Annotated in this window: 38 protein-coding genes and 2 riboswitches (1 of these 40 running past the window's edge); of the genes, 13 read left to right on the plus strand and 25 right to left on the minus strand. The window is 53.8% G+C overall.

All coding sequences use genetic code 11. The annotated features are described in order from the left end of the window. From QET40_RS03530 to QET40_RS03595, 14 genes are all read right to left on the minus strand, one after another. Positions 1–8,301: hypothetical protein (locus tag QET40_RS03530; RefSeq protein WP_280125799.1), on the minus strand; the 8,301-nt coding region annotated here is incomplete at its 3' end. A 416-nt stretch (positions 8,302–8,717) separates the two neighbouring features. Continuing rightward, positions 8,718–9,026: a ferritin family protein gene (locus QET40_RS03535; protein ID WP_280125800.1), complete on the minus strand. Its 309-nt coding sequence runs from the start codon at positions 9,024–9,026 to the stop codon at positions 8,718–8,720. Between the two features lie 95 nt (positions 9,027–9,121). After that, positions 9,122–10,153, minus strand: a complete 1,032-nt coding sequence (hypE, locus tag QET40_RS03540) for a hydrogenase expression/formation protein HypE (protein ID WP_280125801.1) — start codon at positions 10,151–10,153, stop codon at positions 9,122–9,124. Positions 10,154–10,161: 8 nt separating this feature from the next. Further along, positions 10,162–11,715, minus strand: a complete 1,554-nt coding sequence (locus QET40_RS03545) for a sulfatase-like hydrolase/transferase (RefSeq protein WP_280125802.1) — start codon at positions 11,713–11,715, stop codon at positions 10,162–10,164. Between the two features lie 5 nt (positions 11,716–11,720). After that, entirely contained in the window at positions 11,721–12,812 is a 1,092-nt protein-coding gene (gene hypD, locus QET40_RS03550; protein ID WP_280125803.1) for a hydrogenase formation protein HypD, read from the minus strand. Continuing rightward, complete coding sequence (locus tag QET40_RS03555) at positions 12,809–13,165, minus strand: HypC/HybG/HupF family hydrogenase formation chaperone (protein ID WP_322190051.1); 357 nt, start codon at positions 13,163–13,165, stop codon at positions 12,809–12,811. The genes hypD and QET40_RS03555 overlap by 4 nt, the downstream gene beginning before the upstream one ends. Next, positions 13,080–15,410, minus strand: coding sequence for a carbamoyltransferase HypF (gene hypF, locus QET40_RS03560; protein ID WP_280125805.1), 2,331 nt, complete (start codon positions 15,408–15,410; stop codon positions 13,080–13,082). Before hypF ends, QET40_RS03555 begins: the two co-directional genes overlap by 86 nt. A 12-nt stretch (positions 15,411–15,422) precedes the next feature. Continuing rightward, positions 15,423–16,205 (minus strand): hydrogenase nickel incorporation protein HypB, encoded by a 783-nt coding sequence (hypB, locus tag QET40_RS03565; protein ID WP_280125806.1) that lies wholly within the window; start codon positions 16,203–16,205, stop codon positions 15,423–15,425. 6 nt (positions 16,206–16,211) lie between these two features. Beyond that, positions 16,212–16,553: a hydrogenase maturation nickel metallochaperone HypA gene (locus tag QET40_RS03570; protein ID WP_280125807.1), complete on the minus strand. Its 342-nt coding sequence runs from the start codon at positions 16,551–16,553 to the stop codon at positions 16,212–16,214. Further along, positions 16,546–17,091: a hydrogenase maturation protease gene (locus QET40_RS03575; protein ID WP_280125808.1), complete on the minus strand. Its 546-nt coding sequence runs from the start codon at positions 17,089–17,091 to the stop codon at positions 16,546–16,548. The genes QET40_RS03570 and QET40_RS03575 overlap by 8 nt, the downstream gene beginning before the upstream one ends. After that, positions 17,084–18,247 carry a cytochrome b/b6 domain-containing protein gene (locus tag QET40_RS03580; protein ID WP_280125809.1) on the minus strand — a complete coding sequence of 388 codons (1,164 nt, stop codon included), beginning with the start codon at positions 18,245–18,247 and terminating at the stop codon, positions 17,084–17,086. The genes QET40_RS03575 and QET40_RS03580 overlap by 8 nt, the downstream gene beginning before the upstream one ends. After that, entirely contained in the window at positions 18,244–20,001 is a 1,758-nt protein-coding gene (locus QET40_RS03585) for a nickel-dependent hydrogenase large subunit (protein WP_280125810.1), read from the minus strand. The genes QET40_RS03580 and QET40_RS03585 overlap by 4 nt, the downstream gene beginning before the upstream one ends. An 18-nt stretch (positions 20,002–20,019) precedes the next feature. Next, entirely contained in the window at positions 20,020–21,303 is a 1,284-nt protein-coding gene (locus tag QET40_RS03590) for a hydrogenase small subunit (RefSeq protein WP_280125811.1), read from the minus strand. Between the two features lie 168 nt (positions 21,304–21,471). Continuing rightward, complete coding sequence (locus tag QET40_RS03595; protein ID WP_280125812.1) at positions 21,472–22,794, minus strand: C39 family peptidase; 1,323 nt, start codon at positions 22,792–22,794, stop codon at positions 21,472–21,474. Between the two features lie 112 nt (positions 22,795–22,906). Here QET40_RS03595 and clpB point away from each other — a divergent pair, with 112 nt between their 5' ends. After that, complete coding sequence (gene clpB, locus QET40_RS03600) at positions 22,907–25,492, plus strand: ATP-dependent chaperone ClpB (protein WP_280125813.1); 2,586 nt, start codon at positions 22,907–22,909, stop codon at positions 25,490–25,492. Between the two features lie 177 nt (positions 25,493–25,669). After that, positions 25,670–26,743, plus strand: a complete 1,074-nt coding sequence (locus QET40_RS03605) for an acyltransferase (RefSeq protein WP_280125814.1) — start codon at positions 25,670–25,672, stop codon at positions 26,741–26,743. A gap of 16 nt (positions 26,744–26,759) precedes the next feature. Here the strand turns inward: QET40_RS03605 and QET40_RS03610 are convergent, their stop codons facing one another. Genes QET40_RS03610 through QET40_RS03630 form a run of 5 tightly spaced genes read right to left on the minus strand, consistent with a single transcriptional unit; the run spans position 26,760 to position 33,622 of the window. Further along, complete coding sequence (locus QET40_RS03610; RefSeq protein WP_280125815.1) at positions 26,760–27,773, minus strand: uroporphyrinogen decarboxylase family protein; 1,014 nt, start codon at positions 27,771–27,773, stop codon at positions 26,760–26,762. Then, the gene (locus QET40_RS03615; RefSeq protein WP_280125816.1) at positions 27,766–28,503 is read right to left on the minus strand and encodes a vitamin B12 dependent-methionine synthase activation domain-containing protein; all 738 of its coding nucleotides are present in this window, start codon (positions 28,501–28,503) and stop codon (positions 27,766–27,768) included. Before QET40_RS03615 ends, QET40_RS03610 begins: the two co-directional genes overlap by 8 nt. A 21-nt stretch (positions 28,504–28,524) precedes the next feature. Next, entirely contained in the window at positions 28,525–29,163 is a 639-nt protein-coding gene (locus tag QET40_RS03620; RefSeq protein WP_280125817.1) for a corrinoid protein, read from the minus strand. A 25-nt stretch (positions 29,164–29,188) separates the two neighbouring features. Then, complete coding sequence (locus QET40_RS03625) at positions 29,189–30,283, minus strand: uroporphyrinogen decarboxylase family protein (protein WP_280125818.1); 1,095 nt, start codon at positions 30,281–30,283, stop codon at positions 29,189–29,191. Positions 30,284–30,310: 27 nt separating this feature from the next. Then, entirely contained in the window at positions 30,311–33,622 is a 3,312-nt protein-coding gene (locus QET40_RS03630; RefSeq protein ID WP_280125819.1) for a glycoside hydrolase family 2 TIM barrel-domain containing protein, read from the minus strand. A 130-nt stretch (positions 33,623–33,752) separates the two neighbouring features. On the opposite strand from QET40_RS03630, the gene QET40_RS03635 reads away from it, so the two are divergent. Then, the gene (locus tag QET40_RS03635; RefSeq protein ID WP_280125820.1) at positions 33,753–34,652 is read left to right on the plus strand and encodes an AraC family transcriptional regulator; all 900 of its coding nucleotides are present in this window, start codon (positions 33,753–33,755) and stop codon (positions 34,650–34,652) included. A gap of 73 nt (positions 34,653–34,725) precedes the next feature. Here QET40_RS03635 and acnA read toward each other — a convergent pair whose 3' ends face one another. From acnA to QET40_RS03650, 3 genes are all read right to left on the minus strand, one after another. Then, the gene (gene acnA, locus QET40_RS03640; RefSeq protein ID WP_280125821.1) at positions 34,726–37,476 is read right to left on the minus strand and encodes an aconitate hydratase AcnA; all 2,751 of its coding nucleotides are present in this window, start codon (positions 37,474–37,476) and stop codon (positions 34,726–34,728) included. 182 nt (positions 37,477–37,658) lie between these two features. Continuing rightward, a riboswitch (cobalamin riboswitch) is annotated at positions 37,659–37,827 on the plus strand. A gap of 516 nt (positions 37,828–38,343) precedes the next feature. After that, the gene (locus QET40_RS03645; protein ID WP_280125822.1) at positions 38,344–39,609 is read right to left on the minus strand and encodes a hypothetical protein; all 1,266 of its coding nucleotides are present in this window, start codon (positions 39,607–39,609) and stop codon (positions 38,344–38,346) included. A gap of 273 nt (positions 39,610–39,882) precedes the next feature. Next, a complete protein-coding gene (locus QET40_RS03650) occupies positions 39,883–40,950 on the minus strand; it encodes a lipid A deacylase LpxR family protein (protein ID WP_280125823.1) in 1,068 nt (355 codons plus the stop codon). A gap of 153 nt (positions 40,951–41,103) precedes the next feature. Here QET40_RS03650 and QET40_RS03655 point away from each other — a divergent pair, with 153 nt between their 5' ends. From QET40_RS03655 to QET40_RS03670, 4 genes are all read left to right on the plus strand, one after another. Next, the gene (locus tag QET40_RS03655; RefSeq protein WP_280125824.1) at positions 41,104–41,931 is read left to right on the plus strand and encodes a TatD family hydrolase; all 828 of its coding nucleotides are present in this window, start codon (positions 41,104–41,106) and stop codon (positions 41,929–41,931) included. Between the two features lie 55 nt (positions 41,932–41,986). Beyond that, positions 41,987–42,454 (plus strand): LysM peptidoglycan-binding domain-containing protein, encoded by a 468-nt coding sequence (locus QET40_RS03660; protein WP_280125825.1) that lies wholly within the window; start codon positions 41,987–41,989, stop codon positions 42,452–42,454. A gap of 21 nt (positions 42,455–42,475) precedes the next feature. Then, the gene (locus QET40_RS03665; protein WP_280125826.1) at positions 42,476–43,192 is read left to right on the plus strand and encodes a L,D-transpeptidase; all 717 of its coding nucleotides are present in this window, start codon (positions 42,476–42,478) and stop codon (positions 43,190–43,192) included. 293 nt (positions 43,193–43,485) lie between these two features. Then, complete coding sequence (locus QET40_RS03670) at positions 43,486–43,692, plus strand: hypothetical protein (protein ID WP_280125827.1); 207 nt, start codon at positions 43,486–43,488, stop codon at positions 43,690–43,692. A gap of 154 nt (positions 43,693–43,846) precedes the next feature. Here QET40_RS03670 and QET40_RS03675 read toward each other — a convergent pair whose 3' ends face one another. Next, positions 43,847–45,160 (minus strand): carbohydrate porin, encoded by a 1,314-nt coding sequence (locus QET40_RS03675; RefSeq protein ID WP_280125828.1) that lies wholly within the window; start codon positions 45,158–45,160, stop codon positions 43,847–43,849. Between the two features lie 426 nt (positions 45,161–45,586). Between QET40_RS03675 and QET40_RS03680 the strand changes: the two genes are divergently transcribed. The 3 genes from QET40_RS03680 (at position 45,587) to QET40_RS03690 (ending at position 51,406) form a co-directional block, all read left to right on the plus strand. Continuing rightward, entirely contained in the window at positions 45,587–45,973 is a 387-nt protein-coding gene (locus QET40_RS03680; RefSeq protein ID WP_280125829.1) for a metal-dependent transcriptional regulator, read from the plus strand. 194 nt (positions 45,974–46,167) lie between these two features. Continuing rightward, positions 46,168–46,318: riboswitch (cobalamin riboswitch) on the plus strand. A 33-nt stretch (positions 46,319–46,351) separates the two neighbouring features. Further along, positions 46,352–50,572: an autotransporter outer membrane beta-barrel domain-containing protein gene (locus QET40_RS03685; RefSeq protein WP_280125830.1), complete on the plus strand. Its 4,221-nt coding sequence runs from the start codon at positions 46,352–46,354 to the stop codon at positions 50,570–50,572. 285 nt (positions 50,573–50,857) lie between these two features. Beyond that, complete coding sequence (locus tag QET40_RS03690; RefSeq protein ID WP_280125831.1) at positions 50,858–51,406, plus strand: hypothetical protein; 549 nt, start codon at positions 50,858–50,860, stop codon at positions 51,404–51,406. Positions 51,407–51,475: 69 nt separating this feature from the next. On the opposite strand, the gene QET40_RS03695 is transcribed toward QET40_RS03690, so the two are convergent. Together QET40_RS03695 and QET40_RS03700 are read right to left on the minus strand one after the other, a co-directional pair. Further along, on the minus strand, positions 51,476–52,864 hold the full coding sequence (locus QET40_RS03695) for a DUF2851 family protein (RefSeq protein ID WP_280125832.1): 1,389 nt from the start codon (positions 52,862–52,864) through the stop codon (positions 51,476–51,478). Positions 52,865–52,886: 22 nt separating this feature from the next. Then, the gene (locus tag QET40_RS03700) at positions 52,887–53,417 is read right to left on the minus strand and encodes an STAS domain-containing protein (protein ID WP_280125833.1); all 531 of its coding nucleotides are present in this window, start codon (positions 53,415–53,417) and stop codon (positions 52,887–52,889) included. Between the two features lie 166 nt (positions 53,418–53,583). On the opposite strand from QET40_RS03700, the gene QET40_RS03705 reads away from it, so the two are divergent. The 3 genes from QET40_RS03705 to QET40_RS03715 form a co-directional block, all read left to right on the plus strand. Next, positions 53,584–54,381: a hypothetical protein gene (locus QET40_RS03705; protein WP_280125834.1), complete on the plus strand. Its 798-nt coding sequence runs from the start codon at positions 53,584–53,586 to the stop codon at positions 54,379–54,381. Beyond that, positions 54,285–54,596, plus strand: a complete 312-nt coding sequence (locus QET40_RS03710; protein ID WP_280125835.1) for a hypothetical protein — start codon at positions 54,285–54,287, stop codon at positions 54,594–54,596. Before QET40_RS03705 ends, QET40_RS03710 begins: the two co-directional genes overlap by 97 nt. Positions 54,597–54,770: 174 nt before the next feature. Then, positions 54,771–57,671, plus strand: partial view of an alpha-2-macroglobulin family protein gene (locus QET40_RS03715; RefSeq protein ID WP_280125836.1) — the start only. It continues 2,901 nt past the right edge of the window; 2,901 of the gene's 5,802 nt are visible here — the first part of the coding sequence; the start codon lies at positions 54,771–54,773; its stop codon lies off the right edge, out of view.

Genomic DNA, 57,671 nt, shown 5'->3' on the forward strand with positions numbered 1-57,671 from the left:
GGCGAGGGCGGCCGCCTTGCTGCCGGTGCCCGCGAGGGTGAGGGAGGCGTCCCTGCCGGAGGCGGCGAGGGTGCCGCCGAAGTCGGCGAGGGTGCCGGCGTAGGAGGCTTTCCCGGTGAGGGTGAGGCTTCCTTCTCCGGCGAGGGTGCCCAGGCCGTTCCAGGCGGTAAGGGTGGCGGAGGTGTCCGGGGTGTCGAGGACGAGGCGGGTGGCGTCCCCGGTGACCAGGGCGATGCCGTCGAGGGCTCCCGCGGCGGTGAGGGTGGTGGTGCCCGCCCCGAGTTCGAGGGTGCCCGATCCTGCCGCGCCGCCGAGGGCCTTGACGGTGCCGGCGATGGCGGCGCCGGAGGCGAGTTTCAGGGTGGAGTCTCCGCCCAGGAGGATGGAGCCGGAGGCTTCGTCCAGGGCGCCGGCTTCGAGGACGGACTTGGCGCCGGTGAGGGCGAGGGTGCCGTCCTGGCCGATGGAGAGGGCGGCGATGGAGTGGGCGGCTCCGACGCGGGTCAGGGCGATGCCGCCTTCTTCGACGGTGAGGCTGCCGCCGAGGGTGGCGGTACCCCCGATGGTGAGGGTGGCTTCACCGGTCTTGGAGAGGGCGGTGTGTTCCCCGGCGGTGAGGTTGCCGGCGAGGACGGAGTCGACGAGTTCCCCGTCCTTGTCGCGGTCGTTGTAGAAGCGGACGCGGGCGGTGCCCGTCCCGTCGCTGTCGATGGCGAGGGTGGTTCCCTTCTGTCCGCTGAGGTATTTGACGGTGAGGGGTTCCGAGTCGCTGCCGGGCAGGGTGATGCTCATGTCCCTGTTGACATAGACGGCGCGGTAGTCGACGAGGTCGTCGTACCCGGTGACGTTACCTTCCTTGGAGGCCTGCCAGACGGAGAGGTTGCCGTTGGCGATGATGGATCCTCCCTCGATTCCGGCTATCTTCAGTCCCCATATTTTGAGGAGAGGATCGAAGTCGACACGGCTTGCGTCGAAGTCGAGAATACCGTTGGTGATCGTGAAGAGGAGACTGTTGACTTTGTCCCCCGGTTCGGCGTAATCGGGCAGGAGTTCGTCCTTGTCGAAGGAGAAGGAGAAGTTCTCCAATACATTATCCTTGAGATCGTCGCCCAAGGAAATAATCATCCTGGTTCCGTCCCGCAAGGAAATGGCGTCTCCGTCTTCGGCTCCGTCCGGGGTCGTTCCGAACTTGAGGACGGCAATACCGTCGCCAGTCAGGGAACCTGTTGAGGGCTTGTAGGTAAGAGTGTTCGGAGTATCCAGCGTGAGCCTGGCGGTAGCGAGGGCTACAGTACCGTGACCGATGTCGGAAACTGTTGTTCCGGCTCCGGTCGTCACATGGGTGAGAGCACTGGCCTTGAGCCCTCCCAGGACGATGTCGGAAGCTCCGGCCGAGGTATCGACAGTGACTTCGCTCCCGCCGTCCCAGTTGGAAGCCTGGGCGAGAGTTCCGGACGTAACGGTAATGGCGTTTTGGAGGGACAGGTTGCCGAGGTCCAGCGTCCCTCCGGAGACGAGGAAGGAAATGCCGCTTTCGGCAGAGAATCCGTCTTGAAGGATGACGGAGGCACCCGGAAGGGCGTCGTCACCCGCAACGTTAACGGTAAAACCTCCCAAAAGGGATCCTTTCAGTTCGGCATCGACCAGTTCCAACTTCTGTCCTTCGATACCGGAAACAGATGAGGCTTCGTTTGCCGTAAGGCCGGCAATGCGCAAGGACTTGTCCTCGTCGGTGCCCAGGTCGATTGCAGCGGCGTCCGTTCCGTTGCCGAGGATCAGATGAACGCTGTCTTCCACGGTACCTGCTGAAAAGTCGAACGTTCCGTTGTCGAGCAGCAAATTGTCGGAGAACGTGATGGAACGCAGGGAGGGAGAGACTCCGCGGATCGTACCCGAAAGCGCAACCAGAGAACCGTTGGCATGGATGGCAGCCTGCCCATCGGATGTCTTAACAGAGATATCTCCGGAGAGAGTATTTTCACCGCCAGCCAGACTGAGGGAGGAACCGTCACACAGTTCCAGTTTGTTGGCCAGGGCTCCGTCCGAGGCAAGAACGAGTGTCTTGCCGTTCCGGAGGAGGACGGAACCTGTCCCCAGAGTCGGAACGTCCAGGGTGACGGTATCGTCCGTTTGACCGTCAATGATGAGAGTGTCGAGGGCGTCGACTTCCACCGAATGGTAGGCCGCCCCCTGGAGGGTCAGGGAACCTCCGGAGTCCGAGCGCCGGATGCGGATACCCGCTTCTTCCGTCGAGGCGTCGGTGATGTGGATGCTTCCGGCGAAGTTCTGCGTGAGCGACAGGTTGCCGGCCCCGGATTTTTCCAGAAGGAGGTCGGTCTTGCCGGTCAAATCGTCGGAAAGACCGGAAAGGGCAATATCGACATCCTGCGAGACGGCCAGTTTGAGGTCTTTGCCGTTGTTGACGGCAAACCGGGAGGAAACGTCAGTGGAACCGGCACCGAATTCCAGCGTACCGTCATTGAAGAAAATCGTTCCTCCGTTGCCCAGGGCTGCGGCATTCTGCATGACGAGGGTCCCCTTAGTCAGGGTAATGTCTCCGGTGAAGGTATTGGCATTCCGGAAGACGGCGATCCCCGTGCCGGCCATCATCAGAGAAGTAGGTTTGGTGTTGCCGTTGCCTGTATAGTCGGAGATGGCACCACCAGTGAAGGTGTAGGCGGCATTCGACTGAATCTGGACAAAGATGGGGTTGACTCCGGATTCGTCAATTTGCACGGTTTGATCCTGAGGAGTTTCCGCGCCGAAGAAGACGGCTTTACCTTCGGGGCCGGTATCCTTGTCCTTCCATTCCAGGGCGGAGCCGTTCGACCATGTACCGGAAGGAACGCCGATCCATTGCCATGCCTTGTTGTTGTCAATGCTGGCGTGAAGGAAGAGGCTGGTACGATCGTCGGAAAGGGCCAGTTCGAATTGATACACGTCGGAGATTTCGCTCCAAAGAGTTCCGTCCAGTGAGGTACCGGCCTCGAATTGGCTGAGATCAAGTCCTCCCGTAGCGCTCAGAATCGTGTAGTTGCCTTCGCTAATCTGGTTCGACATGAAGTCGTCTCCCAAATTGATGGAAACGGGAGAGTCTCCGGTGACGGCGAGGGTACCGGTGACAGCAATGGAAGCATCGTCGCGCGTCAGGTTAAGGGCTGTCAGGTTGAGGGAAGTGCCTCCCGTCAGCGTCAACGTACCGGTCGTAGAGAGCAAGGCTCCGCGGCCCATAGTCATGTTGCCGCGCGATGTCAGATTGGCGGACGACACCGTGACGCCGGAATCAATAGACAGAGAGGCAACGGAGAGCGACCCCGCCATGGAGAAGTTCTTGCTAACCACGACATCTCCGACCGACGAATTGTCCGTCCCGGTCATGATGCCGCCCGAGACAACGATACGGTTGGCAAGCGACTTGCCGTTGATGTCCAGCGTACCTCCCGTAAGGGTGATATCATTGGCACCCAGGCCCGTATCCGAACCGGCACGGAGAGTACCGCCCGTGATGGACACCGTTCCACCGAAAAGCGAAGCACCGTCATTCCCGCCGGAAATGACCGTTTCGCCGCCGTTGACCACAATGGAGCCGCTACCGCACAAGTCGGCAGCCCCCATATTGCCTGTCAGGACAAGAGATGAATTTTCATCAAGCTGCAAAGTACCGCCAAACAAAGCGCTGTTTCCCGTCAGGGAAAGTTTCCTGCCGGCGGCAACTTCCAATGTGCCGGCGCTGCCATCGTAGCCGGAAAGGGCTCCGCCGTAGGAAGAACCGTTTGCAGCCGTTCCATTCATGAGGATCACTGCTTCTCCTCCAATCGACAGACCGGATGCCTTCACATCACTTCCAGAATTGAACTCCAGCGTCCCCTGCTGCACGGTCACGGAACCCGTTGCGTCGTAAGATCCGGTAATTTTCAAATACCCGTCACCCTGCTTGATGAAGTTGTGATTACCTGCCGCATTGGCATCTACGTTGTTTTTAATTGTTCCCGATACGAGGAGATCGACGGCCGATGCCCCATCCGCAATGTTAAATACAGTATCATTCTGGCGAAGCCCGATAGCAGTAGCGATTTCCGCTTGCCGGTCCGATGCTTCCGTCACAACACTGGCTCCATCGCCAAACAGATCAAAGCCTGCAGTTCCGGTCACAGTGCCTCCTTTCAGAGTCAGAAGCAACTTGAAAAACGTTTGTCGTGCGTCTACCTGAACTCGGCCTTGTTCCTCCACCCGGATACCGGATGTATTCAACGCATTATTGGAATTCCAGCCGGTCACATCTACGGCCGCCATCAGGAGAGTACCGTTGATGACAGAAATGTCACCCTTGAACGCTCCTCCTCCGCTTCCTCCTCCCGACAATTTAAGAGTTCCTCCCGCTTTTTCCGTTGTCCCCACCGCGATTGTTCCGGACAAACGCCCGGCAGCATTCAGCGTCAGAGTACCATCCCCAAGTTTGGTGATATGGGCAGCATGAGCCGCCGACGTTCCGAATGTAACCTCATCGCTTCCTCCGGCAACACCCAGGGAAATAGCGGCATCCTCTTCCCAGGCAAGACGTGAAGAAATATCCTCCTCATTTCCGGCAAGCCATGTCAGGACAGCCCCATCGTGCAGAGTAATCCGGCCTGTTCCCAGGGATTGTTCTCCAAATTTCAATTCACTGTCCGTAACGTCGATGGCGCCATCCCATCCGGCATTGGCAAGGTTCATGGTGAGACTGCCTCCGGTCATTGTCAGAGCGCTGCTGCCCGCAATAGTTCCGTCCGTACCGGCATTGAAGATGTAATCTCCACCTGTCACACTCATGCTCTGGGGTTTGACTGTTCCCGTAATCGTTACCGTGGTATTTCCGTCTGTTTCCGCAAAGACAATTCTGTCCCCGGTATGAAAGCTCGTGTCAACCGAAGCATCATCCGCCTTCCACGAAGAAGCATCGTTTTTGGTTTCCCAAAGGCTGCCGCTTCCATTCCATGTCAGGGTAACGGTTTCAGCCTTCGTCAATGCCATGGTAACGATATTTCCGGAAGACGTATCCGTGCCAAACGTCAAAGAATCGCGGGATGAACTGTCGACGATCAAGCCTACCGTCTCAATATCGTTCAATGTCAACGAAACAGGAGCATTGTCGCTCTGGAACAATTTGAATTCGTAGGGAGTCGCTCTCGCCTCCAAAGACGCGAGATCCGTCAAATCGAGAACAAGCTTCGTACCGTCCCCCGCACCCAGGGTCAAATCCCCATGAATGACATATTGCGGAGCACTTGTATCGTTCAGAACGACCACCGTTCCTCCGGCAAGTGTCATATTTCCTGTCAAAGAACCAGCGGACACACCCGTCGTCGAAAGGGTTGATCCGGCTAAAAGATCGAAAGAGGCCCGCAGCTCACCGCCACTCAGTTTATAAGAGGCGAGACCATTACTCAGATTCCTTGCTTCGCTCAGATCCAAAATTCCATTCCCGGCTTCCCATGTGCCGTTGAAGGAGGACATGTCACCGCTAAATGTCTGGGACCCCGCACCTACTTTGATCACATTCACATTGGCGCCGACCGAGCCGCCGAACACATGGTCATCCCCGTTGCCGACCGTCAAGTCGATACCTGATGCCTGGTCGCTTGTAATTTGCCCGCCTTTCCCTTCAAAGCCTCCGACGCTCATGTTTTTTTGCACGATGATCTGCACGGGATTGGGGGTGACGTTTTCGTCGATGACGCTGCTATCGCCTCCGCTCGTTTTACTAATACCAACGGTTTTGATAATTCCTCCAAAGACGCCATCGGCAGAATCCAGATAAAGTCGGGTACGATAGGCTTTTTGGTTTTCATCCCAGTCGGTTCCGAGCAATTCGAGAGTACCCGTAAATCCGGACGTACTTCCCTGGAGAGTCAGATTGCGGAAACCATCATTTTGAGTGTCTGTTTCCGGGACGTCAAAACGGAAGGTTCCGGCTCCCTTTAAAGTTGACTCCGAACCAAAAGTCAGGTGATGTTTCCACAGTGACGTCGTGCGGAACATAGCTCCTTCCTTGATTTCGATGGTTCCCGAGTCGAATGTTTTATTGTTGCTGATATAGAGCTTCCGTGTCCCATCGTTGATCACCAGCGTTGCACCGGCGGCAACGGTAGAAGACTGGTTCAACTCGCCGGTTCCTCCCAATACCAGCTTGCCCCCATCCACAACTAATTTCCCACTACCCGTATAGTTGGTCAGGGTCAAATCACCGGAGGAAACAGTCATGGAACCATTGAAAGCGCTCAAATCGCCGGACAACGTCAATGCGTCTGTTCCTGTCTTGTTCAAATTCAGATTGTTGCCGATGCTGCCGGCATAACTACCGGACTGAATCGCCAAGGTATTGCCAGCAGTAGCACTCGTTATTTTTCCGGCGGGATCAGTCCCGGACAATCCGATGACGGAAGCGTTTGCCGTATTGATATACAGTTCTCCCTTTCCTCCAATTTCCACAGACGCTTTGGACATTGCGTCCGCACTCAATTTCAGAGTAATCTCTTTACCACTGGAGGTTGCGATTTGCCATAATCCTGAAAAATCATTTTCAGGATTATACAGACTAAATTTCTCACTAGCCCAGTTATCATATATTTGAACTTTGCCCTGCCCGGAAATCTTTCCTGTGAATCTCGTTTCCTTGGGACCACCCCAATACCCCATGAGATTGATAGATTCTGTGTCATTCCCATTCATCAAGATATCTCCGGAAAAGATCAGAGGCCTACCGTCTTCTTTGCGGAACGTACTACCGGCATCAAGAATAAACTTATTACCGAAAGTATTTGATCCGGCAGTTTTATGGTTGATCCTGAACGTAGCTCCCTTTGTAACATGGATCGTCATACCATCTTTCCCAAGAGTGAGGTTCGAATCCATATCCGCACCACTGTAATTGAAAAAATATTCCGCAGGGGCACCCAAAGTCAAAGTCCCACTGAAATCCTTCAAAAACTCATGCACCCCGGGAAGAGTATCTTTGTTAAATCCCATGGCTGTCGCCAAAACAAGTTCGCCATTCCCTGAAAAGGAATCTACCTTCAGAGCATCAGAGAAACTCTGATTGATGGATACGGTTCCCCCCTGTTCAATGGTGAGTGAGGTAGCCTTGAAAGTACCCACATTTGCAACACTTACGGAACCACCCGATGAAATAGTTACTGATTGAGCATCGAAAGTAGCATTACTTCCAATCCATATATTTCTTCCATCCCCTACTGTCGTATCTCCCGAAACATTGAGAGTACCTCCCGTTAAATTCACGGAAAGAGGAAGATACGATAAATCCGAAATCTCGTATGTGCCGGTTCCCGACAAGACCAATGTGCCACTTGACGTAACGGTGGTTCCATCAAATTTGATCGTGCTTGACGATCCCGTCACAAACGCAGCCGGTCCCGTCATATTAAGCGTTCCTCCGGAAAGAATCAATTTCCCGGATTGAAGGATAACGCCGTCCGATACGACCGTCCCGGACAAAGTCAATGTCGATCCGCCTGCGTCTGCCTTGAGAACGGCTCCATTCCCCGCTCCTCCCCAGGCAAGAGTACCGGCTGTACCATCCGTCTCAGACCATAGAGCATCGGACCACGCCCCCCCCGTGGAATCAAGCGTCCGATACAAATAAGTTCCCTCATATGTATCGACAACCTGTATCCCCGCAATCGTCCCTCGCCCAGAGCTAAGTACATTAGAAATGGAAATATTGCCCCCGATAATGTCATCGATCTGCAGGACATTGGTTCCCAATGTCAAAGCGCCCTGGTTTTGCTTACGATCCCCCCAGGCTTCGGTTCCCTCGGCCATTGCTCCGTCTTTATAAGTCCAGTTGGTTCCATTGACATTCATGGCGGTGAACTTCCCTCCGTCGCCGGACATGATTAAGTAGAGTGTCGAGGACAAATAAGGAACTCCAGCTATTGTGACACTGAACGAAGTTGATGTTGTTGTATCAAGATAAGTGGCGAGGAGTTTATCCGTCTGTGTTGTTTTCTGAGCTCCCGGCCCCCAAGTCCCCGTTTTACTTGACGAAATCGTAAGACCGGTTATGGCTTGGCCTGCATTATTTGTTGTAATATTGACCGGTGTGTTGGCAGCAGCAGGGTTCCAGTTGAACCAATTCTGGCCTTGAACAGCTATCATTCCAGTTGTGTCGGTTCCACTAAGTTTGGCATCGTCGCCTGTATAAAAATTGATACTGAAACCATTGGCAGTGTCAGCAGAGAGAGAAACATGAGAATAGCAAGCCATAACGGCCGCTGCCAACAGGAGAGGTAGTCTGAGTTTCATCGCAAAAGAGAATACGGTAATATTTTTCTCTTTCGTAGCAGTTTGGCAATCCGTTATGAGCAACAATAAGTAACTTATTATAAATAGTTAATAATACAATAACAAGAAGAATAAACACTTATTGTAGAAACATACATTGAGGCTATTTTCTGAGAGAAATTTGGCCTTGATAACGGATTGCCAAACCGCTTCAACAAAGTCGACATCATGAGGGTTAATTAACTGTAATTTCTCCCCACATCCACCAAATAACCAATTATAACCACCTTACGATCAGAAAAATGATCCCCATCCCAGATTAAGGCAAAAACGTTTCTACACAAAAAAAGCCCGACTCGACAAAAATGTCGAACCGGGCACGATGAACACGAGGGTTCACGAATAACTGTCAACGGGATACTCCCGGAATGAAACGGTCAGGATTTACCCAATTTTTTGATTTTTTCCTCTGTTTCCTCACTTCCTTCATCATAGTAGCCCTGTTCTTCAGGGGCCAGCTCGTGAAGGAGCCTGTAAAACTCGCCCGCGTGTTCCTTTTCTTCATTGGAGATTTCAATCAGGACTTTTTTGGCAAGTTCGTTGTCAATGGATTCCGCCAACTGCTCATAAAGTTGGATAGCTTCATATTCCGCTGCAATCATAAACCGGATGGCACGAATCAACTCCTTATCCGTCAGCTTCCGGTCTTCCTTGAGCCCGCTAAATGCATTTGAGAATTCTGGCATGCAGGATAGACAAATTCTCCCGGCATTTCATTCACGAAAAAAATGTCTTTCAACTTATTTTTCCTCTACAATCCACCCCATCAACACGCCAAAGTTTAGCAGATCCTGGGCAGCTGGGCTCCGGATGGCATGCCCAGTATACGCCTTACCCCCATGACGCCATTCATCACAAGAGGTGCTGCCGTGCGGCGTTCTACCCGCCCCACAACGCATGCTCCGGACGAAACGGGAACGGAACGCAGGGCAGCCAAAGTCCGCGCGGCGGCATCCGCCGGGACGATCGCCAGGAAACGCCCTTCGCAAGCCACCTGGAGGGGATCCAACCCCAGAACGTCACAGGCGGAACGCACTTCGTCGCAGACCGGGATGGATGCTTCGTCCAGAACAATACCCAATCCGGACGAATCGGCAATTTCATTCAGGGTTGTTGTCAGGCCTCCGCGGGTTATGTCCCGCAAGCAATGGATGTCGGCACCGCTCCGGATCAAAGTATCAACCGACGGCCACAAAGGAGCCGAATCGCTCTCCAGCGACGAGGAGAACCCCAATCCTTCCCGCACGCTCATAATCGTCATTCCATGCCGTCCCAAATCACCGCTGACGATCACCGCATCTCCCTCTCGGATAGAAGAGGGAGCAATCAATCCCGGGTATTCCGGAGAACCGATGCCGCATGTATTGATGTAAACGCCATCGCCCTTCCCTTTTTCCACGACCTTGGTATCGCCCGTCACAATGCTCACTCCCAGCTCGGAGGCGGCACGGGCCATCGACTTGACGATTCGTTTCAGGACGGCCACTTCAAGACCCTCCTCCAGAATAAATCCCGCACTCAAATACAAGGGACGGGCACCGCTCATCGCCAAATCATTCGTCGTCCCATGAACAGCCAGCGAGCCGATGTCTCCGCCGGGAAACACCAGTGGATGGACGACAAAGCTGTCCGTCGTCATTGCCAGCGTTCCCCCCGGTACGGAACGCAGGGAAGAGTCATGCAGAGAAGACGAATCTGTCCCGAAAGCCGGAAAAAACACTTCCTCCAGCAGACGGTTCATCAGCAATCCGCCTCCGCCGCAAGCCAGAGACACGCGGTCGGAATCATCGTAGGGAACCGGGCAGGAAAACATGGAACCGGTTATTTTGAAGATTGATCCGGCATAACGAAAACCGCCGGAAGTCCTGTTTGAGTATCAATCGGAAACTGAGCGCCATGCCTGGTATGTTCCGTCACCAGTTTGCGAGCCATGGCCTGCAACTGTTCCGGACATTCCCGGGTCAAATCATGCTGTTCCTCCATATCCGACTTGAGATTGTAAAGTTCCCACTTTTTCGTATGGTACCGGTAGATAACCTTCCAGTCTCCCTCCCGGTACAGGACGTAATAGGCATCGTTGTGCTGGTGCGGGAAATTGAGGAAATACGTTTGCGGACGGTTGCATGAGCCGTCCCCGCGAAGAAGACCGCTGATATCGTACGAATCCAGACCGTCCGGGACCTTGCCTCCCGCCATGCTCCCGAGCGTCGCAAACATGTCCTGCAAGGCCACGACACGGTCACACCGGCTACCGGGGACGATCGGATACTGCTGCTGGAGGGGCTGAGCGGGATTCAATTTCGCCCAGGAAACGATCATGGGCGTTCTGATGCCGCCCTCATAGGGAGTCCCCTTCATACCCCGAAGCGGAAGGCATTTGTTTTTCCAGGGAGCGGTTCCACCATTGTCGGAAGCGAACACGACCAGAGTACGGTCGGCAACACCCGCTTCGTCTAATGTTCCCAGAAGATGGAGAATCGATTTGTCCATCCCGGAAATCAAGGTGGCATAATTCAGAAGAGCTCCCTTCAAGGAGGGATACAGAGCCTGGAACTGAGGATCCTTCATCAGGGGGGAATGGACGGCATAGTGCCCCATGTAGGCAAAAAACGGCTTGCCCGTTTTCACGGATTCCCGGATTTCGGAAGCCATCTCCGTGCTGAGAGCATCTGTCAGGAACGTATCGGTGTTGTAGTATTTTTCCAGATTGGGCACATCCCTGACTCCGTGTATTCCCGTTTCCTTATAAGACTTTTCGGCATAGCAATCCTCTCCGAGGTACGAGGCGGGATGCCCGGCTCCCGATCCGCCGACATTCACGTCGAATCCCAGATTTTCCGGTTGAGCGGCTGAATTGGAAGTCGGTCCGAAATGGGCTTTCCCGACAAAGAGAGTCCGGTAACCGGCGTCGTGCAGCATACGGGCAAGGCTCGGATCATCTGACGTCATCCCCTGCATTCTCCAGGCAGGAGGACGCATGGTTTTGATTCCCCGCATACTCGTATCCGCCGGCTTGTCAGGATTCGTCCAGTTACTGATATGGGTGCGGGACGGATTGTTTCCGGTCATCAGGGCGGTACGGCTCGGAGAACACACACTGGGGGTATACGCCTGGGTAAAAATCATGCCCTGGGCAGCCAGTTTCTCCATGCCCGGCGTCTTAAACACGGCATTACCCGGAGAGGGAATAGCCTTGCCGCTGTCCCCGTAATGAAAAGGAACGGACGTATCCTGCCATCCCATGTCATCGACGAGGATAAGCAGGACATTAGGCTGCTGCTTCATCTCCGTTTCGGCCCGGACCTGCCCCGCCATGCTTCCTATCAGAAAGAATGCGGCAAACGCTCCCCATTGATTGATTCTCCAAGTGTTCATGAAGGTTATCTATTCATTTTGTATCGGTAATAAGCAGCGCAAGCCCCTTCTCCGGATACCATCGGCGCCCCCAGGGGGGATTCGGGACGGCAGCGTACGCCAAACGCAGGACAACAGTCCGGCTTCAGGATACCCCGTAAAACGTCCCCAGCCCTGCATTCCAGATGTACTTCAGATAGAGCAGGCAGGGCAAGACTGAATTTCTTCCGGGCATCGAACGCGGCATAACTTTCCGAAAGATCCATGCCTCCGCCGGGAATCACTCCCAAACCACGCCACAATCTGTCCACCGGACTAAATACGTCACGCATCAATTCCAACGCCGACGGATTGCCTTCCGGCCTCACCGCACGCGCATAGGTATTGTCAACACGCGCTTCACCCTGTTCCAACTGACGGACACATGCCAGAATACCCGCCATCAAATCGACCGGTTCGAACCCCGTGACCGCTACCGGTACATGATACCGGACAGCCAGTTCCGCATATTCGCGTTCGCCAGTCACGGCACACACGTGTCCCGGAGCCAAAAAAGCGTCCGGACGAGCGTCAGGCGATTCCAAAAGCATTTTCATGGCAGGAGGCGCAGCCACATGAGCGACGAGCAAGGAGAAATTGTCCAATCCCATCCGGGCAGCCATCTTCACGGCCAATGCACTGGCGGGAGCCGTCGTTTCAAAACCGACGGCAAAAAACACTACCTGTCTGTCCGGGTTATCACGAGCCGTCAGTACAGCATCCATCGGAGCATAGAACATCCGGACATCGGCACCACGGGCACGAGCCGACAACAGATCGCCACGACTTCCCGGCACCCGCAGCATATCTCCGTAGCTGCCAAGAATCATTCCAGGTTTCCCTGCCAGTTCTACCGCCAGATCAATCAGCCCGACAGAAGTTACGCAAACGGGGCATCCCGGTCCATGGATCAACTCAATCTCCGGCGGAAGCAGTTCCTCCAGACCATACTTCGCAATGGCATGCGTCTGTCCGCCACACACCTCCATCAGCTTCCAGGGGTGCGCCACCAAGGCGGCAATTTCCCCGGCCAGCCGGGAAACAGCCTCCGGGTCACGATAGAAAGCCGCTACATTCACGATTCGGAGGCGCCTTCCCCACGCCCGGTATCGCTCTCCTCCACCATCTTCCTCAAATCGTCCCTCGCCTGCAGGGCGGACTCGCGATCCATCACACTCAACGCCATTCCCACATGGACGATGACGTAATCCCCTACCTCCGCTTCCGGTACGCAACCAAGATTGACCTCGCGGGAAATACCGCCGAAATCAACCATGCCCATCCGAAAAAGCGGATCGGCGTCCGAAATGCCCGTGATTAAACCTGGTACTGCAAGACACATAATATCAATAAGCTGGATAATGGTGAAGCACGGCCGCAATCTGTCCGGCCGCCAACCCTCCGTCATGGGCCGGCACCCGCTGGGGAACATGGAGTGTTACTCCGGCACGTTCCGCCCGGCGCATTAGCAATTCGAGCAACAGAACATTCTGAAAACACCCGCCGCCTACACAAACTCTGTTTCTACCCGATTTCAAAGCATGCGTCACGATCAATTCCGCCAGACCGTCATGAAAACACCATGCCAGCCGCGCCCGTGAACAGCTTGCCGCCAACCCGGTTTCCAACGCTTGCAATGCCGGAACCCAGTCCATCACGCCGCCGGTGTCCCCTTCTCCCCAGGAAAGAGGAGGAACGTGCCCCCACTCCGCCTCCGGATATTCCCATGCCCACGCTTCCAGCTGCATGGCAGCCTGTCCTTCGCACCGAATCAATCCGTCGAATCCCAGAAAAAAGGCCACTGCATCAAAAATACGTCCCATACTGCTGCAAAGCGGCGCATTCAGTCCCCTCTCTATCATCAACCGGCACACCTTCGACAAATCCGGGGCCAAAGCCGCCTGCAACCTTCCGCGCAATGTCCGGCAAGACTGCAGTTCCGGCGCGGCAAGCAGGGAAAACGCCACACGGCGCGGGTCCCGGACGGCGGCATCCCCACCCGGCAAATGAAATGTCCGCAGATGTCCCACACGCTTCCAAGCAGTTTCTTCCAAAGCAAACCATTCCCCTCCCCACACAGTACCATCCGGACCGTACCCCGTACCGTCCCAAGCTACGCCAAGGCATGGGAAAGGAACTTCGTTCTCCTCCATGCACGCAAGAACATGCGCCACATGATGCTGGACCTCCACCAGCGGCAAGCCTTTCCTCTCAGCCAGATCACGCCCATACAGGGAAGCCTGGTAGTCGGGATGGGAATCTACAACAACAAGTTCCGGCGAAGCATGCAGCAGGTGTCCCAGGTCATCCGCCTCCCGGCGAAACGAGACCAGTGAAGCCTCGGTATCCAAATCTCCCATATGCTGGCTCAGAACAGACCTTCCGCGGACGCGCCAGCCGAGGGCATTCTTCATCTGCCCTCCCAGAGCCAGAATTACCGGTTCACCTTCCCCCCCATGGCCGCACACAGGCAAGGGAGCATATCCCCGTGCCCGGCGCACCACAAGTTCGCGGCCTCGCCATACCCGCACGACTGAATCGTCCACCGGACGCAGGACGGGCCGATCGTGCATCAAAAACAAATCTGCAACACCGGCCAGTTTGCACAAGGCTTCCTCAGGCGACACGCACAGGGGCTCGTCGCTGAGGTTCCCACTAGTTGCCACGGGAAGCCCTCCCCAGGAATCCAGCAATAGATGATGCAAGGGAGTCGTCGGCAGCATGACTCCCACCCAAGGGCTGAACATACACACGGACGGAGCCGGCAAACATTCTGGCGGAACATCGTCCCTGCGCCGCAACAACACGATCGGAGCCGCCGGTGAAGACAACACCCGGCGTTCTTCCGGCGATAAAAAGGCAATTTCCCGCACTACCGCCTCCGATGGAGCCATCAGGGCAAACGGCCTGGCATCCCGTCTCTTGCGTTCGCGAAGCCTGCATACAGCTTTTTCATTGCGGGCATCCGTCAAAAGCTGGACTCCACCCAACCCCAGCAGAGCCACGATACCACCGCCATTCAGGCAATCGGCGGCAGCGGCAATCATTGACGAGGTCTTCTCCCCGGACCTCCCCGATTCCACCATGGAACCATCTTCCCCATACAACGCCAGAGACGGGCCGCATGCAGGACATGACACCGGCTGGGCATGAAAACGCCTATCCGCCGTATCCCCATATTCCCTCCGGCAATCCGGACACATGGCAAAATGTTTCATGCTCGTATTTCCACGGTCATACGGAAGAGATTCGATGATGGAATAGCGGGGTCCGCAGTGCGTACAATTGGTAAACGGATAACCGAAGCGGCGGTTCGCCGGATCTCGGATTTCGGCAGAGCAAACCGGACAAATCACCAGATCAGGCAGAAGAACCGGTTCCGTCGCACCGTCGCAGGAACTTTCCAGAATCTCCATGCCGGATAAACCGGACGGCTCCAGCCAACAGGGCTCCATGCTATAAATGGACGCCAGGGGCGGCTTTTCCGTTTCCAGTCGTTCAACGAAAGCCAGGAGGCAATTCCGCGGACCTTCTACCTCAATCGCCACACCACCGGGATCATTCCTGATCCAGCCGGATAGTCCTTCTTCACAAGCAAGACGGTACGCGAAAGGACGAAATCCCACCCCTTGTACAGTCCCCGTCAGGGAAAGCTGAAGCCTGCATACCGTCTCCATGCCGAATCACAATCAATGATGGTGATGTCCATCCCCCGCATAACCGCGTGTACGAAGGTGCCGAAGAACATCGCACCAGGTATCCATGCCGTCGCCCGTCCTTGCCGACACTTCCAGGATATCCGCATGGTGGGCAATCCGATTCAGGTTAGCCAGAGCTGCCGTCCGGTCAAATCCCGCCGGTCCCGCGAGATCAGTCTTGGTAATAACAACGATGTCCGCCATATGGAACATGGGAGGATATTTCAATGGCTTATCCTCACCCTCCGTCGTAGATAACAAAACCGCACGGGCATGTTCGCCGAGATCGAAATCCGCCGGACAAACGAGATTGCCGACGTTCTCGATAATCAATATATCCAAGGAGTCCAGATCCATTTGACGTGCCGCACGGGCCACCATGGACGCATCCAGGTGACACATGGTTCCCGTCGTAATCTGCACCACGGGAATCCCGGCTTCGCGCAGGCGGACGGCATCGTTGTCCGTCGCCAGATCCCCGACGATCATACCCACTTCCGCTCCTTGCGCCTTCAAGCGCCGGGCCGTTTCCGCCAGCAGAGTCGTCTTGCCCGAACCGGGAGACGACAGGACATTCAGCACCCAGACATTCTTTGCCTCGAAATATCCGCGGTTACGTTCCGCCACCCGCGCATTTTCATCCAAAATGGGCATGTGGACATCCTCCGCATGGGTATGTCCCTCCTCATGGGAGTGACCGTGTTCCCGGGGCTCGACAGGGCAACCGTCAATTCTAACGTCTCCTCCGTGATCGCATCCGCATTCCTTGCACATAATTTCTTAGATCCATTCTACTGTTTTGAGTTCCAATTCACGCCCCCGGAGGATCACCATGCTGGGTTCTCCGCAACCGGGACACACATAGCCGTTGCCGGCAAATTCGAAATCGCTGCCGCAAGTACTGCACCGGCAGCAAGCCTCTACCCACTCCACTTCCAGGGAAGCGCCCTCCGCCATCGTACCGTACGACAAGGCACGGAAGGCATTTTCCAATGCTTCCGGAACAACGCTGCTAAGCGATCCGACCGTCAGTACCATCCGCGTGATGCGGCACCCTCCCTTGCCCACCGCAATCTCACGGGCCATGGACAAAGCTCCGGCCACAATCCCCGCCTCATGCATGAGCACCCTCCTCCCCACATTGCTGCAATATGGCGGCAATTCTCTCCCTGGCCAAACGAGCGGCGGCTTCCAGCGCGGCACGAACAGGCGGACTCATCGGCCGGGCAAATCCGGCATCCTCCGCCTCGATACCGACCATTTCCATAAACGGAGGTAGCGTCCCCCGCAACTGGGCAGCCCCCAGCACCTCATGAAGCCCCAGTTCGTGCGGTGACAATGTCCGCGAAAAAAAACCCGGCAATTCTTCACGCATCCTGTGCAAAACAGAGCCTGGAGCAGCCCCTGTCTTCATTGCATCCAGGAACAAGACGCCACGGGCATCCTCAATCAGAGGAAGCAGGGACATCGCCATTGTACCGCCATCCTCAAAAACGACGGATTCCGGCCATCTCCCCCCATCGCGCACCAAGTGCAGAAGCTCAATACCCGCCCCATCGTCCCCCATCACGGGATTCCCGAGCCCAAGGACAAGAAGGCGGCAAGGATCGCGACCGGAAGCACAGGCATCCGCGGCAAACGTCTGGAAAAAATTATTCATCGTGGAACCGTACTCCGCGGCGAACCCAGCGGCCGCCGCTGAACATGGAAGAAATCGTTCCGTCGCGATCCACATTACCTGCAAGAATACTCAGGTAAACGTGTATCGTAGCAAACAGCAGGAAGCACCACATGCCGATCAAGTGAAGCAGACGGACATTGGCAACCCCGATCCAATCGTTCAACGGCATGAACCAACTATAAAACCAATGCGTCGGCTGGTACAAGGCATACAGGGCAAAGCCCGTTACCACCATGAAGGTAAACAGACCGTAAACGCCCGTGTACGTCCACTGCTGGAGAGGATTGTGACCGATGTAACGGGGACCGTCGAAACTGCGTGCGAAAAAATAATCCAGCGCGGTTTGATAAAGGTCGACCCAGCGCTGACGCGACACCGGAAACAAAGAAGCAAAAGTCTGGTACTTGTTGGAGGCAAAAAAGAAGAGGCTAAACCGCAAAATCAACACCGCCACCAAAATCCAGGCCACGGCATAATGAATGAAACGCACGTCTCCAAACTCAAACCGGCTCGTCAATTCGCCGCGTATCAGAAACCACCCTTCCGCAATACAAATACCGGTAGCCGCCAACGTCAGCACACTCGCTACCCACATCCAGTGGAGAACGCGGAGGGGCCAGTCCCACAAGGGGAAATAACGGAAATCCGTACGAGCATCACGGATGCTCTTCACCAACCGGTTGGCAATCATGGGGATCGCACCCCGGAATTCCCACGCCCCGCCGTTCCGGCGCGTCGCAAGGGCGACGGCCCGGTAGCCTTGGTGGGCATAGGCATGCATCGCTTTTTCCATCTGCATGCATGTTTCGCGCGATACACCGCACATACGCATCAAAAACGACAAATCGCCACGGGCTACTTCCAGTTCCTCCCCTCCGCCCTCCGGCTTGATCAGGGCCGTACTATACGGCCTTGTCCGGCCGGGAGCGATCCAAGATCCCTCCTTTTGGCTAAAGCCGATGCTTCCTGTTTCCTCGACTGCCGCACGCACCAGCGCGGCATCGCCCGGATCGTCACCGCCATTGCAGGAAGCAGCGGCAGCCATCCTCAGGAGTTCCTGCGCCGTTGTCGAACCGGAAGGGAGCGGGTCGCGCACCATCACACCGACATCCCCTATTTCTACACGCGTCTTCATGGATCCTGATGAGTTGAAATGGCATTCCCCCGTTCATCGAAAAGGTGTACCGCACACGACTGACACGGATCGTAACTATGGACAGTTCTCAACGCTTCCAAGGGCTGCGAAGGATTCACCAGAGGGTGCCTGCCGCTATGACCCAGGGAATACTCATACGGTCCCATCTGCCCCTCGGGATCTCGGCCGGAACTATTCCAGGTACTGGGAACCACACACTGGTAATTAGTCACTGTCTTGTTTTCGATATGGACCCAGTGACTCAGACTGCCGCGTGGGGCTTCCACCCACCCGACGCCTTTGCACTTTCTCGGCCAGGAATCCGGCTCCCATTTTTCCTGATTGAAGGTCGTCGTATCCCCCGCCTTGATACGGGCGACGAATTCATCGAATTGCGCCACCATCTTGTCCACCGTAATCATGGCGTCCAACGCACGTCCATATGTCCGCCCCATCGTGGAATTGAGCAGACCGTTGTCATGAGGCAGCCCCAATTGGTCGAACATGGCATGAACCCTCTCGACAATATTGGGAACTCCCTGGGCATACCCCAGCATCATGCGGGCATTCGGTCCCGTCGCCATGGCAAAACCATCGTAACGGGGAGCCTTTGTCCATGTGTATTTCTGACGGTCCGAGAGCCATTCGTACGGAGGCGTGGGCCCCGTGTACTTCGGATTGGTTTCACCGGAGTATGGATCCAGGCCGACATTATCGCCTTGGGTGTAGGTGTACCACCCGCTGGAAATGAACTCGGCAATCTTGTCCTGGTCGAAATCGATGACATTTTTGTAATCTCCACGGAGGAGAACACCAGGCTTGATCAAGCCGTCTCCCTTCGGTTTCCCGGAACAGGACGAAGCGGGATCACCCGTACAGAACACATTCGGGTTGGAAGCTCCAATATGGAAGTAATCCTTGTAAAACGATCCGATCGCCATCACGTCGGGATAATACACCTTATGGATGAAATCGTGGCTCAGATCAATCAACTGCTTAACCAGGCTGATGGCATACTGGTTGACCGTTTGGTAATTGTCCATGTTAATAGCACAGGCCATACCACCGACCAGAAAATTCGGATGAGGGTTCTTGCCTCCGAAAATCGTATGAATTTTGATCATGTCCCGCTGCCAGGTCAGAGCCTGCAGATAGTGCCCCACGGCCATTAGATTGGCTTCCGGCGGCAATTTGTAGGCGGGATGCCCCCAATAACCATTTGTAAAAATCGAATACTGTCCGTAGGCGATCGATTCCTTAAGCTTCTTCTGAACGCCGGCAAAATACTCCACAGACGACATCGGCCAGTCGGACAACTTCTGCGCCAGTTTCGCCGCCTCGGCCGGATCAGCCTTCAAGGCGGAGACAACATCCACCCAGTCCAACGCATGGAGCTGGTAGAAATGGATCACATGGTCCTGGATACCGAGAGCGCCATTCACCAGATCCCGGATCAAGCGGGCCTGGACGGGTACCTTGTAATCCAAGGCATCTTCCACAGCTAATATCGACGCCACGGCGTGAGAACCCGTACATACGCCGCAAATGCGCTCCACAAACGCCCACACGTCTCGGGGATCGCGATTGCAGGCGATGGTTTCAATACCGCGGTACTGCGTCGTGGACACCCAGGCGTCCTTGATCACACCGTCGGCAGCCTCCAATTCCAGGCGCAAATGACCTTCGATGCGGGTCACCGGGTCAACGACAACTCTGCGGGAGGGCTCGACGTTCTCGGAAGTCTTGGAATTCATCGTTTTGTAGTAATCTGGTTAGTTGTTTCCATCCGTTTTTTCCTTCCAGGGAGAGCTGTCGCAACAGGGAGAATCTGCATGCCGCGGTTCATCGTCTTCCCCATAATCCCGAGCTCCGGGTTCATCTCCGTAGGCAGGCAGAGAAACCCGCGTTTCTTCCTTCAAATACTGGCGTTTGTAGTGAATCGCCGTTCCGGCCACATGGGCGGCAATGGCCGCACCGGCGGCAGCCATGGCCGCAACACCTACCTTGTTGGCATTCGCCTCAATCCCGAATCCATGAACATCGGGCAATTCCGTGTAGAATGGCGACATGCGATCGAAAAAATACAATTCCGTACAACCGATGCAGGGATGTCCCGCCTGGATCGGAAACGTGACATTGCCGTTCCACCGGACGATGGGACAAGGTGAAAACGTATTGGGTCCCTTGCAGCCCATCTTGTACAGGCAGAATCCTTGGCGGGCATTCTCATCGTCGAACGACTGGACAAACTGTCCCGCATCGAAATGGGCGCGGCGCGGGCAATTGTTGTGAATCCTCTGTCCATAGCCCATCAACGGCCTTCCCAGCCCATCGCAAGGAGGAGCTTGCCCCATCGTTAAAATGTACATGATCACAGCCGTAATCACATCTCCGATCGGAGGACAACCCGGTACATTGATAACGGGTACATCGGTCAAGACATCACGGACGCCAACTGCTCCCGTCGGATTCGGACGAGCTGCTTGCACGGATCCGAAAAAAGCACAGGCTCCGACAGCCAGCACGTAGGAGGCATTCTTGGCCGCACGGCGCAAAACCGCTTCAGTCGTTTCACCGCCGATCGTACAATATACGCCACCGTCCTTCATCGGAATGGAACCGTTGACTACGAGAATATGCGGTTCCTTCAGGGCGTCCTCCAAAGCCTTGTTGGCGGCTGTCCCGGAAGGAGCCATCAAGAGTTCCACATACGGCATTGACACCACAGACAATACCAGATTGCCGATTTCTTCATTGTAACTGCGTATTGTACTTTCCAAACATCCCGTACATTCCTGCAACTGAAGCCATACGACGACGGGACGTTTCAGATCGGCAATCTTCCGGGCAATTTCCTCCGCCCGGGTTTCTCCGCCAAAAGCAGAAGCAATCCCCATCAATCCAGCCAATTTCAGGCACCATGAATTAAACTGGCGTCGCGAAATGCCTCGTCTTTCCATGACTTCACCCAAAGTTTCCCCAGGCTTCCATGGCATGGGTTCCAACTCCGGCACTTCCGAGTCAAGGCCGGGCTTTTGCTGAGTATTCGGTTCCATAAGCTCCAAAGGAATCTGATTCCAAATGCCGTACTCCCGTTCAATCAAAAAAACTATTTTCGACAGATTCTTCTTGGGATTGGTTTGCCGAAATCAAAGGATCTTACAGCGTCCGCCAACCATTCCGGCACGGCTCGCCGGAAAACAAGAAGGACCCGGGAATCATCCTCACTTGGTAGGCATCACCACCAGCCTGCAAATCGTAATAGCCGCGGCATTGTCGATCGGCATTTCCTTGCAGGTATGTTCACTGCCCCAGGAGTCGGAAAAATAAATAACCTTTTTCTCCATATCGTAGCCGGTAATCAGGCGCATATGGCCTCCACGCGTCTGGCTGATCCGCATCGGTTCCGGGACAAGTCCCAACTGAACGGACCAGAACACCGGGATTCCGGCATCAACGTATTGTTTGATAGGCTTGATCCACCGCTCCATCTGTTGTTCGGAAGAACATCGAGCCTGTTTCAACACTTCGGCATCGCCCTTTTCCCAGATCGAGACCACATCCTTGGATTCGAATTTAGGTTTGTCGAGTTTGCGGGCGGCACGGTTGTACTCCTTGATCAGACGGAGATAGTCCTTGTACTCAAGAAGAGAATCGATATCGCGCACCCGGATCTGGAAACGGCTTCCGATTTTCTTGAGGGCTTCCACCATCTTCGAAACCGACGTTCCGCCATCTCCGGAAGCGTCTGCAATAGAAGCCAGCTGGTGCTGGTCGATGTAATCCATCCCGTAATAAGAAAAAATACGCGCTGCCGTTGCCACGACGCAATACCCCTTTTGCCCCTGGTCCACCATGGGAATCCCCTCAATAACCGCTCCCTGGGTTCCGATTTTTTTCACATGGCTTTTCAGACTGTCCTTGACCGCCCGTTCCCCGGAAGAGCCGCGCATAAGAGTCTGTTCGTCGGCACCCAATTTCAGACGGACAAATTCGGGTTCGAACTTGCTTCCCTTCCCTGTCGAGCTGGCCTCAAGAATGGCCGTGCCCTTGTCCCACTTCCATTCGGAACCCTTGATTCTGACGGCACTTTCCTTGCGGGAAGGCTTGTAGGGCCGAGCTTTCTGCTCCGTCATCCCGTCCAGAGCCGCCACGGAGGCATCCACCAGCGCCTCAAATTCCTTTTCCGCGATCTCCCCATTATCCCCCTTATTGTACAGCATCGCCTGAACATGGGACAACTTGCCCTTCTCCACGGAGATCAGTGTTTCTCCCAGTTTGATCGAACCGACAGTAAATCGGGGCCGGGCAATACGAAGCGTCGTCTTTCCCTGATCCACCCATTCCCCCCGTTCGTTTTTGAGATATTTACCGGCAAATTCTTTCAACGGCATGTCCCACAAGGCTCCGGATTTCAAATCCTCGGACCAGTCGCCGCCGGCCCAGGCCGACAAAATACTACCGCAACAGAAAAGGATAGAAAGAATCTGCTTCACAACCCATATCAATAACCGATCCCAACCGTCCGGGTAAAGTCCATTATCCATATTTATAAATTTTTCAACATTCTCCCTTCCTTTATTGTCATAATCCCCATGTAACAAAGGTGGCATGCGGTCATTCCCATGGCGTACCCGCTCCATCCAAATATATTCAATTATGCTCAACAACCTTACCACTAAATTTCAGGAAGCATTGATGCAGGCTCAGCGTTCCGCCGCTCAGGCGGGCCGTCCCGAAATCAATTCGCTTGATGTCCTCTGCTCCTTGCTGGAACAGGACGGAGGCATCCTTTCACCTATCCTCCGGAAAGCTGCCTGCGATCCGGGACTTCTTCTCCAAGCCGCAAAAAAGGAATTGGAACGCGAACCGTCCCAAAAAGGAAGCACGACCCAGCCCCAGATCGGGCAGGATCTCGCCGGCGTTCTCCAAGCAGCCGACAAGGAACGCGAAGCCCTCAAAGACGACTACCTGAGTGTCGAACATTTTATGCTCGGCGTTCTGGAAACGAATTCCAAAGCTTCCGCTCTCGTCAAAACCTTCGGTCTGGACAAAAACAATTACATGACCGCCATGAAGGAAGTCCGCGGCAACCAGCGCGTTACCGACGACAACCCTGAAGGCAAATATCAGACGCTGGAAAAATACGGAACCGACCTGACGGCTCGCGCCCGCGCCGGAAAAATCGACCCGGTAATCGGCCGCGACGAAGAAATCCGCCGTGTCCTGCAAATCCTGTCCCGACGTACCAAGAACAACCCCGTTCTCATCGGCGAACCGGGCGTCGGCAAAACCGCCATCGCCGAAGGCCTCGCCCGGCGTATCGTCAACGGCGACGTGCCGGAGAGCATGAAGAACAAGCGCATCGTCTCACTCAGCATCGGCTCCATGCTGGCCGGTGCCAAATACCGGGGCGAATTCGAAGAACGTCTCAAAGCATTCCTCAAAGAAGTAACGGATTCCAATGGAGAAATCATTCTCTTCATTGACGAACTCCATACCATCGTCGGCGCCGGAGCCAGCGAAGGAGCCGTCGACGCCTCCAACCTGCTCAAGCCGGCTCTTGCCCGTGGAGAACTCCGCACCATCGGAGCTACCACTCTGGACGAATACCGCAAGTACATCGAAAAAGATCCGGCCCTCGAACGCCGCTTCCAACCCGTCCTCGTCGGAGAACCCAGCGTGGAAGATACCATCGCCATCCTGCGCGGGTTGAAAGAACGCTACGAAGTCCACCACGGTGTCCACATCACGGACTCGGCACTCGTCGCCGCTGCCACATTGTCCGACCGCTACATTTCCGACCGCTTCCTGCCTGACAAAGCCGTCGACCTCGTCGATGAAGCCGCTGCCCGCCTGAAAATCGAACTCGACTCCATGCCCTCGGAAATCGACCAGATCGAACGCGAATCCATGCAGCTTGAAATGGAACGCCAGGCCCTAGTCAAGGAAAAGGACGCCGACAGCAAGGCGCGCCTCGAAAAAATCGTCAAGGAACTGGCCGACCTCAAGGAAAAATCCTCGTCCATGATCGCCAAATGGAAGAATGAAAAAGCAGTCATCGACGCTGTCCGCAAAGAACAGGAACGGATCGACCAACTGCGTACCGACGCCGAACAGGCCAAACGCCTGGGCGACCTCGGCAAAGCATCCCAGATTACTTACGGCGACATCCCCGAAGCGGAAAAAAACCTCAAGGAAGCCCAGCAACACCTGAGCGAACTCCAACAACAGGATGGAGGCGGACTTCTTAAGGAGGAAGTCACCGAAATGGACATCGCCAAGGTCGTTTCCAGCTGGACGGGCATCCCCGCCGCACGCATGCAGGAGGGAGAACGTGAAAAACTCGTCCACATGGAAGAACGCATCGGCAAACGCGTCATCGGCCAGCAGAAAGCCGTCAAGGCAGTCGCTGATGCCGTCCGCCGTGCGCGAGCAGGCTTGCAGGATGAAAACCGCCCGATCGGTTCATTCCTCTTCCTCGGTCCGACCGGGGTTGGCAAAACCGAACTCAGCAAGGCTCTGGCGGAATTCCTCTTCGACAACGAAGGGGCCATGATCCGTATCGACATGTCGGAATATATGGAAAAGCACTCAGTCGCCCGCCTGATCGGAGCACCTCCCGGATACGTCGGCTACGATGAAGGCGGACAGCTCTCGGAAGCCGTTCGGCGCAAGCCGTACTGCGTCGTCCTCTTCGACGAAATCGAAAAGGCCCACCCGGACGTTTTCAATGTCCTGCTCCAAGTGCTTGACGACGGACGCATCACCGACGGACAGGGCCGCACGGTCGATTTCCGAAACACGGTCATCATCATGACGTCCAACATCGGCAGCCAATTCATCCTCAATGAATCCAATGCAGAGCAACGCGAAGCAAAGGCCATGGAAACCCTGCGCTCGCACTTCAGGCCCGAGTTCCTCAACCGCATCGACGAAATCATCATCTTCGACCGTCTCACTGCCGAAGAACTCAAAGGCATTGTCGACATCCAGCTTGAACGTGTCCGCAAACGCCTCGAAGCCAAGGGAATGTTCCTGAAAATGACGCCGGAAGCAACCGCCCTCGTCGCCGACCACGGTTTCGACCCCGTCTATGGGGCCCGGCCTCTCAAGAGAGCTATTCAGCAAGACATCCTCGATCCCCTCAGCCTTCAGTTGCTGGAAGGGAAATTCCCCGAAGGCTCCGTCATCACCGTTCACGTCAAAAACGGCAGACTCGTCTTCGAAAGCGAAGAGAAATAGCCTCCCGTTTATCAAGCCCACATCCAGGCCCGCCCCGTCGTACCGGGACGGGCCTGTTTCAGTTCCTGCGAATACACTGCCGGATTCCCGCCATGTCTTGAGAAAACTGATAGATACGATTCCGACGACTCGGAATCCGCTTGCGTTCCCGGCAGAAAAAACGCATAGGGTATGCACATGCAACAGGATTCGACCGTACAGCCCCCCCAGTCAGGAGCCCGGCGCGTCGCCTGGGTGGACATCGCACGCGTCTATGCCGCGATCATCATCATTGCCAACCACCTCAACCTGTTCTCTCCGGATCTTTACCGAACCCTGTGGGCGCAATTCCTTTTTGCCAGAACTCCGTTTTTCTTAATTCTTGCCGCTTATTTTGTCGGAAGAGGAGCATTCGGAACATTTCGGCTCAACCAATTGTTCCTGATCAAGCGGGCAAGGTTTCTGTTCTATCCCTACCTTCTCTGGTGTACGGCGGCCTTGGTACTGACGGGAACGTCTCCCCATACTCCCCATGTCGAAACTTTCGCCCCTTTTTTTGCCTGGCTGCACGGAGGATCCCTTCCCTGGACGGATGCCTTCAAAGCACTCGCCAAATGTTACGGATTGGGTGGTCACCCCGTGGATGCTCCGCTATGGTTTTTGAGGGACATCATTCTTTTCACGTTTATTGCCCCGCTGCTCATGCGACTGGGAAAGTACGTGCTGCCTGTCGGCCTTGTCCTCCTTTCCTTCAATTTCTTTGCCCAGGGAGATCTGGGGCATGACTGGCCGACACCCGACAGTCTGGGATTCTTCTGCTTGGGCTTGTTCCTGTCCCGGCATTCACTGGACGAACTCCACGCCATCATCCGCCCGGTAGCGGCGTTCTTCGCGGCAGTATTGATTCCCCTGACAGTATGGCTGATCCTGAACCGCGACCAACATTCCATCATTTTGGTCATGATCGGTCTCGTCAGTCTCATTTCCGTCGCCATGCTGACGGAAGACCATTTCCCGCGCATCGGGAAATGGCTGGCGCAACTGGCTCCTGCCGGATTCCTCGTTTTCGGAGCCCACCATATTATCATCATCCTGCTTCAGGACAGCGGATGGATTTCCTGTAAAGGATGGCTTTGGGACGTTACCTGGCTAGTCCTCGTTCCCGCGATCTATGCAATAATATGCGCCGTATTCTTCCTGATCAGGAAGTATGCTCCCGCCCTTTTGCCTTATGTGGCAGGCTATCGCGTCAAACCCGCACAGAGAGCCTGACGCGGCAGAAATTTCCTCACAGATGCGGGTCGAATTCCCGCACGGCCTCGAAAAACGCCCGTATATTCTCCCAGGATGTCGAAGGAGGAATATCACATCCTGAAGAAATCATGAAATTGGGCCACTTCGCGCATTTTCCCAGCAAGGCAACCGTGGTTGCCCGAATAGATTCCGGCGTTCCTTCACGGAATTGTCCGGACGGATCCACGTTCCCCATGGCAAGAACATGCGGAGGGACCTGGGGCATGACGTCCGCCATGTCCACGGCATTGCCGAAGTGCAGGGCGGCGGCACCCGTTCCGGCAATGGAGTCAACCATGTGCACGGCACTGCCTCCGCAATTATGGTAGATCACAATAAAGTCGTCGTCCTGGACACGTTCCACAATGTGTTTGACGTACCGGGATGAGAATTCATCTCCGAACTCGGGGGAAAGGAGGCCGGCCATCGGCTCCGCCATCACAACACCGTCGGCTCCGGCCCGCTTGAATGCCAGAGCGTACTCTTCCAAAAAGGAGGTCGTTTTGTCTAGCAAGGCATGTACGGTTTCGGGAGATTCATAGCAGGCCATCATGATGCCGGTAATATCCATCAGACGTCCGGCCAAAGAGAACGGGCCAATCATGCCGGCAAACACGGGACGGTCCCGAATCAATTCGACGGCTTGCGAAACGGCGTCGACATAAAGCCCGGATCGCCCGGTACCAACGGCAGGTATGACCAGCCGCTCTACTTCCTCAGGCGTTGAAACGAGGCTCCCGACAATAGTCGGAACTTCGTCGTCGGATACATGGACGGTTCCGCCAAAGCATTCCGCTTCCACGGACAAATCCATCAAGCTGACGGCTGCTACGGAATCCACTTGCCGAGCAACCGTTTCCATGGCACGGGCCTGCAAGCTACTGTCGGAAATCAGTTCCTTGACGGTAATCCCCATCAGGGAGACTGCAGGGAACGAAAGAATGGGCATGGCCCTGCATTCGGAGGAGGCGATACAATCCGCCACCCATTGTTTCATTTTTCTATTCATATCGATTCAGGTTTAATTGAATGCCTCTCTTGGGGAGGCGGCGTTTGTAACAATCTTTTTTCCGGCAAATAGCGCACCCGTACGGCATTTTGACCAGTCCATGCCCCAATCCTACGACAGAACTCACGGATTTAATCGGCACCATGAGACAGGACTCCGTCAGGGACACGCCGCAAAAAGCGTCGGGAAGCAGAGAAAACAGCATTTTCTGCTCCATTACGTCCCAGCCGCAATAACCGGGACTGTACGAATTGGAAATATGCAGTCCTTCCCGGGCACAAATGGTTTCCAGAGCGTCCAGAGCCCGTGCAGCAACGGCTTCCACAATGGCAGATCCCAGGGAATCCGCAACCAAAAGCCTGACCATGTCTCCGGAACATTCCACATCGTGCCGCCAGGCATCGTAAGCGGACCCTGCCGTTGCCACCAAAAGGAAGAAGTCTTCACTTCCGCGAAGGCAGTGCATAATGATCCGGTCCGGATGGAATTCTTTATCTTCCAAACGAAGCGTACGGCCATCTACAATATCTCCCTCAACAGTTCTAAACCCGAACGACGGCGCACAAATGGAGGCCAGCTCCCGCTTCATGTCATCCAGTATGACCAGAATCCTGGGATCAGCCTCATGGTCGCCATATCCCATGTAACGGCAGACTTCAATGTCCGGAACGGACAGGGAGACAAAATCCACGGGAACTGTCTCCAGCATAGGCGGAAGGGAGGTCTTCATGGCCGGAGAGAAAAGGGCATTTTATGCACTCTGGACAAGAGAACGTGCCAGAGACACGGCGGCATTGGCATTCGGGCTGAAACCGTCCGCACCAATGGTACGGGCAAATTCCTCCGTCACCGGAGCCCCACCAATCATGATCTTGATGGAATTACGCAGGCCCTCCGCTTCCAGTGCCGCCACAACTTCCTGCATGTAGGGCATGGTTGTCGTCAGCAGGGCAGACATACCGAGGATATCCGCCTTGTGTTCGCGGACGGCAGCGACAAACTGTTCACTGCTCACGTTCGTGCCGAGGTTGACAATCTCAAACCCGCATCCTTCCAACATGGAAGCCACCAGGTTCTTTCCGATGTCGTGCAAGTCCCCCTTAACGGTACCGACAATAATGCGACCGGCCTGGATAGACTCATCTTCTTTCAGGAGAGGTTTCAAAAATTCAAGGCATTTCTTCATCGCTTGTGCGGCCATCAGGAGTTCCGGGACAAAGGCTTTCCCTTGTTCAAACCGCCTCCCTACTTCCTCCATGGCCCTTATCATATGGTCGTGGATGATATCTCCGGGGGCCGCACCGGAGGTAACGGCGGCACGGGTCGCGTCCAGCGCCGGAAGAGGTTTGCCGCAGAGGATGGATTCATACAGGGTATCCGTATCAGACATAATGTGATGATGGTTGGTTAGAATTTTAGTGAACTTGCTCCAGGGAACGTACCGCCTCGAACATTGCAAGAATGTTTTCAATGGGCGTATCTGCCTGAATATTGTGAGCCGGTGCAAGAATGTAGCCGCCGCCTTTCGCCAGAATGGCAATCCGGCGGAGAACCTCTTCCTTCACCTGGGTCGTCGTGCCATGCGGCAGGAGTTCCTGAACACAAATCCCTCCGAAGAAAACCAGGCGATCGCCATAGGTCTCCTTCAACCACACGGGATCCATCCCGGCGGCAAGTGGCTGGATGGGATTCAGGATGTCGAGCCCCGCCTCAATGAAGCGCGGAATGAACGGCAAAATGGATCCGCAACTATGCCAGGCAATTTTCACATCCGGCTTCACTTTCTTGAATTCGGCGAACATAGTTCGAATACGAGGGAAGAAATATCGATCAAACATCTCGACACTAATCATCGGCCCATTCTGGGAACCGATATCGTCACCGCACCAAATAACATCCGCGCCCAAGGCTGCCAGGGTACACCCTACCCGAATATGAAATGCAGCTACCTTGTCGAACAAGGCATCCACCCAGGGTTCTTCCATTGCCATACCCATGAACAGTTTTTCCAATCCGACCAGATACCAGGATGTTTCGAAGATCGAGCATTCCAAGTCTCCGATAATTCCGTAGTCCTTTCCGTATTTTTCAATAGCTTCCTGCGCCAGCCGAAAGCGTCCCGGGGCATCCGGATCGGGAAAGGGAAAGGCCTCGACATCCTCCACGGTTTCTACGTGGGCAAGAGGATGAAGCTCGAAATCGTCGTATAATCCATGATTGCGCATGCCGATTCCCCATTCATTCACCATGAGTCCGTCATCCAGCGTACGCGTCGGAGCCGTATCCGGAGCGCAGGAGGCCACGCAGACACAGTCGCTTCCCAGTCTCAGCATCAGATCCATCCATGAAATACGGTTGGAACTCATGGGCGAATCAATAGGAGCCTCTACCGCCATGCCGAAATAACTTCCCAGTTTGTCCGCCAACTGAGGAACAATGCTGCAAAACACGGGCGGACGGTCGGTCTCCCGGAAATTGATAGCATGGATGAGTCTTGCCTTGGAATTCATATATGTTTCTTATGTTGAGATGTTCCGTTATTTCATTTCCGCACCGGATATTATGAACTCCGACCGGATAGTATCGCCCTTCTTCAGGGGCCGTCGTTCTCCGCTGTAGTGAGTTGCGAAAAAGTGGTCCGCTCCGCCGGTATTAAACCCGGCCATCAACACGCGCACTCCCTCCGGCAACACCCAGGCTCTCAAAGCCTGGGGAGCAGTATCGGATGCGGGGCGAAAAGCGAAGCAACGGCCTTGTTCATTCTTCATCAAGACACGGCGGATATTCATTTTCGTTGCGATAAAGTCATTGCAACCCAACGCATTGGCATCATCTTTCCAAGCATGCCGAGGCTCTTTGCCAGGTTCTTCAACCCATTCTCGTACGACCGGTAAAGCCTGTGCAGTTCCACGAGGACGACCAATCTGGTCCTCGGGATACCAGGACCAATGGGCTTTGCGATCCCACTCCATCCTGTCGAACTCCCGGGGAAGCGTCCAGACAAGCCCCCATTGACGCGGATTGACGTCTTGATTGACAGTTACAGCATAGCGGACGAGCATGCTTCCTCCCTTCCGGGGAATAAATTCCAATTCCCCGCTTCCCCACGCACCGTCACCCGTCCAGCGCCTGCCGGCTCCCTTGTAGGAACCATCGCTCTTCCATGTCCAGACTTCCACGGGAGTATAAGGGTCAATCTGATTGGCCAACGTACTGCCCGCAGGGCCTGAAGAACCACCGGAATCATTGATATCCAGCACCATCGGAACCGGAAGAGGAACTTCAATACCATGGATTTTTACACCGTTGGACACCAGAGTCATCGAGGCAATCTTGCCGTCGGATGAAAGATTTTCCCTGTTTTCTCCACCGGGAATTGTAATGACTTCACGGGCTATTTCACGTCCGGACGGATCCTTGACAGACAAGGTCACTTCATCTCCTTTGCGAAAACCGGATCCCAGAGTTATTTCTCCCCGGGCATGAGGGGCGATATCCGCCCGGATTACTCCCGTTTTCCCCTTGCACGACCAAGTTATCCGGTTGTCCCGGAGGTTCAGGAAATTCTGACGGTTCTGGACATCGAGGCAAACCGGCTTTCCGGAATCGGCCCGAACGCCAAACACACGGAAAGGCGTGTAGGCCATACGCATGCCATGGTATTCCGGCTTGGCACGCCGCCAGCCATCGATGGGCCCCCAATGACCATAGCCGCAGAGGTTGCCGTCAGGAAGATGGAACACATCGTCAATGCCGCTCCACAGGGCGCCGCCCAGGCATCCCGGTTGGTCCCACATCAGATCCACCATGCGCTGGAGAGGACGGCTCCAATCCTCCCGGATTCCGGGGTCCGTCGCCAATTCACGGCGGTTGTAGCACTGAAGATGAGCGTATTCCCCAAACCAGACGGGACGGCCCGTTTTACTCCATTCGTCCGGATTATTCTCGGAGGGATAATGGTAGTTGGCAATATCGGCATGGCTACCGGCGTTGTTGTAGCCACCCCAGCATTGGTCATGGAAGACAAGGGGGCGTGACGATTCATAGCGTTTGGCCACTTCCAGCACTTTTTCCCATAAACAGCTCCACACGGACTCATTGCCCAGGGACCACATGATGATGGACGGATGGTGGCGGTTTGCCGCCATTTGATCCAGCGTCGGACGCAGAAGATAGGGAAGATAGTCGGGATTGCGATAATTCCAGCGTCTCCAGACAGGGCTTGCTCCATGCTGGATCCAGCAAACAGCCGACTCCGACTCGACAAAAAGCCCCAATTCATCGCATGCCTGAAGGAACTCTTCACTGGGCGGATAGTGAGACGTCCGCACTGTATTGACCCCGGCTGCCTTGTAAAGTTCAGCGTCTTTCCTGCACAGTTCGGGTGTCAGGCTCCTGCCACGCAGGGGATGAACTTCATGATGGTTGACGGCCAGCAATTTAACGGGCGAACCATTGACCAAAAGACGATTGCCGCTAACCGCCACCGTGCGGAGTCCAATTTTGCGTTCATAGCGGGAGAGAGGTTTGCCTTTCTCGCTTAAGGTACACACTAGCGTGTAAAGATAGGGAGTTTCCGATGTCCACAAATTCGCCTTTTTCACAGGAAGGGTGAATTCTACTCCCGTGGATTTGCCGGGAACAGCTTCCACCGGTATCTTCCAGGAAACGACTTCCCGACCATTCGCATCCTTGAGTGCGGCAGTCAGTACGACAGGACGGACTGAATCCCCGGCATTGGCGATATTCGCTTCGTAATGGAAGACAGCATCGGCACCATCAAGAGTCGTACGGCTATTATCAGAGGCCACATGTAAATCCGGCAAGGCAATCATGGCCACCTTGCGGAGAATTCCTCCCACCTGGTGAGCCGCATATTGGGAAATGCAGCCGACCGAGTCCGCAACGGATTCACTTTGCACCATGACCTCAACCACATTGTCCTCCCCAGGACGGACGGCATCCGTGACATCCAGTTCAAAGGGGACCATTCCGCCCTCGTGGCTTCCCACCTCACTGCCATTAACCACTACCCGGCAGACGGCATGCACGGCGTCGAAACGCATTTTCATTCGCCTTCCCTTCCAATCTGCAGGGACAGACACCGATTTACGGTAACGTGCAAATTGACCACGAGGCACGTCAAACCCTTGCATTTTCCACTCTCCGGGGACCTGGATGGGCTTGAATTCTCCCGTGTTGCCGGTCGATGAAAATTCCCATGTCCCATCCAACGATAGAATCGGAGTTGACGTACCTTCCACTGCTGTCGGACGTGGAGCCATTCCGGGCATAGGCATCACCAGCTTTTCCAACTCGTCTTGGGTCGGTTCCTTGAATTCCTTGTGTTCGCCCGGCTTCAACTTCCGACCGTCACGGGTCAAGATTTCCAATGTCTGGATAACGGCATTGGGACCGCTCATGGCATTAATGGTCAGAGTCAGGCGCCCTCCATACAGACGGGATGACGGAATGATCCATTGAGAGGAATGCGGCTGGCCCTTCTCCAGTTTCAATCCAGCTTCCAATTCGGTTCCGTTGGTATCCAGGGCAAGTTCCCTCGGTCCATCGCTCAAAAATGTAGCTTTAATCATGCAGTCCCGTCCGTCTTCGAGTCCTTCGAAATTGAACTCAAGAGGGTTTCCGAAAAAAATTTTCCTTTCCCCGTTCCATGGAGCAACGGCTCCGACCGGGCATTCATACGACTCGAAACGGCCCCAGGGAGCAGCCTCGGAAGCATTCGCCGCATCCAGACGAACCGATGTTTTCCAGGATTCACCGGATGCCGTCAGCACACCCAGCAGGAAGACAAAAAACATTGTCAATAGTTTTAGCGAAGATTTAGACATGGTTGAAATGGGATTGAATATCTCATAATATACATATTTATTTTTCCCAATGCGTTCATTTTTCTACTTTGTCGAATTATGAACATTTTTCTTCCAGACTTTCCCCTCCCATATGGGCTAGAGTACAGGCATGGATCCCGAAAACTCCCTTTTTGTCCACTGGAATAACTGCCCGATGCTAGCTCCATTTTCCCAATACCTCAGGGAAGTGGGCGTCTTGAAATTTTCCGGGATCTCCCCGCACTCCCTCGATATGCACTACAACGAAGGCATTGAACTGAACTATGTTGTCAAAGGAACCTACAAATGGGTCGTCGAAGGGAAACATTACCAATTGTATCCGGGCGAAGCCTTTATCACCTGTCCGTGGGAATACCACGGCAGCCCGGAGAAAATCCTGGATCGCGGTATTTTATCGTGGATGATCCTGAAGCCCGCAACTTTCTCACAGGACGGGAGGCTCTGCCTGGGCCATTGGTCGCGCATCAAAGCAGAGACCCAGATGGAAATAGGGCGCCTGTTGGCCGGCAATACCAACCCCGTCATTCCCAAAGGAAGCAATCTCATCGAACTTTTCCGGAAACTTCACCGGGAAATCAGCAATCAAGACATCGGATACGAGGAAAAAATCCATCTTCTACTTGATTCTCTGGTTATCCGGCTGGCGCGCATTCTGAAAACGCGAGAATCCTGTAAAGAACGGGACGACGATTTCGTCGCGCATTTGACCCGTATCCTAAAAGAAGATTTCAACCGGAAAATCAAGGTAGCCGATCTTGCCTATGCCTTCGGCATGAGTGCGACGTCATTCAACAACAAAGTCAAGACGCTCACAGGTTATTCTCCTGCCGATTACCTGATCGAACTCAAGCTTGACGCAGCTAAAGAACTTCTGATTGCCGACCGGCAAAACATCACCGGTATCGCCGCCGAATGCGGATTCTATTCCTCCCAGCACTTCGCAACCCTCTTCTCCAAACGAGTCGGTAAAACACCGTCCCAATTCCGAAAGAATGCGCGGGAGAAATAAATCCCAGGATAAGGAAGGGGGAGCAAAGCTATTCAACTTTACTCCCCCTTCTTTTTACTGTTAGGCAGGATCGTTATTTGTTTTTCAAAATCTGCCCGAGTACGTAGGGCAGGATGCCTCCGGCGCGGTAGTATTCCTTCTCAATCGGCGTATCGATCCGGACAACGACGGGAATATCCCGGGTCACGCCGCAAGCATTCACACGGAGTGTCACGGTCTGCCGTGGCTTGACGTCATTGCCAAGTCCGATGATGGAGAACTTCACATCCTTCAGACCGGCAATCCAGTCGTAATCCTTCTTGTCGGCAAAGACCAGCGGTAGAACTCCCATGCCAACAAGATTGGAGCGGTGGATACGTTCAAAGCTCTTGGCCACAACAGCCTTGACCCCCAGAAGATTGGTTCCCTTGGCAGCCCAGTCGCGGGATGACCCCATCCCGTAATCCTCGCCTCCGATAACGACGAGGGGGATACCTTCAGAGGCATAGACCATGGCGGCATCGTAAATGAAAGTCGGCTTCCCGCAACAGGAAGAAATATCCTTGTCCGGCGCCGGCACACAGCCACCGCCAAAATACAGCGTATACCCTCCCTCCACACCATCGACCATCAGGTTTTTGATCCGTACATTGGCAAAAGTTCCGCGCGTCATTACACGGTCATTGCCACGGCGGGAACCGTAGGAATTAAAGTCAGCCTTCGCAATACCCATAGCTTTCAGGTATTCCCCGGCCGGGCTGGTTTCACGGATGGCACCGGCAGGAGAAATGTGGTCGGTCGTCACGGAATCTCCGAAAATACCCAGAGGACGGGCATCCAGAATATCATTGATATCACGCATTTCTCCCGTGTAATTGTCGAAAAACGGCGGTTCCTGAATATAGGAAGAACCAGTCTTCCAAGCATAGACGGCTCCTCCGGGAGCAGGGACTCTTTCCCAACGGGGATTGGAAGAAGCCGTCAGGCTGTAACGCTTGCGGAACATATCCGGATTGAGAGATTTTGCCACGGCTTCTCCTATTTCGCCAGATGTAGGCCACAAGTCGCGCAGAAAGACGGGCTGACCGTCCGCAGCCATGCCGACGGGTTCCGTTTCAAAGTCGATGTCTATGCGCCCGGCCAGAGCAAAAGCCACAACCAACGGAGGAGACATCAAAAAATTGGCTCTCACGGACGCATGTACACGAGCCTCGAAGTTGCGATTACCGGAAAGCACGGAGGCCCCCACAATGTTATGGGAACGCACGGCATCTTCCACCTGGGCATTCAGAGGACCGGAGTTGCCGATGCAGGTTGTACAACCGTAGCCTACTGTCTGGAAACCGAGGGCATCCAGCGGTTTCTGCAGATCGTTGGCGGCGAAATAGTCTGAAGCTACGCGCGAACCTGGAGCCAAAGAGGTCTTGACGTAGGGAGGAACCTTGAGGCCTCTTTCCACGGCCTTCTTTGCCAGCAAGCCGGCTGCCAGCATCAACCCCGGATTGGACGTATTGGTACAGGATGTGATGGCAGCAATCAGGACACTGCCATCGCGAAGCTCCACATCCTTCTCGTATCCGTCCATATCTTCGGGGACACCGGCGGGAGCGTGCATGGAGACTTTGACCGAATCCACAGCATCCTTGCCATAGCCGCCTTCGGTCACCGAAGCTTTCAGCAGGGCTTCAAAACGCGGTTTGACCTGCGACAGTTCAATACGGTCCTGCGGTCGGCGAGGTCCGGAAACGGCCGGAACAACATCACCAAGGTTCAATTCCAAAACATCCGTGTAATCAATGTCGCCCAGACGCGGCATCCCCCAGAGGCTCTGGGCCTTGAAGTAGTTTTCGTACGTTTGGACGGCAGCTTCGCTGCGGCCGGTCTGGCGCAAGTAATCGGCACAACGTTCGTCAATTGGGAAAAAGCCCATGGTTGCTCCGTATTCCGGAGCCATATTCGCCACCGTCGCACGATCCGGCAAGGACAAGGAAGCAGCACCTTCACCGAAAAATTCGACAAACTTGCCTACCACGCCGTGCTTACGCAGTATCTGCGTCACGTGCAAAGCAAGGTCGGTAGCCGTTACCCCTTCGCGCAACGAACCCGTCATATGAACGCCGACCACTTCCGGAACAAGGAAGGTCACGGGCTGCCCCAGCATGCCGGCTTCCGCTTCAATGCCGCCAACGCCCCAGGCAACTACGCCGAGGCCGTTGATCATTGTCGTATGGGAATCCGTACCGACAAGCGTATCGGGGAAATAAACGCCATCCTTTTCCATCACTCCCTGAGCAAGGTGTTCCAGATTCACCTGATGAACAATCCCCACCGACGGAGGAACAACGGAAAACGTGTCGAACGCACCCTTGCCCCATTTCAGGAATTCGTAACGTTCGGCATTCCGGAAAAATTCCCTGTCGAGGTTCTTTTCCAGAGCCCCGTCGCAACCAGCCCAGTCCACCTGGACGGAATGATCGACGACGAGATCCACCGGGACGAGGGGTTCGATCACACCGGGATCCTTGCCCAGGCGTTCGACGGAGGAACGCATGGCCGCCAGGTCCACCAAAAGGGGAACTCCCGTAAAGTCCTGCAAGACAATTCGCGCCACGGTGAAAGGGATTTCATAGTCGCCCGGTGCCTTGGCATTCCAAGAAGCGAGATTGTCCACATCCTTTTCCGTCACTTTCAGCCCGTCGCAGTTGCGCAACAAGGATTCCAAAACAATGCGGATGGATACGGGCAAACGGTCCAGCCCGGCATAACCGGCTTCGGCCAGAGCAGGAAGAGAATAATAAATCCCCTCCGTTCCCAACCCTGTCGTAAAAGTACGAGTAGCGTTCACAATTGAAAAAAGTGGTTAGTCTTTCACGCTGCAACCCTTGCAGTCGCGCGGACTATACATGCGGTTCGCAAATACGCAAGAAATCAGTGCGTATCCATTGCGGAAACATGCATTGCAAATACCAAGATGCCGAAAGACATAGATTTGAAAGAATTCTGTTGCTTTGGGAAAGGCAATCGGATAACTAACAAACCAGCGCAGGAAACGGAAGACGGTGAAAATCCGTCGCGGACGCGCCGCTGTAACCGGTAGATTCCGGCATAACACTGTCCTCTTAGGGGATGGGAAGTTATGTTGGCTCGCAAATCGAAGACCGGAAGCCAGAAGACGACCTGCACACATACAGTATCGGCATCTCGCGAAAGGATGAACTACGGTTATAACCATTTTCCTTACCGGATTTTCCGGAGGAAAACTTGGTTGCAGTCTTTGTTTAAATCCGGATTCCGCCTCCTGCGGACGAGAGAGTGTTGTTACTGCGCCACATTTTCTTTCACCACATTATGAACAGCCCGGAGTTTTGCCAAATATTCTTCCCGCAGGCAAACTGCGTCCCTTACCCTGCCTGTCAGGCACCGGGCTGCTGGACATCTTCCAATGAATCAAAACCATTGGTAGTACGGAACGAGACACGGAAAGCAGGTTCATTCCCCGAGAGGATAAAACGAGTACCCTGAAGGCGAAGTAGGATACTTCAAATTGACTCCGAGGACTATAAGGATGGTTTGTCGCGCCATCCTGCCTGCTCTCCGTGTCTCAATTGTTCCGGAATTATATCGGAACCAAATCGGAAATCGAACTTATTTTTCTTCTGCATGGATTCATGCGGAAGAATTTTTTGAGAAGAAAACCTATCCGATCAATTTGTCAAATATTGAAATAGGCACCGACAATATACGTCCATCCCGAAAAACCCGCCGGGCCGGTATCTCTCCCCGAATGTGCATATTCCGCCATCGTCATGATTTTGAACCGGGAGGGATCCTCTGGCAAAAGATAAAAATTGAACCCCAGAGAGATTGCCTGGTAAGTATCGACATAAGAACCTCCCGTACGAGCCATAGCGGAGTAATGGGGATTCAGTTTCAAGGCATTTTTTCCCTTGGCCCACTGATAGCGGACAATTGCCTGGATATGATCCGTCAACATCCAGCCGGGAGTCAGGATGAAACCATAAATGTCTGAGGGGCACATGACCTCTCCATCCACCTTGCGCGACATAGGGTCGCTCGCCCACAAGACTTCAGTCATGATACTGAATGGGCCGCTCTTGCCCCGGTAATAAAGGGCAAAAATGTTTTGAGCCTTGGTACCGCTGTATTTGGCATGAAAATCATTCAAGGCATAATCGTTCATGTCGGAAAACGTATGCAACCAGTCCAAATAGACACGGCTTTCCTCCATTCCCCGCAACTTGACCTCATGGGACAATTGCACCTGGGTAAAAGCCGATTCCCAGTTTGTCCAGGCAAGACGCTCCCCCGTAAGAGTAGCGGACCAGGCAGCAACAATCCATCCGAACGGGTCTTTTCTGTTGTCATTGGAGACGATCAACCCATAGCTGTTATCTCCACGGACCGATTCTTCCGCGACAGCAATTTCCGGAACAAGATAATCGGCACTGCTTTCCCGGAATTCCATCATATGTGCAGGGAAATTTTTACCTACGGAAATTTTCACGCCTCTTGTTTTGTACTCCAGATGAAGATCGTAAAGATTGCCGGTCATACTTTTATGGTGATGCCAATACCCGTTGCTGTAATATCCAAACCCGTCCAAACCTCCGAGGTTCCAAATATTGACCAATTTCCAGTCGTGCAGGAATGTCATGTTCCATCCGGCCCTGAGACGCCGGACTTCGTCGTCATATCCGCTGGATCCGGGGTACAGCGACTCATGGGGATCTACCCATCCGCACTGATATTGCGCACGAAGGCTCAGATTAAATTCCTGAATCCAAGGGTTGGAGTCGTTTTTGTACAAACGCGCAGGCGTTTTTCTTGAACTGATCACCGATTCCAACGGGTTCAGGAACGATGATGAAGCGGCAGCCGAGGGAGTGTTTTCGGCCGACATACATTCGCCCGAGATCCCCAACATGGAAATCACAAGAATAGGTAGGAATAATTTCATCGTGGTTCCCCTGACTTTGATAAAATTCAAAATGATGCCCAGCCTGTCGAATGAAACCAGAAAAACAGCCGCTGCGCTGACTATACCTATACGTGTTTTGATAATCTTTCCGTATAAATTCATCGGAATAAGAGGATTGCAGGTGCTGCGAAGTATATTAGTTTACAAAACAAAATAATTCTACAACAAGCAAAATTTCCCCTTCCCGAAAGAAAAACGCCATCCCATCATGCACATCGCGTACAAAAGGCAGGGACAGGAAGCGGAAACTCGTTAGAACAGGTAACGCAATTCGATCGTACCGATGCAATGGATTCCCTTTTGAGTCGAGTATTCCTTCGTAACCCATTGATATCCGAAAAATCCTTCGAAGGATTTGTAGCGCATGCCTACCCCCAGGGAGGCATTGCCCACGACAGGGTATTTGGTCACATATTTTGGGAAGTTATGGAAGACGGGACCATCCAGAAAGGCATTGTAGGCCACGCCCTGGACCCCCAAGGCTGCGGTTCCGTAAACACTCCAGTCGGATATCGACCGTTCATTCCGAACAAAAGGCGAAGTCTGGAAATTAGCTCCGTTCAGGGAATATTCCGTAGGAGAATCATTGGGCAGATTATAGCCAAAGCGGTAGGCAGCCCCACCTCCGGCGCGAACATAAACGGTCCCGGCATCCACATTCCAATAGCCGTATCCATCCGTTGCAAATCCGGAGGGATGCTTGTATTCCAAACCGGAGATGCGGTAAAACCGCTTGAAATACATTTCAAATACAACTTCGGACGGAATCTGGTACTGCCAGCCGGGCCACTGATCCATCTCCCAGAAATGGTGAACCGTATACTGGGCATCGTCCGCCAGAGAACATTTGCCCGTAACGCCGATCTGGAATTCGAGAGAATTGGCTCTATCCTCGTTTTTGACCAGATTGCCGAACCCAAGGCCCAGATACCCGGCATAGGGATGTTCTCCATACAGGGGCATGTTGGACTTGTTCTCGGGAGTGAACATGAGCTGGGTCAGCGTCAGTGCCCATTGGTTTCTCAGAGCCGGCGTCCGATCCATACCGAAAGCCTGCCAGTCCCAGAAGCTGGAACCCGTCACCGGGGTACTTTCCGATAAATAGGCAAAACGGATACCGTTCGTGTAATTACAGTCGCTACCGACAAATAAATCGTTATCCAGCTGGATGCCGAAGGAAGCCCGTTCCTGAGGAGCCGATGCCGAAAGATCAAGACTTGATTGCCCAGGAAAAGCCGCAAAAGGGACAGAACCAGCTTGTGCCCGGCCTATCCAAATACACGCGGCAGCCAGAACACTCGTCAATAACATCAAGCGCATGCCTATACGCACTGACACGAAAGAGAACGCCTTTCAAGCGGCAAAATACCCGGTTCACCAGAAAACGTGTCATCGCATGTTTTGTAAAATTCCCTTTCCCCGGTGCGAAAAATGCCTTAGTTCTCGCAGTGTTCACCCCTTCCTTTTCCCGCCATGCTCATCGATACCCATTGCCACCTGGCTTCCCGCCAATTCGCTTCCGACCAGCGCCATGACTTGATCCGGAGAGCCGTCGAAAACGGAGTCCTTCACATGGTCACCCTCGGTTCCTGCCAGAAAGACTGGTCAGGAAGTATCGAATGGGCAAGGGAATTCCCGGATGCCGTTTCCGCTTGTCTGGGACTGCACCCTATGGATGTCATGGAAACCACCGACGACTGGCCGCTGCAACTGGAGGCCATGCTCGCCGATATCACCCCGGCCGCCATTGGAGAAACCGGTCTCGATTATTTCTACCCCGCTCCCAGGGAATGCAGCGAAACCGTCTACAAGACCCGCCAGCACGAATCCCTGGAATACCACTTCGAACTGGCTGCCCGACTGGGGATCAACATCGTCCTTCATACAAGAGACCGTGAAGGAGACTCCTCCTTCCGGAATGCCCTATCCATCGCAAAACAATACGCCGGGCGGGTCCGTCCCGTCTTCCACTGCTTTATCGGCACAATCAGCCATGCACGGCAGATTTTCGACCTCGTGGACGGTTTGATTTCTTTCACCGGGGTTGTGACCTTCAAAAACGCCGGACACCTTCCCGACGTAGCTGCCTGGTGCCCGCCGGAACGCCTGATGCTGGAGACAGATTCCCCCTATCTCAGCCCGGTACCGTTACGAGGAAAAAGAAATGAACCGTCCCATCTCGTCAAGACGGCCGAATTCATCGCCAAACTCAGGAATGTTTCCCTGCAACAACTCTCTGAAATCACAACAAATACGGCCATCAGCTTCTTCAATATCCCAGGATTGAAAAAAAAGTTATAAAAACGCGCTCGCGCCTTGAATTGTCCCCCGTCATTCTGATATGCAATCTGGCAGCATGAAAGCGCAGTTCATTATTCCGGCATTTTGCGCGGCTCTAGCCGTGTCCTTCTCTTCCTGTACCCACCAAAACAGTGGTTATCCCGACGAACCCGAACTGGCAGATCCGATCGCCAGCGGCACCATTCCTCCGTGGATCGCGGAAAATGCAGACACGAGCGAAACCGGAGTCTACAACTCCGTTTCCGGAACTGACAATCCGTACACATACAATCCTCCCGCCAAGCCCAAGGTAAGCAACTCTTCCAGCAGCAAGAAGTCTGTTGCCAAGAAGAACACCAGGAGCGGCTCCAAAAAATCGACACCCAAGAGATCTTCCTCCAGAACCTACACCGTCAAGAAGGGTGACACGCTCGGAGCCATTGCCAAACGCTATGGAACAACTGTTACCGCCATCAAGCGAGCAAATGGCCTGAAATCCGATCTGATCGGCATCAACCAGAAGCTGTCCATCCCCCGCAAATAATTGCCGGGAGATCCCTTTCTTATGACAGCTACCTTTTATCGCTTGCTTCCTGTCCTTGGATTTTCCTTGTTAACAGCCTGTTCTTCCCTGCAGGAAGAACAGGTTGACGAGGTCGCTCCCCGGCAATTGAATAAGCAAGATCCTTCCTACGTTAATCCGTTTTCGCCGACAAGTTATGCCCACTTCGTGGCAAGCAAGGACTACCCTAAGACCTACGGCACCTATATCGACAAAACTCTCCTGAATCTGCCCGGCAAGCATCAGAAGAAAATTCACATCTGTCTTAAGGAACAGCGCGGCAGACTCTACATTGATCATCAGGTTGCCATCGACTTTCCGACTTCGACAGGCGTCAGCGCCTTCCCGACCAAAGCAGGAAATTATACAGTCATCGCCAAGGAAGTCGATCATACATCCAACTTGTACGGTAGAATGTACGATGCGGATGGCAAATGCATCGACTCCAACGCCAACGCAACCGATCCGGTTCCCGAAGGCGGTAAATTTGTCGGTTCTCCCATGCCGTACTGGCAGCGTCTGACAGGAGCCGGACTCGGACTTCATGTCGGCAATGTCCGCCGCCGTCCCGTTTCTCACGGTTGCATCCGCCTCCAGCCGTCCACGGCAAAAATCTTGTATAAGGAGACCTCCCTCGGGACTCCCGTCTTCATCCATCAGGATGTCGAAAAAGAGGCGCTTGATTACAAGGAAACCATTACTAAAAACACCAAGAAGTAAGTTCCAGAAAAGGACACTGTTTCTCCCGTGTTTTCAAAGGCTTCGGAGTTCAAATTCCGGAGCTCTTTTTTTTCTCTGGATTTCATCACCGGTACAATCCAATCCCATGCAGGGAACTCCGATGTCATTGCCGTTTGTCATAAATTCACCGTTTCCTAAACTGTTCACCATAACTCCATTCCGTGCGTTAAGTTTGCCTAACTTGTTGTTAGTCAATCCAAAAACCTTTCAACGAATGGACATACATGCTAATCTAACGATCAGCGGCTACAACCAGTCGCCTACAACAAATCATGAATCGATACATTTGCCTTATATTGAGCCTCGGCTGCCTGTTAACAGGGGCTTGCCAGGCAAACACCGCCCGCTCGGAAACCGTACAGAACCAATCCGTCACTGCTTCTACCCCGGGAAAAACTACGGTATCTTCGCCCGACAAGAAAACCCAACCCGTTCAGGAACACAGACGTTTCAAACGCCTCTCTCTTCCTTTGCGATAAACAAAAAACAACGCCGCTCCCCCCTGCTTAATTGAGAAAGCGGCGTTGCTGGGTCATCAAGACCCCTTCAATGCCGATGCGGAATAGAAGGATGAACTTCTCTATACATGCACGACAAGGAAGATGAAACGGTCATATGCAGACACATTCGTACTTACATCGTCACCACACATTGGATGGAGAAGATGCTGGCCGAATCCACATCATCGCGACCGGAAGGATTCTTCACATACTGGAAAGCGGGCTGAATCAGGCAATAGGGTGTGATAGAGAAACTATACGTACATTCCAGAATCATTTCACGGTCATGTGCAGAATGTTCTTCCGCCAGCGTATCGCCATCCGGCTTGCTCACGGAGAAACCGACTCCCAGGAAGTTGCCGTCGGCTTCCTTCAACCCCGTCATCACCTCCAACGGCTTCTTGAAAATCACCCCGGCCGAGGCCTGGACTTCCGCACCGCAGACATTGCCAACTTCCGCACTGCACCATCCGGCACGAGCAAATAGAGCAAAAGGGCTGTCACCGAGATCCTGTTCCAGGTTCAAAGCGACGCCTCCGTGATTCTCGCCATCCGCATGGAACATGAACGGTTGCAAACGGTAGGTTCCCGTTCCAATGCCTAAGGCCTTCTCATGCGTCCAGCCAATTTCACCAATCACATTGAAACAATCGCCCCGTGTATTGTGGAAGGGATTGCGTTGCGGTTCATTATCCATCATGTTGCCGCCAATTTGGACAAACCAATTCTCGTTAAACTGGTATTGCGTCACAAAACCGAAATTGGAATCCCCCAAAGGCAGCACCTGGTTATTCACGAAAGGCGCCCCGCCGAACTGTCCGAACGTACTGTTGGCATAGGTATTGGCGTCAAAGTAATTCGTTTGATTGACAATACCTCCCATAATGACGAGACGTCCATCCAGAAACCCTTGGGTGAGAAGAAGTTCGGGAATGTAAAAATACCCGTCCTCGAAAACGTCGCAATTGGCAGGACCACTTGCTCCCCACGAATCGTCAAGAGTCGTACGATGCGTGTGACGGTTCATAGCCACGGAACCGGAAAGCTCGCTCTTGATCCACGTGCCCTGGTGACGGTCGGAAGAAATTAATTGCAAACCGGCTTGTGCGTGCAACTTATACCAGCTCTGGGAAGATGCGGTTTCCGGTGCTGAATGCTGCCCCCGGGTATACAGAAATGCCTGCTCCAGCACAAATTGCAACCTAGCCTTCTCGTAGGCGCTCTTGTGCAAATCCGTCAATGCCCTGGTCAATGCATCATTGGGTATGGGCGTACTCTCATCGCCATATTCATCTCCGAACAAATCAATGTCATTCAGAATGGAGCCTTTGCCTTCGGTGGGGGCCTCCACTACCGGAGCGACGTCGGAAACGGCTGCCGATGCCAAGCCGACCATGCAAAGGCCGGAACAGGTCATCAGGGCGGGTATCAGGTAGCTAGTCTTCATAGTTCGTGCTGTTTCTTTGATAGTATTTGCCGCTTATGCTCCTCCTCCTCACGATCCACCCTTTGGATGGCTGACCCGGTTCCACCGCATCAGACCGAAAGCAGCAATTTCCCGGATTTCGCATGAGAAGGAGTCACGCAACACAGCAAAGTTAGCTTTGACTAACATTTAGTCAACTCTTTTCCTCGCCCCCCCTCTGAAACACCCTTGATCGCCCTTCTCTTTTCAAATACATAATACCATTATTATTAAATATTTATATGTAATCCATGCAGTAAAATTCTCCAGAAATAAAAATTAGTTCAATCTAATTTAAGACATTTGAAAGATCGGTTTCCATCGATATTCAGATGGATTTCAGAAGAAAAAATTGACTTCGAGTGTCTCGATCCCTAGTGTTGTTAGATAAACCTAACACTTGTTCTCATGCGCAAAAAAATCTCCACACTGGAACTGAGCAACAGCCTGGAAGACTATCTGGAAGCAATCCGCCACATTGAGCTGGAAAAAGGATGTGCCACGGTAGGAGATATATCCGACGCGTTGACCGTTACAAAACCTTCTGTTTCGCTTGCCATGAAACAACTAAAAGAACGGGGACTGGTGGCATACGAACAATACTGCCCCATCACGCTCACCCGGGAAGGCCGGAAACAAGCCGATCGCGTCATCTCTTGCCACAACATGGTGAAAGAATTTCTTATGAGCAAGATGGACATGGAAGAAGCGCGTGCGGATGAAGTTGCCTGTGGCATTGAGCATATCATGTCTCTGGAAGAAATTTCCCGGTTTCAATTCCTCTCCAGGAATTGACGGCAGCTGGATTGGAGGGCGTATTTGACATCCGCCAGATGAAGCCTGCGCATGGTTTAATCACAGGATATCACGGAAATTACCATTCTATTTCCCGGAAATAGTCCAGCATGATTCATATTCCCGCATATCACTCACAATCAGCAATATAATACATTCTCTACTTTAGGATTGTAACGGATGTCAAATCCGTTATCATGACATTCCTCTCTGGGAAGTCCGTCGCACGGACAGGGAATAGATGGGGAATCCGGTGTAAATCCGGAGCGGTACCGCCACTGTATGTGGGTTCCATGCCAAGGAATTCATGAAGCCAGATCGCCAGCCTGAGAGTTATTACTAACCGCCGGCGGGTTTTCCGGCAGTCTAGACCAAACCATGAATTATACTCCAGCGCTTCACTTGCTTGAAGCTCATCATGACGGGTTACCTTCCCTGAAAGGCAACGACGCATCTTCGTACCCATTCGGGAACGAACCGGCCTGCTCCTCCGGAATGCCCAGTCATTCCCGCCGCAGTGCCAGAACTATCCTCTGCGGACTAGCCCTGTCCCTTGCCGCTTCCGGCATGGTCGTGTCTGCCCATGCAGAAGATATCACCTCCCCGCTAGTAGTTGATGGAGCAGGAAATTATTCCTCTCCAATAACAGCTTACGGGTATACCCAACCCATCGGTACGATCAGTTCGACCATTTCGGCAACATCGTCCGCACATTATGCCTATGGGATCAGTGCCTCCAGTGCCATCAGTATTGATACCATCACGTCCAGTGCATCGATCAGTGCTTCAGTATCCGGGAACTACGCTTATGCCATCGCTACAACCTCGGGCGGGATCTCCATCCGGGATTCTATAGCCGGAGCCATCACCGCAAGCGTCAACAACGAAACTACCGGTGCCTCCGCGTACGGCTATGGAATTTACGCCAAATCCGGAGATATCGCCCTGGGAGGCATCCAGGCTAGCGGGAAAATCATCGTTGCCACCCCCCAACCGGAAAAGGCGGGCCGCCTCTACGGTATCTCCACCGAAAACGGCAGCATAGGTATTACCGGCTCCATCGACGGTACCGTCAAAGTGCTGGGCCATGGCACGACAGTTTACGGGCTGTGGGCTAAAACGGGAGATATCACCCTCGATTCCATCGGAAGTACGGGCAACATTGACGTCACGGGCAATTTCTCCTCATACGGCATGTATGCCAAAACCGGTTTAACTATCAAGAACGCCATTGCAGGAAATATCTCCGTCACATCGGAAACCGGCAATGTTGCCTATGCCTTGACGGCATTGAGCAATGACTCGACCATCCGCAGTAATCTTGTCATCGGATCCATCGCATCGACATCCAACATTTCCGTACAAACCGGGGGGTTTGAAGCCTGCGCTCTAAGCGCTTCCTATGGTTTCCTGGTCTTGGGGGACATCACCGTTGGCGATATGCCCGGTATCATTACCGTCAACAAACTGGGCAATATGGACGGCCATATTCATGTACAGTCCAAGAGCGAAGATATATCCAAGCGCCTTTCCGCCGTTGGTCTTGCCGCTCAATGGGGTATTATCACCGGAGACTTCGGGGAAGGCTCCAGTCTGACCGTTGAAAGTGCGGGAGCGGATGCTTTTGCCTTCTTCACGGGTAAAGACGGCGGATCCATGGCTGTCAATACTATCGCGACACTGGAAATTGGATCCGTCAATGGCAACATTTCTACATCGGCAGTCTCCGGCATCTCCGGAGCCATATATTCCGAAAGCAGCGTCACCATGGGAAATCTCGGAATCAACGGTTCCATCACGGCTTCCTCCTCGGACAAAGCCGCCGCATATGCCATATATTCCCATGGGCGCCTTACAACTGGGAAACTTGACGGGACCGTCCGGGCTACAACAGGAGGGGATTATTCCTTCGCAATTATGGGGCTTGGTATTACCACGGAAATTGGCGAACATGCCCAAATCTCCGCCACGGGAGCAGAGGGCTCCGACAAAGTTTATGCCTTGTTCAGCGGTTGTTACCAGCAAAATTTCGCTTCATCGGGCCAGATAATCGACGCAGCCAGCAGACAACTGAACATCTACAACCTGGCGGATATCCTGACACTCCACGCCGGTGCCCAAATTGACGGCATTGTCGAACTGGGAGGATCCGGCGACGGCCAGGATGCCATCAATCTCCTGGGAGGCACGACCGATTCCAAGGGTGTTTTCGACTACGACATCCGAACAACTATCAACATGGCTGAAAATCGTGGCGATACCGTTTCCTATGTTCGAATGGCTGTAGGAGCGGATCATACCCCCGCCCACTGGGAAATCACCGGACAAAGAGACTTGGTCAATGAACTGAACATTGGAGTCGGTTCCTCGCTGACCTCCTCCGATCTATCATTCCTGTGCGACGGAGCAAGTATCACCAACCAAGGAACCATCAACAGTACGGGAACAATCCACGTATCTGACGGACAAACATTTACAACAGGCAACCTGATCCTTTTCGGCAGTATCCTGACTCCCGTTTCCACCGGACTAAGCAGCAGCATCACCGTCACAGCCGATGCCGGAGCCGGATTGGGCACCACCATCGCAAATACGGGTGATACTACATGGTATATCAACGCCGAGCAGATTTTCGACGGTCAAAAAGCCTTATTCTCCCAGCTGATCAATGGGTTCAACCCAGACGATTACACGCTTTCCTACCTGCTTTCCGGCAAAATCCTCGCCGGTACCGACAAGCCGGTGGAAATTCCCGACGGCTCCAATGTCCAAATCGGAGAAGGATCTACGATCATCGTCGATTCGATCAAGGGAGATGCCTCCCTGACTCTCTCGGGAGGGACGGCGGATTTGTCCCAGTCAAACATGACGAGCGTGACCTCCAGCCAGGTTAGCGGCGAAAGCGGCAACCTCATCATGGGCAATGGACAGGAAATGGTCTGGAATGCCGCCGGAACGGCCGGTTACAGCATCTCCGGCTCCGATAGTTCCACTCCTGCCGGTAAATTGACCGTTAAGGCCAATAACGGTACGGTCAAGGCAACAGGCAGCTACATCGTTCAAGAAGCCGTCATCGACCAGTCTACGCTGGAACTGGACGGAAAGGATGCCATGTTGGGTACCCAGGGAGGCACCGTAACCGTGGGCAGCGAATCCCAGGCCGGACTCGTCCTGCGCGATGCCACCGTACAAGGGGCATTGACTGTCCACGAAGGCAGCCAGCTGAAAGGCAGCGGGACGTTCACCGACAGTGTCACCCTGTCGCAAGCCGGACTCTATGTCGGCAACAGCCCCGGTTACCAGGACTACCGGAACGGACTGTCCGTCGATAGAGGTTCCGTGACGTTCTTCATCGACGGCACGACACGCGCTACGACTAGCAACAAAGGAACCGGTACCTACTCCGCCATGGACATTCAGGGCAGTCTTGTCTGGAATGCACCGGAAGTCGTCCTTGAGCTGGGCAGTAACCTGCTGACGGCTGACAGCACGGACATCCGCCTCAATCTGATCGATGCCTCGGGAGCTTCCTCCGTCACGGGAACAGACACTCCCGTTTTTTCGAAGCTTGACGGAGCAACGGACATTCTCAAGGAATACTCCCTCTCATGGATCGGCAATCAGCTGATCATGACGGGAACCATTGACCGCCAAACGGCCGAATCCATCAAGGTAGCCGAGGCAAGCACCCTGGCCAACGCTTTATGGAGCAGCACCCGGAGCGTCTCCAACTTCTCACATACCGCCTCTTCCCAGGCCAGCCTCCCCCATCAGGGACGCGGCAATGTCTGGGTCGCCGGACTGGGTGACTTCACCAGCATGTCCAAGAATGGCAGCGGGTTCGATTACAATGGAGGCGGCTATACCGTCGGTGGAGATTATTCCTTCGCCAAGGCATGGACTACCGGATTGGCCGTCGGCCAGACATTCGGTTCCAACAAGGCCGACAATGGGCTTGGGAAGATCGACCAGGACGCCATGATGGTCGCCCTTTACGGAAGCTATCTCAAAGAAGTCAACGCCCGGAATACCTGGGGCATCAAGACTGCCTTTGCCTACGGATCCATTGAGAACAAGGCGGATACCACTGTCATCGGCTCTCCGGCCCATGCCAAATGGGACGACAACGTCTTCCAGTTCGCTCTTCAGGCAACCTGGGAAATCAAGATCAACGACAAGCATAGCCTGACTCCGTTCGCGGGAATCGACTTCGTCCATGGAGCACAGGACGACTTCACCCAAAACTACGGCACAGGCCGTATCAGCTACAAAGACGGTTCCATGCAAAACTGGAGCGTCCCCGTCGGCATTACCTGGAAAGCCCGCTATGGTCTTGGCAACGGACAGTGCCTCCTGCCCTTTGCAACCGTAGCCTATGTCGGAGACGTATCCCGCAACAATCCTTCCGTCAAGCTGGATTCCTATGGTGATACGATCAAGGCCGACGGTATCCATCCCGGACGCAATGCCCTCAAAGCAGGAGCCGGTGTAAACTGGGTCATCACCCCGGAATGGTCCATAGGAGCAGCCTATGACCTAGAATACCGTTCCGGCATGCTTAACCAGGGTTGTAACGCCTCCGTGCACTACACATTCTGATCCCGGATCCTATCTGGAAACAGCATCAAAAAACAGGAAGGGGTTGTCTCACAAACGGGTGAGACAACCCCTTCTTTAATGGAAAAATCCGCCGTTTTCCGATTCCGGGTAGAATTTCGCCGCGGCACATCTTGTCATTCATATAAATTATTTACAAATAGTTGGGAATAAGACAATTCGACATTATTTGTCAAACGTTCTAAAAATCTCTATTGTTTAACAGTCGGCTGCATTCAGCAACAACCGATTCCATATAAAAATAATAACCAAATAGAAAACAAATATATGAGTACAAGTTCAAACTCAGACGTATTCTCCGACTCAGTAGCACACATCTACGATCCGCCTTCCGCAACGGGGCCGGATTTTCCTCCGTATCTTTTCGGAGATGAGGAGTTGGGGCTTTTCCCCGGATTCGTCACCCTGCTCGAAAACGGAAAAGCCTACTGCTACATGAAATCCAACAAAAAATACTTCAAAATAGGAGGCGACCAAAGCTGGGTGAAACCGGCTGTCGTCACGACGAGATTCGTCAATAACGAGTATTACCTCGATATCACCTGTCACGACGGCCAAGTTAAAGACCGGACCTGTTTCTGGACAGTCACCGTCGCCGACAATGCGGACGACGTCAATAATCCGAGAACACCCTATAAGAACACCATTACCATCACGCAACGGAGTTCTTCCAGCATGCCGCCACCGTCCAGTTCCTTGGATTCCAGCGGATCCGGTGATGAATACAGTTCCAGCTCATGGGCTGATCCCTACCCTGATGATCAGGTTCTGTCTTCCAGTTCATCGTCTTCATCCAGCTTCTGGTTATATTGCTAACCTATCTCCCGTACCTGTTGAGATAACAGCAGGTACGGGATCATTCCTGGTATCCATTGCCCATTCTCGTCACAACCATTCCGGGACTTGTGATGGGAGCGGGCATTTTTCACATGGGGATTTACCACAAAAATCCGCATCAAGCTGCAACAGAGCCTGGTGCATCCAGGCTTTGCGAAGCCATTGCCCGGAGTCGTCCCGTTTTCCCAACAGGCGCATAGCCGCTTTTTCAACTCGTGAACTCGTCTGCCCGGCAGGAATTTGCAGATAAAGATTCCAAGCTTCCGGAGTATCGTCCATGGGCAGAACATGATTGATGACAAAGTCCAGAGAGCGATCCTTCCCGATCAAGGAAAGAGGGGATGTCCGGCGATTGGACGGCAGCGTCGTATGGAAACTCCAATAAGGATGCCGTATACCCGCCAGGAATTCCTGCAAACTCCGAACACATTTCATGGAGCACAACGCATGCAACTCATCCAGCCGGGAGGCGAGCACGGCTAAAGCCGCCACACGCCTTTGGGGATGGTTGGCGGGACGAATTCCCGACAAAACCCATCTCACGGCCCGTTCCGGGGCCAGTTCCAGGCGCTCCCTGTTCATCCACCAGCAATCCCAGAGTTTCTTGTGGTAAAGCCTCGTTTCGTCAGAACACGATTCCGGGAGGACAGGCACCAGGAAACCAGCCGTTCCAAATAAAAAAGCCTCGGAATTACCCCTGATTTCCTTCAGAGGAGCCCTCCGCACCAAATGTTTCATGGCAGCCTTGTTGGCATGGTAGCCAAGCGTTTCCGCCAGAAGTTCGAAAAGAGCCTGTTCCTCTCCCACCGCTCCGGCCAGTATGCGCCAAGCCTTCCTCTTGCGTTCCATGCGGTAAGCAGCCGCAGCCAGCATCACACGCTCCACCTGGCTTGTCGACATTGTTTGAAACAAAGGAGAACACGCACCGCACGGGGGTACGAAAACATCCGAAGCCGGCAATGCCGCCGCTTCGACCAGGATCCTCTCCGGAATGACCGCCAGAGGCACCCGGGTGTGCCGGGAATTACGTGTAAACCATCCATGTGCCGGCGGAAGGCAGGAAACATGGAGTACAACCCGGTCAAACGCCGGATTGCAGCCATGGCGGTGTTCCTCCCAGTCCTCGGGGGTGGCATCCAATTCCACATCTCCCCGGACGACATCGCCATCAAAAGCAATACGGGCTCCTAAAAAGTCCGGACCGGCATTCCTGTTCCAACTCCCCGGATCCAGCACAGCAACCTTGCGACCAGAATCATCGGTAAACTCCCGTCCCAGCAATCCCTCCAGCCAAAGAATCTGAATTTGAATTTCCGGAGGAAGATCTGTCCGATCCAGCCGGTATTCCCGGACACAAGACGCATGTGTCCATTCCGCATAGGAAAAGGCAAGACTTCCGACACCGGAATCTCCGGGCCATGATCCGGATACGTCCATGAAACGATAATTCTACAGGTAATCAGGACTCGTCGGAATGTTTATCGAGCTCCTTGCGAAGGCATTCCGTTACCATTTTAAACTTGGCGGCATTATCTTCACTCAATTCACTCAGCGTCAAATGAGAATCTAAAACGTGCCTCGTTTGCTCCACGCCGCGCAGGGGAGCGTCTCCCAAAACGGCTGGTTGAAGATGATTGCGGATCTGATCCAAATGGCCGCGCCAGGGAGCGGAGGGAGGCTCTATATCCAGCAGGGCATCCAGGCCAAGGCCTTCCAGAGCCGCACGGGCACGATCCGTAGGGGAGGCGATCTGCACACTGCCGCCCAATGGAATCAAGCGCCGTGCAATGCCGGCTAATGTCCCCATAAATGTAGAATCAACGCCAACGCAGACTTCCAGGTCAATGATCACAAATCTGCCGCCGTCGTTAATAAAAGGTTCAGCAATGTCCTTGACCAGCGGACTGTTGGCAAAGGAGCCGCGGCCCGAGCATCGAATCCAGAGGAAGTCGTCAATGTGACCGAATAGTATGGAGGAATCTGTATTCACGATTATCAAATTCTTGGGAAACTTAGCTCATACCCTACCTCTTTTCCATAGTCAAGGAGAGACTTGGATTCCGCCCGATTTACAGACAAAAAAGTAATGTTTCCTCCTTTTTCCACGGCGAGCTCCTTTTGCGAAGGAATGCATGGGGAAAGCCGTACAAAATGGCATGGCACAATTGATGGATGGCAATGGACAAGTACTCACCCAAGGAAAGATCGACAAGGGCATGGCTAAACTCAGTATCCCGGAAGGAACCGACATCATCCGCATCAACTCGGAGAATGATGCCCTCACTCAACCGTTCGACCATTCCAGTTTGATGGAAGATTCTTCCTCGGACCCGTTCCGTAATCGTCATAATATTGACTTGTTAAGCTTTTATGCTGAAAACGTCAAAACACTCCCCGGTGAATTGGATCTCCCTGGAATCGACATCGACCAGTATGATCTCCGCCAAGTATATATGTTCACCGGCCGAGGCATGTACCAGCCCGGAGAAACAGCCCATATCAAAGGACTCGTCCGCAATTTAAGAGGTAATACCATCGGTATGCCCACACAGGAAAACGCCGTTCTTTCCATCACCGGGAAGGATGATCAGGGCAACGACTTCAAAGGAAAGCCCGTGCAGGATTCCTCAAAACCGCCCCTGCACCGACACAGGATGTCATCCTCGGCTGGAAAAAACTGTCGCCCAATACTGCTGCCAGCGTCCCCACCGATGGCAAATCCGTCAGCCAGACACTCCCCTTCCCCTGCAAGGAAGCAGGCAGCCTCGCCGTCTCCGGTCACGGGAGAGCCTACGTCCATATCCAAGCCGAAGGCAAGCCCGGGCAAATCGACTTCCCCGGCGTCACAGGCAAAGGCATGCGCGTTACACGTACCTATGAAGTGCTGCAAGACGATAATACATGGAAGGCGGCCTCCGAGTTGCACCTTGGAGACATCGTACGCATCTCTCTGATCGTCACCACGAAGCGGGCGGGTTGCCGCAATGTCGCCATTGAAGACAACATGGGAAAGGAGGATTCCTTCCAGACCACCTACCTCGCCCGCGTCGTTCGCACCGGGGAAGCAACCACTCCACCCGCCAAAACCGAACTCATGTACGAACCCCAGGTGTACGGATTGTCCCTCAGCGAACGCCTGTTCATCACTCCCGGGAAAGAAGAAAAATGATCCTTCGTGAAAAACGACGTAAAGCCGGATAAAGTTCTTGTAAATCAAGTATTTTTTACCCATAAAAACGGACAAATGAATGTTCGCTTTTATGGGGTTTTGTTAAGCCTTTTTTTCACATCTGCCATTGTAGCGGATGCTATCCCAAAAGTCATTTACCATCAAAATGGTGAGATGATGATGAAGGATAAAAAAATGCTGATTGTCTTCGATGAAGCCGTCGTAGAACGAGAACAGGTGGGTACACCCGTATCAAGCGATTTTCTGAAAACGGAACCAGCCCTGCAATTCGAAGCCACATGGGAAACCCCGAACATCACCGCCATCACCGTTGGTGAAGAGCCTCCCTTCCGCTCCATCTACACATGGAAGGCAGATCCGTCCGCGCGTTACATCTCCGGTAATGCTCTGCCTGAAGTACTGAGCCAATCCCATGGCAAGCTATTCAACGATTTTTCGGTCGAGACATTCAGTAACCGGGGCAGGCTTCCCATTGTGTATATCAAGGCAGCCATCCCCATCACAGCCGATCAGTTCGAGAAGCCCGTGTTCACGGATAACTCCAACAAAGAGACCATCCCGGCCAAAGCCATAAGATTCACTGTCGCCGAAGCCATGGAGCTGGAGAAGAAAAACAACTCTTTTTACTCCCAAGAGCTGAAAAGCTGGCTCCAGAAGAACAAGGGATATGCGCCGGAAGATACCGTCCCGGTCGTCCTGGGCTTCATTCCGGAATCACCCCTGACCATCGGTCATCGCTACAGTGTCACCATCCGCGAACAAGCACCACCCGCGCCCTTCGACAAGCCCAAGAAAGGAGCAACAGTGCAGATACTCGACATCAATACATTTGCGATTAATTCCGGCTACGTGACAAACAATGGCAAGAGATTCATCTTGCATACATCCGTCCCCATTGCCACGAAAGATATATTCGACATTTTCCGGGACAAAATCACCATCTGGGCGGACGGCAAGGAAGCTGTCAACACCCCGAACGGCCTTGCCAAAACAGTCCAGCTGGGCGATGAGGAAATAACCTTTTATCTGGACTCCAATAAAGTCGTTCAACCGGATGAATATGGCCGTAGCGGAGGTAGCTTCACCTCAAGCATCCCAATTGCCATCGATGGCGATACGCCCTTTAAATGCAAGGTCAAAGCCGAAGGACTGGTCGCCATCGACGGACAGTACCTTTCCAATGAGAGGTGTGGCGCGGAGGCTGAAGTCAGACAGGACGATCCGTCCGTCGATCTGGATGCCGGCAACTCCATCATGCTGGCGGATGGAACGCACAGCTTCCAGATCGACTACAGCATGCTCGAGAATATCAGCGTGAAGGCCAAAAAACTGCCTTTCTCGTATGCCCCCCAGGCTCTCGCCCATTATTCCCGCTACTATGAGAACGCCGGAGACGACCGCAAAGACGAATCTGTCAAACAAAGGGAAATGCGCCTGCTTCCTTACGATCTCCTGCCCTATGAATTCGAATCCCCGGAAGTTTCTATTGATACTACCGCAGGCAAAATGGCACTTTCCTTCGACGAGCTCTTCTCCCGGAGAATTGCCCCGGGAATGTACCTCGTCAACATCACAGGCAACGCCCCGGAAAACACCCTGAAAGCCTACAAAAAATTCGGTGGGAACGGGTGGGATTCCTTTCGCTTCTCCGACCGCGACACCGTATCCTGCACGGCACAGGCACTCGTCCAGGTAACTGACCTGGGCATGTTGTGGAAGCGGGCAGGAGACACCATCTCCGTGTATGCCTACAGACTCTCGTCCGGCAAGGCCCTCCACAACGGCAATTGCCAGATCACCAACAACAACGGCCAGGTATTGGCTCGCGGAAACATCAAGAATGGCTTATGCAAGATGGAGGTGCCCGACAATGCCGAGATGCTCCGTCTGTTCTCCGGCAACGACTCGCTGACTCTCTCCCTGGATCAAGGACAGATATCCACCTGGGCCTCCGACATCGTCCAGCCCCCCTACTGGATGGATGAATCGAAGGAGGATCTGGCGAAGTTGCCCCGCCGCACCGTATTCATGTTCACGAACAGAAACCTGTACAAACCCGGAGAACAGGCCCACATCAAGGGAATCGTCCGCTCCCTGCGCGGCAACGATATTCTCGCCGATACTGATGAGTATGCCCAGGCCGTCTTCTCGATTCAGTCGCCAGCCAATGGACAAACCTTTGCACAACAGCCCGTTCACATCTCGCCGGAAGGTACATTCGACATTACCGTCACCTTTCCCGACGATGTCACGGGCGATTACACGGCTACCCTGTACTTCCCGAAGAACAAGAAGGACAAAAAGGCGATCTCGTTCTACGATGATGCATCCTTCAACGATCTTGACTACGCGCAACGCCAATGGGAACAGACCAACCGAGAGTTCACCATCGACATCCCGGTTCACGAATTCAAACGCCAGAGCTTCGAGGTCGCCATGGACATGGCCCCGCTTCAACCGGGAGCCACCACCGTTCCCGTATCCGCCACCGCCATCAATCTGACGGGCATCCCGGCCTCCGGAGCCAAAGTAAGCTGGTTCCTGAGATCCCGCCCCGTCAATTTTTACCCGAAAAACCTGTCCGATTACGAATTCGGAGATTATCGCAATGGAGACTCCGACTACTGGGCTCACTACTACGGCAGGAATGACGACTGGCACAGCATGTCCCTCTCCGACACCCAAACCGGAGCCATGGACATGGAAGGCAAGGCTCGCGCTGCACTCTGTTTGTCGCGCGGCAAGCAAAACCGAGCCCAAAAGCTCGAAGCATCCTGTTTCGTCACCAATGGCAACAACACTACCGTCTTCCGCTCCGCTTCCACCCGCATCGACCCCGCCAGGGTTTACGTCGGACTCAAGCGCAATTCCCGTCTGATCAGCACGGATTCCCCCCTCAAGCTGGACTTGATCGCCGTCGGCCTCGACGGCAAGCCGTACTCCCGCGATCTTCCCGTCAAAATCGACGTAACACGACAGATCTTTACCCCCACCTGCTACCTCTCCGGAGAAAATACGACGGTCAAAAACGAAGACGAACAATTCAGTGTATTC

The sequence above is a fragment of the Akkermansia sp. N21169 genome, assembly GCF_029854675.1.
Lineage (GTDB): Bacteria > Verrucomicrobiota > Verrucomicrobiia > Verrucomicrobiales > Akkermansiaceae > Akkermansia.

What these genes read in the sequence shown, in the direction of transcription:
- QET40_RS03685 (WP_280125830.1), top strand. Translation starts at nt 46,352, where the DNA reads ATGAATTATACTCCAGCGCTTCACTTGCTTGAAGCTCATCATGACGGG.
- QET40_RS03535 (WP_280125800.1), bottom strand. Translation starts at nt 9,026, where the DNA reads ATGCCAGAATTCTCAAATGCATTTAGCGGGCTCAAGGAAGACCGGAAG.
- QET40_RS03630 (WP_280125819.1), bottom strand. Translation starts at nt 33,622, where the DNA reads ATGTCTAAATCTTCGCTAAAACTATTGACAATGTTTTTTGTCTTCCTG.
- hypF (WP_280125805.1), bottom strand. Translation starts at nt 15,410, where the DNA reads ATGGAGACGGTATGCAGGCTTCAGCTTTCCCTGACGGGGACTGTACAA.
- QET40_RS03610 (WP_280125815.1), bottom strand. Translation starts at nt 27,773, where the DNA reads ATGAATAGAAAAATGAAACAATGGGTGGCGGATTGTATCGCCTCCTCC.
- QET40_RS03690 (WP_280125831.1), top strand. Translation starts at nt 50,858, where the DNA reads ATGAGTACAAGTTCAAACTCAGACGTATTCTCCGACTCAGTAGCACAC.
- QET40_RS03650 (WP_280125823.1), bottom strand. Translation starts at nt 40,950, where the DNA reads ATGCGCTTGATGTTATTGACGAGTGTTCTGGCTGCCGCGTGTATTTGG.
- QET40_RS03555 (WP_322190051.1), bottom strand. Translation starts at nt 13,165, where the DNA reads ATGTTCCCCAGCGGGTGCCGGCCCATGACGGAGGGTTGGCGGCCGGAC.
- QET40_RS03595 (WP_280125812.1), bottom strand. Translation starts at nt 22,794, where the DNA reads ATGGATAATGGACTTTACCCGGACGGTTGGGATCGGTTATTGATATGG.
- QET40_RS03655 (WP_280125824.1), top strand. Translation starts at nt 41,104, where the DNA reads ATGCTCATCGATACCCATTGCCACCTGGCTTCCCGCCAATTCGCTTCC.
- QET40_RS03705 (WP_280125834.1), top strand. Translation starts at nt 53,584, where the DNA reads ATGGCACAATTGATGGATGGCAATGGACAAGTACTCACCCAAGGAAAG.
- QET40_RS03625 (WP_280125818.1), bottom strand. Translation starts at nt 30,283, where the DNA reads ATGAATTCCAAGGCAAGACTCATCCATGCTATCAATTTCCGGGAGACC.
- QET40_RS03585 (WP_280125810.1), bottom strand. Translation starts at nt 20,001, where the DNA reads ATGAATTCCAAGACTTCCGAGAACGTCGAGCCCTCCCGCAGAGTTGTC.
- QET40_RS03620 (WP_280125817.1), bottom strand. Translation starts at nt 29,163, where the DNA reads ATGTCTGATACGGATACCCTGTATGAATCCATCCTCTGCGGCAAACCT.
- QET40_RS03635 (WP_280125820.1), top strand. Translation starts at nt 33,753, where the DNA reads ATGGATCCCGAAAACTCCCTTTTTGTCCACTGGAATAACTGCCCGATG.
- QET40_RS03605 (WP_280125814.1), top strand. Translation starts at nt 25,670, where the DNA reads ATGCAACAGGATTCGACCGTACAGCCCCCCCAGTCAGGAGCCCGGCGC.
- QET40_RS03695 (WP_280125832.1), bottom strand. Translation starts at nt 52,864, where the DNA reads ATGGACGTATCCGGATCATGGCCCGGAGATTCCGGTGTCGGAAGTCTT.
- QET40_RS03680 (WP_280125829.1), top strand. Translation starts at nt 45,587, where the DNA reads ATGCGCAAAAAAATCTCCACACTGGAACTGAGCAACAGCCTGGAAGAC.
- QET40_RS03615 (WP_280125816.1), bottom strand. Translation starts at nt 28,503, where the DNA reads ATGAAGACCTCCCTTCCGCCTATGCTGGAGACAGTTCCCGTGGATTTT.
- QET40_RS03545 (WP_280125802.1), bottom strand. Translation starts at nt 11,715, where the DNA reads ATGAACACTTGGAGAATCAATCAATGGGGAGCGTTTGCCGCATTCTTT.
- QET40_RS03660 (WP_280125825.1), top strand. Translation starts at nt 41,987, where the DNA reads ATGAAAGCGCAGTTCATTATTCCGGCATTTTGCGCGGCTCTAGCCGTG.
- QET40_RS03645 (WP_280125822.1), bottom strand. Translation starts at nt 39,609, where the DNA reads ATGAAATTATTCCTACCTATTCTTGTGATTTCCATGTTGGGGATCTCG.
- QET40_RS03590 (WP_280125811.1), bottom strand. Translation starts at nt 21,303, where the DNA reads ATGGAACCGAATACTCAGCAAAAGCCCGGCCTTGACTCGGAAGTGCCG.
- QET40_RS03670 (WP_280125827.1), top strand. Translation starts at nt 43,486, where the DNA reads ATGAATCGATACATTTGCCTTATATTGAGCCTCGGCTGCCTGTTAACA.
- hypE (WP_280125801.1), bottom strand. Translation starts at nt 10,153, where the DNA reads ATGTTTTCCTGCCCGGTTCCCTACGATGATTCCGACCGCGTGTCTCTG.
- QET40_RS03570 (WP_280125807.1), bottom strand. Translation starts at nt 16,553, where the DNA reads ATGCATGAGGCGGGGATTGTGGCCGGAGCTTTGTCCATGGCCCGTGAG.
- QET40_RS03575 (WP_280125808.1), bottom strand. Translation starts at nt 17,091, where the DNA reads ATGAATAATTTTTTCCAGACGTTTGCCGCGGATGCCTGTGCTTCCGGT.
- QET40_RS03675 (WP_280125828.1), bottom strand. Translation starts at nt 45,160, where the DNA reads ATGAAGACTAGCTACCTGATACCCGCCCTGATGACCTGTTCCGGCCTT.
- QET40_RS03580 (WP_280125809.1), bottom strand. Translation starts at nt 18,247, where the DNA reads ATGAAGACGCGTGTAGAAATAGGGGATGTCGGTGTGATGGTGCGCGAC.
- clpB (WP_280125813.1), top strand. Translation starts at nt 22,907, where the DNA reads ATGCTCAACAACCTTACCACTAAATTTCAGGAAGCATTGATGCAGGCT.
- QET40_RS03710 (WP_280125835.1), top strand. Translation starts at nt 54,285, where the DNA reads ATGCGCGTTACACGTACCTATGAAGTGCTGCAAGACGATAATACATGG.
- hypB (WP_280125806.1), bottom strand. Translation starts at nt 16,205, where the DNA reads ATGTGCAAGGAATGCGGATGCGATCACGGAGGAGACGTTAGAATTGAC.
- QET40_RS03665 (WP_280125826.1), top strand. Translation starts at nt 42,476, where the DNA reads ATGACAGCTACCTTTTATCGCTTGCTTCCTGTCCTTGGATTTTCCTTG.